47 protein-coding genes, 1 tRNA gene and 1 pseudogene (2 of these 49 cut by a window edge) are annotated in these 57,671 nt (G+C 69.4%); 26 read left to right on the top strand and 23 right to left on the bottom strand.

The genetic code is table 11. From position 1 onward, the window contains the following. Window positions 1-2,258 carry the 3' portion of a penicillin acylase family protein gene (locus G6048_RS03165; protein WP_165337857.1) on the top strand. The gene continues 514 nt to the left of window position 1, outside the view, so 2,258 of the gene's 2,772 nt are visible here — the last part of the coding sequence; its start codon lies off the left edge, out of view; its stop codon occupies window positions 2,256-2,258. Window positions 2,259-2,388: 130 nt separating this feature from the next. Here the strand turns inward: G6048_RS03165 and G6048_RS03170 are convergent, their stop codons facing one another. Further along, the gene (locus G6048_RS03170) at window positions 2,389-3,012 is read right to left on the bottom strand and encodes a 5-formyltetrahydrofolate cyclo-ligase (protein ID WP_165337858.1); all 624 of its coding nucleotides are present in this window, start codon (window positions 3,010-3,012) and stop codon (window positions 2,389-2,391) included. Between the two features lie 94 nt (window positions 3,013-3,106). Between G6048_RS03170 and galU the strand changes: the two genes are divergently transcribed. The 7 genes from galU (at window position 3,107) to G6048_RS03205 (ending at window position 8,777) form a co-directional block, all read left to right on the top strand. Further along, window positions 3,107-4,009, top strand: coding sequence for a UTP--glucose-1-phosphate uridylyltransferase GalU (galU, locus tag G6048_RS03175; RefSeq protein ID WP_165337859.1), 903 nt, complete (start codon window positions 3,107-3,109; stop codon window positions 4,007-4,009). Between the two features lie 5 nt (window positions 4,010-4,014). After that, complete coding sequence (gene glp / locus G6048_RS03180) at window positions 4,015-5,337, top strand: molybdotransferase-like divisome protein Glp (RefSeq protein WP_165337860.1); 1,323 nt, start codon at window positions 4,015-4,017, stop codon at window positions 5,335-5,337. A gap of 54 nt (window positions 5,338-5,391) precedes the next feature. Beyond that, window positions 5,392-5,871, top strand: a complete 480-nt coding sequence (gene moaC, locus G6048_RS03185) for a cyclic pyranopterin monophosphate synthase MoaC (protein ID WP_165337861.1) — start codon at window positions 5,392-5,394, stop codon at window positions 5,869-5,871. Then, entirely contained in the window at window positions 5,868-6,371 is a 504-nt protein-coding gene (locus G6048_RS03190; protein WP_165337862.1) for a MogA/MoaB family molybdenum cofactor biosynthesis protein, read from the top strand. The genes moaC and G6048_RS03190 overlap by 4 nt, the downstream gene beginning before the upstream one ends. 26 nt (window positions 6,372-6,397) lie before the next feature. Then, complete coding sequence (locus G6048_RS03195; RefSeq protein ID WP_165337863.1) at window positions 6,398-7,027, top strand: GNAT family N-acetyltransferase; 630 nt, start codon at window positions 6,398-6,400, stop codon at window positions 7,025-7,027. A 206-nt stretch (window positions 7,028-7,233) separates the two neighbouring features. Then, on the top strand, window positions 7,234-8,595 hold the full coding sequence (sepX, locus tag G6048_RS03200; protein ID WP_165337864.1) for a divisome protein SepX/GlpR: 1,362 nt from the start codon (window positions 7,234-7,236) through the stop codon (window positions 8,593-8,595). A 108-nt stretch (window positions 8,596-8,703) separates the two neighbouring features. Then, window positions 8,704-8,777 (top strand) — tRNA-Ala (locus tag G6048_RS03205). A gap of 132 nt (window positions 8,778-8,909) precedes the next feature. Here the strand turns inward: G6048_RS03205 and G6048_RS03210 are convergent. The 6 genes from G6048_RS03210 to G6048_RS03235 all read right to left on the bottom strand — a co-directional run bounded on the left by G6048_RS03210 (window position 8,910) and on the right by G6048_RS03235 (window position 18,291). Next, window positions 8,910-11,795 carry a glycosyl hydrolase family 95 catalytic domain-containing protein gene (locus G6048_RS03210; protein WP_165337865.1) on the bottom strand — a complete coding sequence of 962 codons (2,886 nt, stop codon included), beginning with the start codon at window positions 11,793-11,795 and terminating at the stop codon, window positions 8,910-8,912. 176 nt (window positions 11,796-11,971) lie between these two features. Beyond that, window positions 11,972-13,477: an RICIN domain-containing protein gene (locus G6048_RS03215; protein WP_165337866.1), complete on the bottom strand. Its 1,506-nt coding sequence runs from the start codon at window positions 13,475-13,477 to the stop codon at window positions 11,972-11,974. Between the two features lie 75 nt (window positions 13,478-13,552). Next, the gene (arfA, locus tag G6048_RS03220) at window positions 13,553-15,088 is read right to left on the bottom strand and encodes an arabinosylfuranosidase ArfA (protein WP_165337867.1); all 1,536 of its coding nucleotides are present in this window, start codon (window positions 15,086-15,088) and stop codon (window positions 13,553-13,555) included. Between the two features lie 75 nt (window positions 15,089-15,163). Further along, on the bottom strand, window positions 15,164-16,036 hold the full coding sequence (locus G6048_RS03225) for a carbohydrate ABC transporter permease (RefSeq protein ID WP_165337868.1): 873 nt from the start codon (window positions 16,034-16,036) through the stop codon (window positions 15,164-15,166). Then, window positions 16,036-17,004: a carbohydrate ABC transporter permease gene (locus tag G6048_RS03230; protein ID WP_165337869.1), complete on the bottom strand. Its 969-nt coding sequence runs from the start codon at window positions 17,002-17,004 to the stop codon at window positions 16,036-16,038. Before G6048_RS03230 ends, G6048_RS03225 begins: the two co-directional genes overlap by 1 nt. Window positions 17,005-17,019: 15 nt before the next feature. Further along, window positions 17,020-18,291, bottom strand: a complete 1,272-nt coding sequence (locus G6048_RS03235; RefSeq protein ID WP_165337870.1) for an ABC transporter substrate-binding protein — start codon at window positions 18,289-18,291, stop codon at window positions 17,020-17,022. A 272-nt stretch (window positions 18,292-18,563) separates the two neighbouring features. On the opposite strand from G6048_RS03235, the gene G6048_RS03240 reads away from it, so the two are divergent. From G6048_RS03240 to G6048_RS03260, 5 genes are all read left to right on the top strand, one after another. Further along, window positions 18,564-19,796, top strand: coding sequence for an ROK family transcriptional regulator (locus tag G6048_RS03240; protein WP_328825659.1), 1,233 nt, complete (start codon window positions 18,564-18,566; stop codon window positions 19,794-19,796). Between the two features lie 134 nt (window positions 19,797-19,930). After that, window positions 19,931-21,901, top strand: coding sequence for a glycoside hydrolase family 97 protein (locus tag G6048_RS03245; protein ID WP_165337871.1), 1,971 nt, complete (start codon window positions 19,931-19,933; stop codon window positions 21,899-21,901). A gap of 160 nt (window positions 21,902-22,061) precedes the next feature. Next, entirely contained in the window at window positions 22,062-24,362 is a 2,301-nt protein-coding gene (locus G6048_RS03250; RefSeq protein ID WP_165337872.1) for an alpha-L-fucosidase, read from the top strand. A gap of 143 nt (window positions 24,363-24,505) precedes the next feature. Beyond that, on the top strand, window positions 24,506-26,557 hold the full coding sequence (locus G6048_RS03255) for a family 43 glycosylhydrolase (protein ID WP_165337873.1): 2,052 nt from the start codon (window positions 24,506-24,508) through the stop codon (window positions 26,555-26,557). Window positions 26,558-26,623: 66 nt separating this feature from the next. Beyond that, entirely contained in the window at window positions 26,624-27,364 is a 741-nt protein-coding gene (locus G6048_RS03260; protein ID WP_165337874.1) for a class I SAM-dependent methyltransferase, read from the top strand. A gap of 27 nt (window positions 27,365-27,391) precedes the next feature. Here the strand turns inward: G6048_RS03260 and G6048_RS03265 are convergent, their stop codons facing one another. Then, entirely contained in the window at window positions 27,392-28,375 is a 984-nt protein-coding gene (locus tag G6048_RS03265; protein WP_165337875.1) for a LysR family transcriptional regulator, read from the bottom strand. Between the two features lie 116 nt (window positions 28,376-28,491). On the opposite strand from G6048_RS03265, the pseudogene G6048_RS03270 reads away from it, so the two are divergent. Further along, window positions 28,492-28,872, top strand: a pseudogene (locus G6048_RS03270) (nuclear transport factor 2 family protein); the annotation flags it as partial. Between the two features lie 47 nt (window positions 28,873-28,919). Here G6048_RS03270 and G6048_RS03275 read toward each other — a convergent pair. Further along, the gene (locus tag G6048_RS03275; RefSeq protein ID WP_165337876.1) at window positions 28,920-31,382 is read right to left on the bottom strand and encodes an FtsX-like permease family protein; all 2,463 of its coding nucleotides are present in this window, start codon (window positions 31,380-31,382) and stop codon (window positions 28,920-28,922) included. 214 nt (window positions 31,383-31,596) lie between these two features. On the opposite strand from G6048_RS03275, the gene G6048_RS03280 reads away from it, so the two are divergent. After that, window positions 31,597-32,859, top strand: coding sequence for a sensor histidine kinase (locus G6048_RS03280; protein ID WP_165337910.1), 1,263 nt, complete (start codon window positions 31,597-31,599; stop codon window positions 32,857-32,859). Then, window positions 32,832-33,491 carry a response regulator gene (locus G6048_RS03285; RefSeq protein ID WP_165337877.1) on the top strand — a complete coding sequence of 220 codons (660 nt, stop codon included), beginning with the start codon at window positions 32,832-32,834 and terminating at the stop codon, window positions 33,489-33,491. Before G6048_RS03280 ends, G6048_RS03285 begins: the two co-directional genes overlap by 28 nt. Before the next feature lie 16 nt (window positions 33,492-33,507). Here the strand turns inward: G6048_RS03285 and G6048_RS03290 are convergent, their stop codons facing one another. Both G6048_RS03290 and G6048_RS03295 read right to left on the bottom strand, forming a co-directional pair. Next, entirely contained in the window at window positions 33,508-33,984 is a 477-nt protein-coding gene (locus tag G6048_RS03290; protein ID WP_165337878.1) for a GNAT family N-acetyltransferase, read from the bottom strand. 130 nt (window positions 33,985-34,114) lie between these two features. Further along, window positions 34,115-35,260 (bottom strand): class I SAM-dependent methyltransferase, encoded by a 1,146-nt coding sequence (locus tag G6048_RS03295; RefSeq protein ID WP_165337879.1) that lies wholly within the window; start codon window positions 35,258-35,260, stop codon window positions 34,115-34,117. Window positions 35,261-35,465: 205 nt separating this feature from the next. Between G6048_RS03295 and G6048_RS03300 the strand changes: the two genes are divergently transcribed. Continuing rightward, a complete protein-coding gene (locus tag G6048_RS03300; RefSeq protein ID WP_328825660.1) occupies window positions 35,466-36,269 on the top strand; it encodes an exodeoxyribonuclease III in 804 nt (267 codons plus the stop codon). Here the strand turns inward: G6048_RS03300 and G6048_RS03305 are convergent. Then, the gene (locus tag G6048_RS03305; RefSeq protein ID WP_165337912.1) at window positions 36,266-36,907 is read right to left on the bottom strand and encodes a MerR family transcriptional regulator; all 642 of its coding nucleotides are present in this window, start codon (window positions 36,905-36,907) and stop codon (window positions 36,266-36,268) included. The genes G6048_RS03300 and G6048_RS03305 overlap by 4 nt on opposite strands. Window positions 36,908-37,155: 248 nt before the next feature. Between G6048_RS03305 and G6048_RS03310 the strand changes: the two genes are divergently transcribed. From G6048_RS03310 to G6048_RS03325, 4 genes are all read left to right on the top strand, one after another. Then, complete coding sequence (locus G6048_RS03310) at window positions 37,156-38,694, top strand: flavin-containing monooxygenase (RefSeq protein WP_165337880.1); 1,539 nt, start codon at window positions 37,156-37,158, stop codon at window positions 38,692-38,694. After that, the gene (locus G6048_RS03315) at window positions 38,691-39,614 is read left to right on the top strand and encodes an alpha/beta fold hydrolase (protein WP_165337881.1); all 924 of its coding nucleotides are present in this window, start codon (window positions 38,691-38,693) and stop codon (window positions 39,612-39,614) included. The genes G6048_RS03310 and G6048_RS03315 overlap by 4 nt, the downstream gene beginning before the upstream one ends. After that, window positions 39,611-40,504, top strand: coding sequence for an SDR family oxidoreductase (locus tag G6048_RS03320; protein ID WP_165337882.1), 894 nt, complete (start codon window positions 39,611-39,613; stop codon window positions 40,502-40,504). The genes G6048_RS03315 and G6048_RS03320 overlap by 4 nt, the downstream gene beginning before the upstream one ends. A gap of 79 nt (window positions 40,505-40,583) precedes the next feature. Then, window positions 40,584-40,874 carry a hypothetical protein gene (locus tag G6048_RS03325; protein ID WP_165337883.1) on the top strand — a complete coding sequence of 97 codons (291 nt, stop codon included), beginning with the start codon at window positions 40,584-40,586 and terminating at the stop codon, window positions 40,872-40,874. 191 nt (window positions 40,875-41,065) lie between these two features. Here G6048_RS03325 and G6048_RS03330 read toward each other — a convergent pair whose 3' ends face one another. Then, window positions 41,066-44,365, bottom strand: a complete 3,300-nt coding sequence (locus G6048_RS03330; protein ID WP_165337884.1) for a S41 family peptidase — start codon at window positions 44,363-44,365, stop codon at window positions 41,066-41,068. Window positions 44,366-44,604: 239 nt separating this feature from the next. On the opposite strand from G6048_RS03330, the gene G6048_RS03335 reads away from it, so the two are divergent. Together G6048_RS03335 and G6048_RS03340 are read left to right on the top strand one after the other, a co-directional pair. After that, window positions 44,605-45,195: a TetR/AcrR family transcriptional regulator gene (locus G6048_RS03335; RefSeq protein ID WP_165337885.1), complete on the top strand. Its 591-nt coding sequence runs from the start codon at window positions 44,605-44,607 to the stop codon at window positions 45,193-45,195. A 129-nt stretch (window positions 45,196-45,324) separates the two neighbouring features. Then, window positions 45,325-47,607, top strand: a complete 2,283-nt coding sequence (locus G6048_RS03340) for an MMPL family transporter (protein ID WP_165337886.1) — start codon at window positions 45,325-45,327, stop codon at window positions 47,605-47,607. A 115-nt stretch (window positions 47,608-47,722) separates the two neighbouring features. On the opposite strand, the gene G6048_RS03345 is transcribed toward G6048_RS03340, so the two are convergent. Together G6048_RS03345 and G6048_RS03350 are read right to left on the bottom strand one after the other, a co-directional pair. Further along, window positions 47,723-48,319, bottom strand: coding sequence for a Uma2 family endonuclease (locus tag G6048_RS03345; protein ID WP_235989442.1), 597 nt, complete (start codon window positions 48,317-48,319; stop codon window positions 47,723-47,725). Between the two features lie 51 nt (window positions 48,320-48,370). Then, entirely contained in the window at window positions 48,371-49,276 is a 906-nt protein-coding gene (locus tag G6048_RS03350) for a hypothetical protein (RefSeq protein WP_165337887.1), read from the bottom strand. 282 nt (window positions 49,277-49,558) lie between these two features. Here G6048_RS03350 and G6048_RS03355 point away from each other — a divergent pair, with 282 nt between their 5' ends. Continuing rightward, window positions 49,559-50,062 (top strand): YbaK/EbsC family protein, encoded by a 504-nt coding sequence (locus G6048_RS03355; RefSeq protein WP_165337888.1) that lies wholly within the window; start codon window positions 49,559-49,561, stop codon window positions 50,060-50,062. Further along, window positions 50,059-50,904, top strand: coding sequence for an EamA family transporter (locus G6048_RS03360; RefSeq protein WP_165337889.1), 846 nt, complete (start codon window positions 50,059-50,061; stop codon window positions 50,902-50,904). The genes G6048_RS03355 and G6048_RS03360 overlap by 4 nt, the downstream gene beginning before the upstream one ends. A gap of 88 nt (window positions 50,905-50,992) precedes the next feature. On the opposite strand, the gene G6048_RS03365 is transcribed toward G6048_RS03360, so the two are convergent. The 7 genes from G6048_RS03365 to G6048_RS03395 form a co-directional block, all read right to left on the bottom strand. Further along, window positions 50,993-51,364: a hypothetical protein gene (locus G6048_RS03365; RefSeq protein WP_165337890.1), complete on the bottom strand. Its 372-nt coding sequence runs from the start codon at window positions 51,362-51,364 to the stop codon at window positions 50,993-50,995. A gap of 177 nt (window positions 51,365-51,541) precedes the next feature. Beyond that, window positions 51,542-52,717 carry a serine hydrolase domain-containing protein gene (locus G6048_RS03370; RefSeq protein WP_165337914.1) on the bottom strand — a complete coding sequence of 392 codons (1,176 nt, stop codon included), beginning with the start codon at window positions 52,715-52,717 and terminating at the stop codon, window positions 51,542-51,544. A gap of 76 nt (window positions 52,718-52,793) precedes the next feature. After that, window positions 52,794-53,243: an organic hydroperoxide resistance protein gene (locus tag G6048_RS03375; RefSeq protein WP_165337891.1), complete on the bottom strand. Its 450-nt coding sequence runs from the start codon at window positions 53,241-53,243 to the stop codon at window positions 52,794-52,796. Window positions 53,244-53,377: 134 nt separating this feature from the next. Further along, the gene (locus G6048_RS03380; RefSeq protein WP_165337892.1) at window positions 53,378-53,827 is read right to left on the bottom strand and encodes a MarR family winged helix-turn-helix transcriptional regulator; all 450 of its coding nucleotides are present in this window, start codon (window positions 53,825-53,827) and stop codon (window positions 53,378-53,380) included. Further along, a complete protein-coding gene (locus tag G6048_RS03385; protein ID WP_206341101.1) occupies window positions 53,824-54,582 on the bottom strand; it encodes an energy-coupling factor ABC transporter ATP-binding protein in 759 nt (252 codons plus the stop codon). The genes G6048_RS03380 and G6048_RS03385 overlap by 4 nt, the downstream gene beginning before the upstream one ends. Further along, window positions 54,570-55,331, bottom strand: a complete 762-nt coding sequence (cbiQ, locus tag G6048_RS03390; RefSeq protein ID WP_165337894.1) for a cobalt ECF transporter T component CbiQ — start codon at window positions 55,329-55,331, stop codon at window positions 54,570-54,572. Before cbiQ ends, G6048_RS03385 begins: the two co-directional genes overlap by 13 nt. Before the next feature lies 1 nt (window position 55,332). Further along, window positions 55,333-56,382 (bottom strand): energy-coupling factor ABC transporter permease, encoded by a 1,050-nt coding sequence (locus G6048_RS03395; protein ID WP_165337895.1) that lies wholly within the window; start codon window positions 56,380-56,382, stop codon window positions 55,333-55,335. 204 nt (window positions 56,383-56,586) lie between these two features. Here G6048_RS03395 and G6048_RS03400 point away from each other — a divergent pair, with 204 nt between their 5' ends. After that, a complete protein-coding gene (locus G6048_RS03400) occupies window positions 56,587-56,931 on the top strand; it encodes an SsgA family sporulation/cell division regulator (protein ID WP_165337896.1) in 345 nt (114 codons plus the stop codon). 146 nt (window positions 56,932-57,077) lie between these two features. Here G6048_RS03400 and G6048_RS03405 read toward each other — a convergent pair whose 3' ends face one another. Further along, window positions 57,078-57,671: the 3' portion of a penicillin-binding transpeptidase domain-containing protein gene (locus tag G6048_RS03405; protein WP_165337897.1), read on the bottom strand. It continues 1,101 nt past the right edge of the window; 594 of the gene's 1,695 nt are visible here — the last part of the coding sequence; its start codon lies off the right edge, out of view — the gene reads right to left on this strand; it ends in the stop codon at window positions 57,078-57,080.

Raw genomic sequence — 57,671 nt, forward strand, 5'->3', positions numbered from 1 at the left:
ACGGCGAGGACATCTCCCTGGAGTACGCGGCGCTCGGTTTCTCCAACGACTACAGGCCCGCGGAGTGGACTCCGGTCGACTCGGTGTCCTGGCTCAAGGCGATGGCCTGGGACCTGCGCGCCAACATGCAGGACGAGATCGACCGCTCCCTGATGACCAGCCGCCTCGGCCCGCAGCAGATCGACGACCTGTACCCGCAGTACCCGTACGACCGGAACAAGACGATCGTCCAGGAGGGCGAGTACAACCGGAGCACCGACGAGTACGAGCAGAACGGCGGCACGGACGCCTCCGCGGGGGGCTCCGGGCTCGCCGGCGGCGCCACGGCCCCGGACGGTCTCCAGAGCCAGCTGTCGGGCCTCTACGACGAACTGGACGACGTCCCCACCGCCGTCGGCGTGAACGGCAACGGCATCGGCTCCAACTCCTGGGTCATCGGCGGCGCCCACACCATCAGCGGCAAGCCGCTCCTCGCCAACGATCCGCATCTGTCGCCGTCGCTGCCGTCCGTCTGGTACCAGATGGGCCTGCACTGCAGGAGCGTCTCCGACAAGTGCCAGTACGACGTCTCCGGGTACACGTTCGCGGGCCTGCCGGGCGTGATCATCGGCCACAACCAGAACATCGCCTGGGGGATGACCAACTCCGGTGTCGACGTCGCCGACCTGTACCTGGAGAAGCTCACCGGGGACGGTTACGAGTACGAGGGCAAGGTGCGGGCCTTCGAGACCGAGGAGGAGACCATCAAGGTCGCCGGCGGCGCGCCCAAGAAGATCGTCGTCCGCTCCGTCCGCGTCCCCAAGGAGGACGGGAGGCCGGGGGGCACGATGCCCCTGCTGTCCGACCGCGACGACGAGCTCGTGAAGGTCGGCAAGAAGGCCACCGTCGACCAGGACGCACCCGACCGCGGCGACGGCTACGGGATCGCCCTGCGCTGGACCGCTCTGGACGCCGGCAACTCGATGGACGCCGTCTTCGCGATGAACAAGGCCACCGACTGGAACGGCTTCCGCAAGGCGGCCGCCCTGTTCGACGTGCCCTCGCAGAACCTGATCTACGCCGACCAGCAGAACAACATCGGCTACCAGCTGCCCGGCAGGATCCCGAAGCGCGATGCGGGCGACGGCTCGCTCCCGTCGCCCGGCTGGGACTCCAAGTACGAGTGGACCGGCTTCATCCAGCAGTCCGAGCTGCCCTACGAGTACAACCCGGAACGCGGCTACATAGTGACCGCCAACCAGGCCGTCGTCGACGAGAAGTACCCCTACAAGCTCACCACGGACTGGGGCTACGGCACACGCAGCCAGCGGATAACCGACCTCATCGAGTCGAAGCTCAAGGGCGGCGGCAAGGTCTCGACCGACGACATGCGTCAGATGCAGCTCGACAACAGCAGCGAGATCGCCAAGCTCCTGGTGCCCCTGCTGCTCAAGATCGACGTCGTCGACAAGGACGTACGGGACGGCCAGAAGCTCCTGGAGGGCTGGAACTACACCCAGGACGCCGATTCGGCGGCCGCCGCCTACTTCAACGCGGTCTGGCGCAACATCCTGAAGCTCGCGTTCGGCAACAAGCTGCCCAAGGAGCTGCGGGTCGAGGGCCAGTGCCTGTACGTCGAGCCGGTCGACACCACGGGTCCGGCCGACGAGGACCGGCGGGTGCGGGAGTGCGGCGAACGTGACGCGGACAGTGCGCAGCCGGACGGCGGCGACCGCTGGTTCGAGGTGGTCAGGTCGCTTCTCGACGACGAGAAGAGCGACTGGTGGAAGGCGCCCGGCAACCGCACCGACGCCCCGGCCAAGAACCGCGACGAGCTCTTCGCGCGGGCCCTGGAGGACGCCCGCTGGGAGCTGACCGCCAAGCTCGGCAAGGACATGGACACCTGGAACTGGGGCCGCCTGCACCGGCTGTACCTGAAGAACCAGACCATGGGCACCGACGGCCCCGGCTTCCTCCAGTTCATGCTCAACCGCGGCCCGTACAACCTGGGCGGCGGCGAGGCCGCGGTCAGCGCCACCGGCTGGAACGCCGCGGGCGGCTACACCGTGGTCTGGGTGCCGTCGATGCGGATGGTCGTGAACCTGGACGACTTCGACAAGTCGAAGTGGATCAACCTCACCGGCGCCTCCGGGCATGCCTACAACGAGCACTACATCGACCAGACCGACAAGTGGGCCAAGGGCGAACTGCTGGACTGGGTCTCCACGGAGCGGGCGGTCGACGAGAACACCGAGGACACGCTGGTGCTGAAGCCCTGAGCCGGGCAGACGGCCTTCGCCAGGCCCTGCCAAGAAAGTGGCCCTCCGCGCGCGCGTGGAGGGCCACTTCGAAGATCAGCCTCTACAGGCGGATCAGTAGGCAGATCGGCATCTACAGGCAGATCGGTCTCTACGGGCGTCGATGGAAGCGACGTACTCCCGAAGGGGTGACCACCGCGTGCACCGGCCGGTCATGCGGTTCCTCAGGGACACGATCGACCACTTCGGAGTCGTACAGCAGCACCACCAGCGCCGGATCGGCCCCCGCCCGCTCCAGCCGCGCGAGCACCCGGTCGTAGGACCCGCCGCCGCGCCCCAGCCGCATCCCGCGCGCGTCCACGGCGAGCCCCGGCAGCAGGACGGCATCGGCCGAGAGCACGGCATCCGGTCCCAGGTGCTTACCCGCGGGCTCCAAGAGGGCTATTTTTCCCCGGTGTTGTACGCGGATCAGCGAGCCCTCACCGTCGTACGCACCCCAGTCCAGGTCGTTGTCCGCCATCAGTGCCGGCAGCAGTACGCGTACCCCGCGCGCGTGCAGCGCGTCGAGGAGCGCGCGCGTACCCGGCTCACTCCCCATGGAGACATACGCCGCCACGGTGCGCGCCTGCGCCAGTTCCGGCAGCTCCAGGGCGCGAGCGACGAGAGCGGCTTCCGTTTCCTCCGCGTCACCAGCCGTCAATCGGCTTCTCACCAGGAGGAACCCCTGCCGCAACGCTCGCTTGTCAGGCTCCGTATGTGGTCTCGGCCGATGCATGGTTCGCCCCCTTTCTCTTGCTCATGCGCTCATATGAGAGCGAATTAACCGGAGTCGAACATTCAACACATTGGCTCCGGATATGGTGACCGGCATGACTCAGGCACACCCCAGGATCAGCAAGGCTGTCATCCCCGCAGCAGGCCTCGGTACCCGGTTCCTGCCGGCCACCAAGGCCACTCCCAAGGAGATGCTGCCGGTCGTCGACAAGCCGGCGATCCAGTACGTGGTCGAGGAAGCCGCCTCTGCGGGCCTCGACGATGTCCTCATGATCACAGGCCGCAACAAGCGTCCCCTTGAGGACCACTTCGACCGCAACTACGAGCTGGAATCGGCCCTTCAGAAGAAGGGTGACGCCAGCCGGCTCGCCAAGGTGCAGGAGTCCAGCGACCTCGCGACGATGCACTACGTACGCCAGGGCGACCCCAAGGGCCTCGGCCACGCCGTCCTGTGCGCCGCCCCGCACGTCGGCCATGAGCCCTTCGCCGTCCTCCTCGGCGACGACCTGATCGACCCGCGCGACCCCCTGCTGGCGCGCATGGTCGAGGTCCAGGAGCAGTACGGCGGCAGCGTGATCGCCCTCATGGAGGTCGCGCCCGAGCAGATCCACCTCTACGGATGCGCGGCCGTCGACGCCACCCCGGACAGCGATGTGGTCAAGGTCCACGACCTGGTCGAGAAGCCGTCCGCGGCGGACGCCCCGTCGAACTACGCGATCATCGGCCGCTACGTCCTCGACCCGCACGTCTTCGACATCCTCCGCAAGACCGAGCCGGGCCGCGGCGGCGAGATCCAGCTCACCGACGCCCTCCAGCAGCTCGCCGCCGACGAGAAGATCGGCGGACCCGTGCACGGCGTCGTCTTCAAGGGCCGCCGCTATGACACCGGCGACCGAGGCGACTACCTGCGTGCCATTGTCCAACTCGCGTGCGAACGTGAAGACCTGGGCCCGGACTTCCGGACCTGGCTTCGCAGTTACGTCACCGAGGAGATGTAGCAACCTTGAGCAGCGCCGCGACCCGCGTCACCGGACAGGACCACCTCTGGTCGGTGAACGAGCACCTGGAGGACATCCTCACGACCGTCCGCCCCCTCGAACCCATCGAGCTGCAACTCCTCGACGCCCAGGGCTGTGTCCTGGTCGAGGACGTCACGGTGCCGGTCTCCCTGCCGCCGTTCGACAACAGCTCGATGGACGGGTACGCGGTCCGGGTCGCCGATGTCGCGGGCGCGAGCGAGGAGTTCCCGGCCGTCCTCACGGTCGTCGGAGACGTCGCGGCGGGCCCGGCCGAGCCGCCCCAGGTGGGCCCCGGACAGGCCGCCCGCATCATGACCGGCGCCCCGCTGCCGCCGGGCGCCGAGACCGTCGTACCCGTGGAATGGACAGACGGCGGCCTCGGCGAGGGCCCCGTCTCCCGGATGCGCGCCCACAGTGCGGCCCCCGAGGGCGCCTCCGGAGAGGTCCAGGTACACCGTCCGGCACCGGCACGCGCGCACGTGCGCGCGAAGGGCAGCGACGTCAAAGCCGGGGACCGCGCCCTGGAAGCGGGAGCGATCCTCGGCCCGCCGCAGATCGCGCTGCTCGCCGCGATCGGCCGCGGGACGGTGCGCGTGCGCCCGCGCCCGCGCGTGGTCGTCCTGTCCACCGGCAGTGAACTCGTCCAGCCCGGCGAGGAGTTGGGCAACGGCCAGATCTACGACTCCAACAGCTTCGCGCTGACCGCCGCCGCCCGCGACGCGGGAGCCATCGCCTACCGCGTGGGCGCGGTCACCGACGACGCCGAGACCCTCCGGGCCACCATCGAGGACCAGCTCATCCGCGCGGACCTCCTGGTCACGACGGGCGGGGTCAGCGTGGGGGCGTACGACGTCGTCAAGGAGGCGCTGGAGTCCGTCGGCGACGAGGACGAGCCCGGCAGCGGCATCGAGTTCCGCAAGCTCGCCATGCAGCCCGGCAAGCCCCAGGGCTTCGGCTCCATCGGCCCCGACCACACCCCGCTGCTCGCGCTCCCGGGCAACCCCGTGTCCTCGTACGTCTCCTTCGAGCTGTTCGTACGCCCCGCGATCCGCACCCTGATGGGCGTCGACGACATCCACCGGCCCACGACCAGGGCAGTTCTGAACACTGACAAGGCGCTGACCTCGCCCGCCGGGCGCCGTCAATACCTGCGCGGGCGGTATGCGAGCGGAGCGGTGACCCCCGTCGGCGGCGCCGGCTCGCACCTGATCGCGGCCCTCGCCCGGGCCGACGCGCTGATCGTGGTCCCCGAGACCGTGGAATCCGTGGAGCCCGGCGCCGAGGTCGAGGTGGTCCTCCTCGGCTGACGGGGCCGGGATGGCGGTACCGTGTCGCGCACAACAGGCCCGACCGGGAGCGCCATGAGTACCGACGACCGACTGACCCACATCGACGAGGCGGGTGCCGCCCGTATGGTCGACGTGTCCGGGAAGGACGTGACCGCGCGCACCGCCCGCGCCAGCGGCCGGGTCCTGGTCTCGCCCCGGGTGGTCGAGCTGCTGCGCGGCGAGGGCGTCCCCAAGGGTGACGCACTGGCCACCGCGCGCATCGCGGGCATCATGGGCGCCAAGCGCACACCGGACCTGATTCCGCTGTGCCACCCGTTGTCAGTGTCGGGTGTCAAGATTGATCTGTCGGTCGCGGACGACGCCGTCGAGATCCTGGCCACGGTGAAGACCACCGACCGTACGGGGGTGGAGATGGAGGCCCTCACCGCGGTCAGCGTGGCGGCTCTCACCGTGATCGACATGGTCAAGGCGGTCGACAAGGGGGCGGTCATCACGGACGTACGCGTCGAGGAGAAGACGGGCGGCAAGTCGGGCGACTGGAGCCGGGCATGACGTATCGCGCCGTAGTGGTCACGGCGTCCAACCGCGCCGCCGCCGGGGTCTACGAGGACAAGGGCGGCCCACTGATCGCCGAGGGGCTCGCCTCGTACGGCTTCGAGGTGGACGGACCGCGGGTCGTCCCCGACGGCGACCCCGTGGAGGCCGCCCTGCGCGAGGGCGTCGAGGCCGGGTACGACGTCATCGTGACCACCGGTGGCACGGGCATCTCGCCCACCGACCGCACTCCCGAAGCGACCCGGCGCGTTCTCGACCACGAGGTGCCGGGCATTGCGGAGGCCATCAGAGCGTTCGGAAGGGAGAAGGTGCCGACGTCGGCGCTGTCCCGAGGCCTGGCCGGAGTCGCCGGGCGGACGCTGATCGTGAACCTGCCGGGTTCCACCGGCGGGGTCAGGGACGGACTCGCCGTTCTGCGGCCCCTGTTGATCCACGCCGTGGACCAGCTCCGCGGTGGCGATCATCCCAGACCCAGCGGCAGTGGGGGTGCGAGCTGAACAGCCCATCCTGGCCGGTCGAGCTGGTGGACGGAGATGTCGTCCTCCGGCCGATAAAGATGCGCGACCACCGGGCCTGGCGCGACGTCAACCGGCGCAACCGGGACTGGCTGCGTCCGTGGGAAGCCACCATTCCGCCGCCCACGCCCACCGGGCCGATAGCGCACCGGCCGACGTATCGCCAGATGGTCCGGCATCTGCGCGCCGAGGCCAATGCGGGCCGGATGCTGCCGTTCGTCATCGAGTATCAGGGGCGGCTCGTCGGGCAGTTGACCGTCGCCGGAATCACCTGGGGCTCGATGTGCTCGGGCCATATCGGCTACTGGGTGGACGAGGCGGTAGCCGGACGCGGAGTGATGCCGACAGCCGTCGCTCTCGCGGTCGACCACTGCTTCCGCACCGTCGGGCTGCACCGCATCGAAGTCTGCATTCGCCCCGAGAACGGCCCCAGCCGCCGGGTCGTGGAGAAACTCGGATTCCGCGAGGAAGGACTTCGTCCACGTTATCTTCACATCGACGGCGCCTGGCGTGACCACCTCGTCTTCGCACTCACAGCAGAAGAGGTCCCAGAGGGCCTGCTCAGCCGCTGGCAGCGGACACGCTCCCGGAACACGTCCGAAAACTCACCGCGGGACACCCCGCGGAACCCGGCCTGACACCGCCAAACGCCGACTAACATCGTCTAAATGAAATGCGTGTTCGAAAATGACCGGTGATCGACCGTCCTCCGGCATTAATTTCCCGCTCTCGGCGGCCTGCTGATCGCATCGGCTGCAAAAAAGCTCGAAATATCAGCCAGATCGTGCGACACACCGGCGGAATTGGCAGATGGCCTCACGCAAACCCCTCTACCGTGTGAGGCGTGAGCAGCAGCGGCCTCATCTACGCAGTCATTGTCGGGGCCTGGGCCGCCTACTTGGTGCCCATGTGGCTCCGTAGGCAGGACGAGCTGAATGAGGCCCGTCCGACGGAACGCTTCAGCACCGCCATCCGGCTGCTGTCCGGACGCGGGGCGATGGAGCGCCGATACGCCAAGGACCTGCGGGCGCGCTCCACCGAAGAGGGGGAGCACGACGCCCAACCGGACGTCCACACCAACTCGGTGGACGCCCGGGCCTTCGCCATGCCTCAGACCAGGCGTGAAGCACGGGGCAAGGTCGCAGACGTACGGGACGATGCGCGGGGCGTACGCGGTGAGGGACGGCCCGAGGCGGATGACGGGGCTTCGGCTTCGGTAGCCGCTTCCGGGAAACGGGCGGCTGACTCGGCGTCCAGGCCCGGGTCGGCGGGTGCGTCGAAGCCCGGTGCCAAGTCGGCGTCGCAGGCGGGCCGTTCGGCCGGGTCCGGGCCCGTACCTCGGCAAGGGGCGAAGCCGGGAGCGAAGCAGAGCGCCAAGCCGTCAGCGTCCCCGACACAATCCTCGTCCTCGTCCTCTTCCTCGTCCCGTTCGCGCCGGGCAGCTGCGGCGGAGGCCGCCGCGCGCGCCCGACGCTCGAAGGTGCTCGCGCGCCGACGGCGTACGACGACGGTTCTCTTCTTCGCCTTCACGCTCGGCGCGATCGTGGCGGCTGTCGGAGGGCTCGCGTTCCTGTGGGCGCCCGGGGTGCCGGCGATACTGCTGAGCGTCTACATCGCGTATCTGCGCTCCCAGGAGCGGCGGCGATTCACATACACGATGGACCGCAGGCGCGCCGAGGCCGCGGCGCAGCGGCTGCGGGAACGGCAGCCGAGGCGGCGACCGCCCGCCGGGTCGTCCGCCGCGGACGACCCGGAGGACGGACCGGAGCCCACCAGTGACCCCGGACTGTCCGCACTGGCCGCCGACCGCCGCGCCCTCGTCGAGCAGACCGACCACGCGGAGTGGGTCGACCAGCAGCGCGAACGCCGACGCGGTCCGGCCGGCGGCGACAGCTGGGACCCCGTCCCCGTACCGCTGCCGACGTATGTGACGGCCCCCGTCGCCCCGCGCGCCACGGCCGGCGTCGACCTGGGCGCACCCGACGCATGGAGTTCGGCACGCTCCAGCGCGGCCGAGCGCCCCGCGGCCCAGGCAGCCGGGGCGGCTCCGACGCCGGAGGACGAGCCGTCCGAGCCCGACGCGGACCCGGACGGTGCCGCGGACGCACGCCGCGCCGCCTCGGCCCGTCGGGCCCGCGAACGGGGCCGCACTCCGCTCTTCGACCAGTACGAGGACGGCGACCGGCCACGCGCCGCCAACGAGTGATGGGCGCGTTGCAAGTGAGTGGCAACGCCCCAGAAGCCGCACGCTTGACCAGCCAGGAACGGATTTCCAAGCACCCGGACGCGGATGCTAGAGTTTCCTTCGTTGCAAGGGCCTGTGGCGCAGTCTGGTAGCGCACCTCGTTCGCATCGAGGGGGCCAGGGGTTCAAATCCCCTCAGGTCCACTGCACGGTTCATGAGATCCCGTCCGATCGTTTCGATCGGACGGGATCTCTGCGTTTGTGGGCTGTGCGGGAGGTCTGAGTGCGGGGGGCGGTGCGGCGGGTGTCCTGCGTGTTCCTGACCGCACCGTTCCGTCACAGGGCGTCGAGCCGCCACTGCTGGTTGGTGCCGGTACCGGCGGGCCACTGGATGACGCGGGCGTTGTCGGTCGTGGAGCCGTCTGCGACCTCCGCGCACCAGCGGTTGCGGACGTTGACGAGCCGGTAGTGGCCGCCGCCCGCGTCGACGAGCTTCCACCGCTGGTTGTCGCTGCCCGCGTCCTGCCACTGGACGAGCTGGGCGCCCTGGGTGGAACCGCCGGGGCTGTCGAGGACCTTGCCGCTGTGGCGGGCGGCGAGGCGGAAGGAGCCGTCGGCGTTGGGCAGGAACCGCCACTGCTGGTTGGTGGCACTCGACGAGGTCGACTGGACGATCTTCGCGCCGTTGGCCGTGTCGGCGCCGGAGACGTTCAGGGCCTTGTCGCTGCGCCGGTTGACCAGCCGGAACCAGCCGCTGAGCAGGGAGACGGTGATGTCCGTGCGCTGTCCGGCGGTCAGCTTGACCTTGCGCGCGTGGGTGCCCAGGGGAGAGGAGGCCACGGTCGCCGACGTGGTCACCGCTGTCATGCCGCGGCGGCTGATCAGGGTGACGTCCTGGTTGACGGCGGAGGTGACGGACAGGGTGGCGGTGCGGGCGGACAAGTCCCAGCGGAAGGTGTGGACACGGATGCGGCCGCGCGCCCGTACGCCGGTGATGGAGCCCTTGGCCAGTTGGTCGGGCAGGGCCGGCAGGATCTCCAGGACGCCGGGGCGGGAGTAGATCAGGGCCTCGGCGAGTACACCGGGGAAGGCGTTGGCGGCGTCGGCGTTGTAGATGTCGAGGTTCGGGTTGTGGGAGGTCATCAGCGACTTGAAGACCATGTTGTTTCCGATGATCTTCTTCAGGTTGTCGTAGACCTTGCCGCCGTCCTTCAGCCGGGCGCCGGCCAGGGCGCGGTGGAGGCTGCCGTGGGCGGAGATGTTCTGGTCGCCGCGCTTGTCGAGGGCCTTGAGCGCCGGGCGGACGAGGGAGGGCTCCTCCTCGGGGTTGATCTCGTGCAGCGGCCAGGCGCCGTACAGGTGCTGGATGTGGCGGTGGTTGTAGCGGTCCGTCAGGCTCGGCCAGGACCACTCGGCGAGCGCGCCGTCACCGTTGACGCGGTAGTCGGGGATCTTCTTCAGCAGTGCGGTCCAGCGGGCGACTCCCTGGCCGCTGCCCTGTTCGACGCCGAGGGTGTTGGCCGCGTCGATGGCGGCCTGCAGGGCGTGCTTGCCCGCCATGATGTCGCCGGTGGCGTTGATCGACAGACACACGCCGGTGTTGCCGGGGGAGTTCTCCATGGAGAAGGACGGCACGAAGACCGCCTTGCCGCCCGAGTCGGTGCGGGTGAGGAAGTCCTCGTAGAACAGGGCCAGTTCCATCAACGCGGGGCCGAGCTTGTCGCGCAGGAAGGCCTGGTCGCCGGTGACCTCGTAGTACTCGAGGAGCGGGTAGAGCAGCCAGTCGGCGCCGCCGGTCCAGGTGTGGCCCGGGAAGGAGCCGTTGTTGAAGTGGAGCATGTGGCCGTGCTCGCCGTCGGTGCGGGACGGGGCGAGGAGGCCTCGGGCGCCGTACAGGTTCTTGGCGTTGGTGCGCCAGTCGTCGAGCTGGCCCAGGATCAGGTCGAAGTAGCCCTCCATGGCCTCGGTCGTGTCGAGGATGTTGCCGCCCGCCACCTGGAGGTTCACATTGGCGTCGGTGGTGAAGTCGTCGGCCCAGGCGCCGCTCCAGGAGCCTGTCCAGATGCCCGTGAGCCGGGGCGGCAGGACGCCGCTGGAGCTGATGAAGAAGTAGCGACCCGAGTCGTAGAGGCGCTCCAGCAGGGCGAGGTCGATGACGCTCCGGTTCGCGTTCTGGCGGGTTATCAGCTCGCTGACCGAGAGCTTGCGGTCGGCGGCGGAGACGTTCAGGTCGAGGCGGGAGCGGTCGTAGAGCTCGGTGTGGAGGGCGGTGTGCGCGGAGCGCAGCCTCGTGTAGTCGGTGCCGAGCGTGGCCAACCGGGCGTGCAGCGGCTCCGAGTTCCAGGCCGTGGAGGAGTCGTAGCGGTCCAGCTTGGTCAGCAGGATCACCCTGGTCGCTTTCGCTACCACGATGGTGGAGCCGCTGACTCTGACGGAGGCACCCGATCCCGTGGCGACGACCCGGGTGACTCCCTCGTAGCCGAAGGCGCCCTGCCCGGACGGGTAGGTGCCGCGCAGGTTCAGGTAGCCGGATCCGCTTTTCGTGGTGGCGCGCGTGGTGAAACCGACGCTGCTCGGCACCCCGTCGAGCGCGGTGTTGACGCTCAGGGTGGTGTCGACCGTGCGGCCGGGCGCGGCGATCAGCTCCTGGACGATCACGTTGTCGGCGCGGGAGACGAAGGTCCTGCGGGTCCAGGTGCCGTACTGGTCGGTCCAGCTGGAGCTGACCTCGCCGGTGCGGAAGTCGTTGACCCGGCCGTAGTCGTTGACCGTGGTCATGCCCGGGGTGTCGATGCGCAGTTCGTACGCGGGGTGGTAGGTCTGCGTCCAGCGCAGCGAAAACCCGGACGCGAAGTCCCTGTTGGCGCTCGAGTAGTCCCCGGCAAGGGCCTTGTCGCGTACGCCCTCCAAGCGGCCGGAGATCACGGGTGGCTTCACGGTGCTGGTGCCGTTCGGCAGCACCAGTCGGTGGTAGTTGAAGACCACCTTCTCCAGAGTCGCCGCCCCGTGGAGGATGGCTCCGTACTCGCCGTTGCCGGTGAGGAAGCCGTCGGTCCAGGAGGAGGCGGGGGAGGTGTCGTAGATGCCGCGGTCGGGGACGGTGATCTGCGGAGGGACGGCGGCCGCGGCCTTCCCCGAGAGGAAACCGCCGGGGAGGGCGGCCGCTCCGGCGGTCAGTGCGGCAGCGGTCAGGAAGTGTCTGCGGTCGATGGAGCGGTCCATTGCGCAAACTCCTTTGTCTGCTGAGGGCTGTGCGGGGTGCGGGAGTTGGGATGGTGTGGGGAGCCACGGGCAGGCGGGCGGACGATGTCCTGGTCCGCCCGCCTGCCCGTGAGGTGATCCCCGCATGGGGCGTGCCCCGGCGGCCCGCTCGATGGCAGGGCGGCCGGGGCACGCGGTCAGGAGAGGGTCCAGGTCTCGCTGTTGGGGCTCGCGCTGCCGCCGAGCTCTTGGTCAACCGCCGCTCCTCGGGTGGTCGAGCCCGCGACGCCGATGTGCAGGCCGCTGCCGATGCCCACCAACATGTAGTTGCTGCCGGTGTAGCTGCCGGTCAGGTCGAGGGCCCACTGCTGGTTCGTCCCGCCGTTGCAGGGCCACTGGTGCAACTGGACGCCGGCGGTGGTCGACTTGTCCGGGACGTCCAGGCACAGACCGCTCTTGACGCTCTTGAGCGTGAAGATGTTGTCCGCCACCCGCTTGAGGGTCCACTGCTGATTCGTATTGCCGTTGGACGGCCACTGGATGATCTTGGCGCCGTTTGCCGTGGACCCGCTCGACACGTCCATCATCATGGAGCTGTTGACGTTCTTCAGCGTGTGGACCCCCTCCGACGGGATCCCGCTGTCGGCCTTCCACGTGCCCGCGTCCACGTCGAGGGACCAGGTCGGGTACTGACCGAGGTTCACCGTCGTGCCCCGGATGGTCAGCGGCAGCCAGATCAGCTTCGATTCGCCCAGGTTGGAGGTGTCCCAGCGGTCACCGGCGTAGATGTACGTGGTGCCCGCGGTGCCCTGGACCGTGATGACGTTCGCCGTCTGGCTGCCGTAGGTGCGGCTGCCGGGAGCGGCGAAGTTCCGGAACGCCGACCAGGGGCCGCTCAGTGAGGTGGCGGTGGCGTAGACGTTGTCGTTCAGGCTCCAGCCCGTCAGGCGGGAGCCGAAGACGTAGTACATCCCACCGATCTTCACCATGGCGGGCGACTCGACGCTGCCGCTGCTGCCGCCGCTGCCCAGCACCGCCACCGCGCTGTCGACGGAGAGGTAGTCGGCGGAGAGCTTGTAGATGCGCAGGCCGTTGTTGCGGTCCTCGCTCATCAGGTAGGCGGTGCCGTCGGTTTCCTGGAACAGGCCGATGTCCCGGCTGAGGTTGCCCTGCGGCCGGAAGCTGCCCCGGTAGGTGTACGGGCCGCACGGCGTGCTGCTCGTGGCCACACCGACCTTGGCCTCGGCGTAGTTGGTGCTGTCGATGTGCATGTACATCACGTACGTGCTGGTCGACTTGTTGTAGATGACCTTCGGCCGCTCCACGATGCGGCTGGGGCCCAGGTCACCGCTGGCCTGCCGGCTCAGGGCCTGACGCTCGAATTTCCAGTTCGCCAGGTCGGTCGAGGAGTAGCAGCTGACGTTCTGGAACGACGTGTCCGTCGAGTTCCTGCCGGTCTTGTCCTCGCCGAAGCCGAACCAGGTGTCGCCGACCTTGACGATGCCGAGCCCGTGCAACTGCAGGGTGTTGCCGTTCTGGTCGGTTCGTTTGGCGCCCGTCGTGAAGGTCACCGTGTCCGCTTGTGCCTGCGTGGCGGGGACAAGCAGGGCCGCGAGGCCGCCGAGCAGAGTTAGGAACGCGACGAGGGTGGTCCGCCATCTGGGGCGCGGTATCGGTGTGCGGTGCGATGTGGTGTCGGGCATGGTTCTCACCTCTCCGTTGAGGTCCGGGGATTGTGCGGGGGAAGTGCGGGTCGAGCGGTGGGATCTTGGTGCCGCTCAGGGGGCGAGCGGGATGGTGATGGTGTTCCAGGACATCGGCGGCAGGAGGGCGCTCAGCCGTCCGCCGTCCGTGACCGTGCCGGTCACCGGCCTCGGCGTCACACGGTCCTGGTGCTGGAGCGTGTTGGCCGCGTGGCGGTCGGGGTCGGCCAGGGCGGTGTGCGTCACCTGCCCGGCCACCGGGCTGAACGCCCGCAGGTCGACGGTGAGTTCGAGTGGCCTCGTGGTGTCCCGGTTGACGGCGAAGACGGTGAGCGTCCCGTCCTCCTGCCGGACGGCGGTCGCGTGCAGCAGGGGCACCTCGCCGTGGCGGGCGGTGTCGTGGACGGGGCTGTCCAGGGCGAGCCGCAGCACCTGGCCGCGGCCGTGGCGGGCCGCGTCGGCGAAGGGGTAGAAGATGGTCTGCCGCCAGGCCGGGCCGCCGGGCTCGGTCATGATGGGGGCGATGACGTTCACCAGCTGGGCGAGGCAGGCCGCGGTGACGCGGTCGCAGTGGCGCAGCAGGGTGATCAGCAGGCTGCCGACCACGACGGCGTCGGTGACGGTGTAGACGTCCTCCAGCTGGCGCGGGGCCACGCTCCAGTCCGGGGTGTCGGTGTTGTTGACCGGCCGGCTCTGGTACCAGACGTTCCACTCGTCGAAGGACAGGTTGATCCGCTTGCCGGAGCGGCGCTTGGCCCCGATGTGGTCGGCGGTGGCGACCACCCCGTCGATGAAGGCCTCCATGTCGGCGGCCGAGGCGAGGAAGCTGTCGACGTCGCCTTCGCTCTCCTCGTAGTAGGCGTGGCAGGAGATGAAGTCGACGAGGTCGTACGTGTGCTCCAGGACCGTCGCCTCCCAGGCGCCGAAGGTCGGCATGGAGCGGTTGGAGCTTCCGCAGGCGACCAGTTCCAGACCGGGGTCGACATCGCGCATGGCCTTGGCGGTGACGGCGGCGAGGCGGCCGTATTCGTCGGCGCTCTTGTGGCCGAGCTGCCAGGGGCCGTCCATCTCGTTGCCCAGGCACCACAGCCGGATGCCGTGCGGCTTGTCCACGCCGTGCGAGCGGCGCAGCTCGGAGAGGGCCGTGCCGCCGGGGTGGTTGGTGTACTCCAGGAGGTCGAGTGCTTCCTGGAGGCCGCGGGTGCCGAGGTTGACGGCCTGCATGGGCTCGACGTCGGCCTTGGCCGCGAAGCGCATGAACTCGTTCAGCCCGAACTGGTTCGTTTCCACGGTCCGCCAGGCGCCGTCGAGCCGGCGGGGCCGCTGCTCCACCGGGCCGACTCCGTCTTCCCAGCGGTAGCCGGAGACGAAGTTGCCGCCGGGGTAGCGGACCATGGTGACGCCCAGTTCGCGGATCAGGGCCAGGACGTCGGTGCGCAGTCCGTCCTCGTCGGCGCTCGGGTGGTCCGGTTCGTGAACGCCGGTGTAGACGCAGCGGCCGAGGTGCTCGACGAAGGATCCGAACAGCCGCGGATTCACCTCGCCGACGGTGAAGTTGGGGTCCAGATGTATGGCCCCTGCGAGCGGCGGGTGGCTGGCGGCGTTGGGCATGGGTCACTCCGGGATGGATCGTGATGGATCGGTGCGAAGAGTGGCGTTCTGTACGGTTGCCGGGGTGCTCTGCGGTCAGCCCTTGATGCCGGTGTGAGCGACGCCTTCGACCAGGTATCGCTGCAGGAAGAGGAAGACGAGCATCAGCGGCAGGATGGACACGGTGGCGGCGAGGAACAGCTCGTGGATGTTGATGGTCTGCGCGGTGGTGAAGGTCGACAGGGCCACCTGCACCGTCCAGCTGGACTGGTCCTGGCCGATGACCAGCGGCCACAGGAAGGCGTTCCAGTTGGTGATGAAGGTGATCACCGCGATCGCCGAGAAGAAGCCACGGGAGTTGGGGACGACGATCCGCCAATACGTGCCCCAGCTGCCGAGACCGTCGATCCGGGCGGCCTCCTCCAGTTCCTTGGGGAAGCCGAGGAAGTACTGCCGGAAGAGGAAGGCGGTGAAGCCGCTGAACAGGCCGGGCACGATCAGACCTTGCAGGCTGGAGACCCAGCCCAGTGACGACACCAGGACGAAGCTGGGCACGAAGGTGACCGCGCTGGGGATCATCAGGGTGGCCAGCACCGCGTAGAAGATCTTGTTGGCGTGCCGGTACGGGACGCGGGCGAGCGCGTAGCCGGCCAGGGAGCAGAGCAGCAGCTGCCCGGTGGTGCCGAGCACGCCGACGACGAGCGAGTTCCACATGCTGCGCGCCATGGGAACCGCGGGGTCGTTGAACAGCTCGGGGATGTTCTCCCAGTGCAGCGTGGTCGGGAAGAACTTCCAGTTCGCCCCGGTGATGTCGGCATCGGTGGCCAGGCTGTTGCGGATCAGCAGGTAGAAGGGGACCAGGAACAGCAGCGCCGCGGCGACGGCGACGGTGTAGACGGCGACGCTGCCGGCCCGTTCGCGCACTGTACGTGGACGGCCGCGGACAAGGGTGGTGGAGGAGGTGGCCATCAACGGTCCGCCTTTCCGAAGCCGAAGATCCTGCCCTGCAGCAGCGTCACCATCGTGATGAGTGCCGACAGCACCAGCGCCCCGGCGCTGCCGTGGCCGAAGTCCTGCCCCTGCCCGAGGGCCGTGTAGTAGAGGTAGACCAACGGCGGCCGTGCGTAAGGGGTGTTGGGCAGCAGGTTGTAGAACTCGTCGAACGCCTGGTACGCCGCGATCAGCATGAGGAGCACCACGGCGACCGAGGTCGTGCGCAGTTGCGGCAGGGTGATGTGCCGGAAGGTCTGCCAGCCGGGCCGGGCGCCGTCCGTCCAGGCCGCTTCGTACAGCTCCTTGGGGATCTGCTGGAGGGCGGCCAGGAAGAGGATCATGTAGAAGCCCAGCTGGAGCCAGAGCCGCAGGGTGACCAGCACCAGCCAGTACCAGGGCGGGGAGACGGTGCCGATCCAGGCGACGGGTTCGATCCCGAACCAGCCCAGGACGGTGTTGGCGAGACCGAAGCGCACCCCGTTGAAGATCGACAGCTTCCACACCATCGAGGCCACGACGTAGGAGCACGCGGTGGGTATGAAGAACACCGAGCGGAAGAAGGCACGGGCGACGCGGATGCGGTGGACGAGCAGCGCGAGCGCCAGAGCCAGGACATAGGTGAGAGGGACGACGATCAGCGCGAAGAGCGTGAAGGTCCACAGGCTGTCGGTGAACGGCCCTTCGGTGAGGATGTCCTTGTAGTTGTCCAGGCCGACGAACTTCGTCGGGGTGACCGTGTTCTGGGCCTGGAAGAAGCTCAGGTAGAAGCTCCAGCCGACCGGCACGTAGACGAACAGCAGGAGACCGGCCAGGAAGGGACCCGCGAAGAGCCAGAAGGTGCGGGTACTGCCTCGCACCCCGTGCCTGTCACGTCTCGCCTTCGCCGTGGGGCCGGGTGGCGCGGTGGCGCCCGGAGGGGCGCCACCGGTGGTGGTGGTCGTCATGCTTGTCAGGGCCCCTCAGGCGATCTTCTTGAGTTCGGCCTCGACCCGGGTGCGGGCCTTGGCCACCTCGGACTCGGGGTTCTTTCCGCTGACCACGGCGTTGTTCACCATGTCCTGGGAGATCGTCATCATGCCCTGGGTCCAGTACGGGTCGTCGTAGTGCCCCTTGGTCTCGAAGAGCTTCACCGCCTCGGCGGCGGTGCCGCTCTGCAGCTTGGTTGCCTTCGCCGCAAGGCTCTTGCGCGGGGGGATGTGGAAGCCGTAGGAGGTGCACCAGTCCTCCTGGAACTTCGTCTGCTCGATCCACAGCCACTTCACGAACGCCTTGGCCGCGTCGACGTCCTTGGCCTTGGCGCTCACGTAGGTGGACCAGCCGCCGTTGTAGACCACCTGGCGGCCGGCGCTGCCGATGCCGGGCAGGGGGACGATGCCGAAGTCGTCGCCCAGTGCCTTCTGGATGCCGGGCATCGCCCACAGGCCGCACCACTGCATCGCCGTCAGGCCCTGGGTGAACGCCGACGGGTCGAACCAGTCGGTGGGCGCGCCGAGCAGCAGCGTCTTGCTCTTGTACAGCTCGCGCATCTTCTTCAGGCCCTCGACCGTCTCCGGGTTGTCGAAGGCGACCTTGTGGTCGGCGGTCAGCAGTTCACTGCCGGTGGCCCACACCAGCGGGCTGGCCAGGATGTCGCTGCCGCCCTTCAGGCCCAGGTACAGGCCCTTGACCCCGCCCTTGTCGAGCTTGCGGGAGGCCTCTATCAGCTCGTCGAAGGTGGTCGGGGGCTCGACGCCCGCCTTCTCCAGGAGGCTCTTGCGGTAGTACAGGAACTGCGGGTCGTCGATCATGCGGATGCCGTAGACCTTGCCGTCAACCGAGTTGGCGGCCAGATCCTTCTCCGTGAAGTCGGACTTCACGTCCGCGATGATGTCGTCCAGCGGCACGATCTGCCCGGACTTGGCCATCTGGACGTCGGGGTGGAACTCGAAGACGTCGGGGCCGTTGCTGGAGACCAGGCCGCTGGAGAGCTTGGAGGCGTAGTCACCGGGGATCCACTGCACCGACACGTTCGCCTTGCTGTACGCCTTCGCGTACCGCAGCGCCGCCTGCTGGGTGCCCGCCTCGCCGTACTGGTGGTACCACTGGCTGATCGCCTTACCGCTGCTGGCGCCGCCGCCGCGACCGGTGTTCCCGGCGCACGCGGCGAGGAATCCCGCCGCCGCCACGGTGCCGGAAGCGCGCAGGAAGGATCTGCGGCCGAACGGTCTGCTGGGGTTCTGCTCAGGGGACATGGCCACCTCTGCTGTGTGAAGTACGGGCGTGGGACCGGGCCTTGGGGACAGGTCGCGACGGCGGGTGATGACGCTGGGCATGGCTGCGGAAGCGCTGCCGGTGAGAGCGGGACGCGAAGCCCGCAGGGTGGGGGGCGCGCAATCGGAGGGGGGAATTCCTGCCGCTGACGGTGGTGCAGCGAGCGGATCGAGACGCAGGTTATGCGCGCTACACCCCTTCGTCAACAAGCCAGAAAAAGTCTGTGCACGGCAGTTCCAACGGTGCGCACCCCGTGGTTACGATCAGTCGCCCCAGCCCCATCGAGCACAGGACGACGTCGTTGAAGCGGACGTACCAGGACATACGCCGGACCAACCGATTCGCGGTGATGCGGTATCTCATCGCCTCGGCGCCCGTCGTCAGGCGTGACATCGCCGCAACCACGGGCCTGTCGGTGGCCACCGCCTCCGACATCGTCAACGAGTTGCATGAGCTGGGGCTTCTGGCCGAGATCGGACAGCAGGCTTCCGGGGGCGGACGCCCGAGGAACCTTCTCGCGCCCGCCCTCGAGGGTCCCCGGCTCATCGGCGTCGACATCGCCGAGACCTACGTCCACGTCGAGGTCTTCGATCCCGCTCTACGGGTCCTGGCCAGAGCCGAGTACGAACTGCACCCGCACGCCAACTCGCCGGACTACGTCGTGGACCGCATCGTCCGCGGCATCGACGACGCGATCGCGCAGGCCAAGGTGGAGCGCGCCAGGATCCTCGGGGTCGGCGTCAGCATTCCCGGCCAGGTACGGCCGGACGGCACGGCCTCCGTCTTCGCCCCGAACTGGCAGTGGAACGACGTGCCGCTGCTGGCCCTGCTCACCGACCGGGTCCCCGACTTGCCGGTCATCCTCGACAACCCGCTGCGTGCGAGCACCGTCGCCGAACTGTGGTTCGGTGCCGCCCGCGGCCACGACAACGTCGCCGTCCTCACCCTGGGAACCGGCGTCGGCGCGGGCCTGGCCGTCCAGGGAGCGCTCTACCGCGGGGCCACGAACACGGCCGGCGAATGGGGCCACACCAACCTCGTCATCGACGGCCGCAAGTGCCGCCGCGGATGCGTCGGATGCGTGGAGACCTACGTGGGCGCACCCGGCATCATGCAGCACCTCGCGGAGGCCGACCCGGACAGCCCGCTCCTGCACCCCGACGACCAGATGGCGACCATCGACGCCCTGGCCACCGCCCACGCGGCCGGCGACCCCGCCGCACAGCAGGCGATTGCCACGACCGGCCGTTACCTCGGCATCGCCATCGCCAACCTGATCAACCTGTTCAACCCGCAGACCATCGTGCTCACCGGCTGGGTCGCCGACAGTCTGGGAAGCGCCGTCCTGCCGTACGTGCGCGCCACCGCCGCCCGTTACGCACTCGCCGAACCCTGGGAAGGTACCGAGATCAGTCTCTGCCCCATCGACCGCAACCCGGTCAGTCTTGGCGCGGCGACCCTCGTCCTGGAGGGATTCCTGTCCTGACCCTCCTGCTGTGAGCGGCTCCAGCTAGAGGACGGAACTCCCTGGCGCGCCCAACTGCGCCTGCGATCAGAAGTGTTGAAGCTTGTTTGTTTGGGCCCAAATCAAAATGCACGCAACAGAGAGGTGTACGAGTCATGCCGGATTCAGCGAGCCACGCAATACCTGAACAGCTGTCGAGCGGCGCCCTGGGAGGGCTCTCGCGGCGTGGACTCCTCAAGGGCACCGCCGTCACCGTGGGAGCCGCGGCGCTGGGGGCCGGTGCCGCAGGGACGGCCGCGGCGGCAGACGCCTCGGTCACCGCGACGGCCCCCGACGGCAGCAACACCATCACGATGTCGCTGACTTCGGGCAAGCTCACCTGGTCGGCGAAGCGAAAAGGCGCGACGGTGGCCGGCACTTCGGCTCTCGGCCTCAAGCTCAGCGACGGAACGGTGCTCGGCGCCGCCGGCACGGTGATCACCAAGTACCAGCACTGGACCATCAACGAGACCTGGACTCCGGTGTACGGCCGCAATGCGACCGTCCGCGACCGGTACCAGGAGATGCGCTGGAACCTCCAGGACACCGCCTCGCGGATCAATTTCAGCGTCCAGATCCGCGCCTACCCGACCGGCGTCGCCTTCCGGTACGTGCTGCTCGGCAAGGGCACCGCCACCATCGCCGACGAGCTGAGCACGTTCGCCTTCCCCTTCGGCACTCTGGTCTACAGCGCGCGTGACGAGGACCCCTACAACCCGGTCGCGCCCGGCTCGATCCCCTCCACGGGCAGTTCGACCACGGACACCGGCCCGTTGACCGACCTGCCGCTGACCGCCACCTACGCCGGCGGCAGTCTGATCGCCAGCATCTGTGAATCCTCCCGTCTCAACTTCCCGCGGCTGATGCTCAGTTCCGTGTCCGGGCAGCCGGGCACCCTCGCCGCCCACCTGATGGAGTACACCGCCCGCGGTTCGGACAAGGTCCAGAGGACCTCGACGGTCACCACGCCGTTCGCCACGCCCTGGCGGGCGGTGGTGACCGGCTCCACCCACGCCGAACTGGTCGACAACGCCGAGCTGGTGCCCAACCTGGCCCCCGCGAGCGCGTTGGCCGACACCTCGTGGATCAAGCCCGGCAAGGTCTTCCGAGTACAGCTGACCACCGCCGCCGGGATGGCGGGCGTCGACTTCGCCGTGGCTCGCGGCCTGCAATTCATCGAGTACGACGGTGGCTGGTACGGCGACGTCAGAGGCACCGACGCGACAAAGCCGATACCGGAGATCGACCTGCCCTCGGTGATCTCCTACGCCAAGAGCAAGGGCATCGGCGTCATCCTCTACGTCGACCGCGTAGCGGCCCACACCCCCGACAGCCTGTTCAGCCTCTACAAGAACTGGGGCGTCAAAGGAGTCAAGCTCGGTTTCGTCAACGACGGCACCCAGGCGATGACGAACCAGATCACGAACTGGGTCAGGACGGCAGCCAAGTACAACCTGCTGATGGACATGCACGACAACGTGCGGCCGTTCGGCTACGAACGGACGTACCCGAACTGGGTCACCAATGAGGGCGTGCGCGGCAACGAGCGCTTCCCGACCGCGAGCCACAACGTGACCCTGCCGTTCGCCCGCAACATCGGCGGGCCTATCGACTACACCATCTGCTACGGCCAGTCGCGGAACCGGACCACCAACGTCCACCAGATGGCCATGGCGGCGGTCTTCTACCAGCCGCTGAGCTTCCTGTACTGGTACGACATGCCGGCCAAGTACGCCAACACGGCCAACTGGCCGGGGCTGCCATGGTTCGACGCCATCCCCACCTCCTGGGACCAGAGCCGCACCCTCGCCGGATCGATCGGCCAGTACGCCGCCGTCGCCCGCCGCCACGGCGACACCTGGTACGTCGGGGCGATGACCAACGAGACGTCCCGGACCCTGTCGCTCCCGCTGACGTTCCTGGGCAGCGGCACCTACACGGCGACCGTCTACGCCGACGGCACCCCGGGCGCCAGCCCCTACCAGACGCCGGTCGTGGTCAGCACCCGGACGGTCACCTCGGCCACCAAGCTGGACGTGGCGATGGCTCCCGCGGGCGGCCAGGCGATCATCCTCAAGCCGCGCTGACGCGACGGACGCGGGTTCAGCCGGTGATGACGCCTGTGCCGAGCCGTCCTCGTCCGTACCTCGCTCCACACCTGAGCCGCATGACCGTCCGTGCTGTTCTGTGAACAGTCAGGAGAGAACCTTGTCCGAACCGATCAGTCGCCGAAGAATGCTGTCCGGCATGGCTGCCATGACGGTTGTCGCCGCCGTCTCACCGACGCTGGCGACACCCGCACACGCCGCCACCTCCCCCCAGCCGCTGCCCCTTCTCCCGCTGCGGATCCCCAAGTCGGAGCTGGGCATCGAGCAGCAGTCCGACGAGAAGCTCCAATGGCTGCAGGACGCCAAGCTGGGCATGTTCATCCACTGGGGTGTGTACTCGGGCCCGGCCAAGGGCGAGTGGTACATGGAGAACTCCGCCGTCACGCCGGAGAACTACAAGAAGTACTTCACCGACGCGACCGGCGAGCAGTTCACGGCGAGCGCCTACAAGCCGGCCGACTGGGCCCAGTTGGCCAAGGACATGGGCGCGAAGTACACCGTCCTGACGACCCGTCACCACGACGGCTTCGCCCTGTGGCCGTCCACCCACCCGAACGCCTTCCATGCCGGACAGGCCCCGATGCGGCGGGACCTGATCGAGGAGTACGTCACCGCCGTACGCGACGCCGGGCTCAAGGTGGGCCTGTACTTCTCCCCGATGAGCTGGCGTTACCCCGGCTACTACGACGTCACCGGCACCAACTGCCTGCCGAACAAGTGGGGTTACACCACCGATCCCGCGCACAAGGAGAACGCGCGGATCATGAAGAACGAGGTGTACCAGCAGGTCAAGGAGCTGATGACCAAGTACGGCAAGATCGACGACATCTACTTCGACGGCGGCTGGCTGGGCCAGCAAGGCCGGGACGCGGACGCTGCCTTCTTCTGGGAGCCCGGAAAGGTCCGCGACAGCGCCAATCGGTGGCCGGTGGACGCCGCCTACAGCGATACCGACTCCGCCACCGGCAGCCCTCTCGGTGTGATGGGCCTGGTGCGCAAGCACCAACCCGACATCGTGGTCAACCCGCGCTCCGGCTGGATGGGCGACTACCTCAGCGAGGAAGGCAGTTCGATCCCCTCCGGCGCCATGCGCACCGGGCATCTGGCGGAGAAGAACTTCACCATCTGCGGTGCCTGGGGCTACAAGGCCGGCGCACCCGTGATGAGCTTCGGCACCATCATGGCCATCCTGGTCAACTCCTGGGTGCGCAACATGGTCTGCCTGCTCAACGTCGGTCCCGACCGGACCGGGGCGATCCCCGCCGACCAGGCCGCAGTGGTGCGCCGGGTCGGTTCCTTCCTGACCTCCTGCGGCCAGGCCGTCTACGGCACCCGCGGCGGACCCTGGCAGCCGGTGGACGGCAAGTACGGCTTCACGTCCAAGGACAGCACCTTCTACATCCACCTGCTGCCCGGCTACAGCGGAACCTCCTTCACCACCCCGTCGATCGGGGACGCCCAGGTCACCCGCGTCTTCGACGTCGCCGCGGGCACCGGCCTCCCGTACACCGTCGGCACGGACGGCGGGGTGACGATCACCGGCATCAACCGCACGCGCATCCCCGAGGACAGCGTCGTCGGGGTCACACTGGACCGCTCCGTGCAGCCGGCCGACATCGCCGCCGGCAAGACCGCGACCGCCGACAGCGAACAGACGTCCAAGGGCAACACCGCGGCAAAGGCGGTCGACGGAGCCACCGCCACCCGCTGGTGCGCGAACGACGGCAACACCGGCCACTGGCTCAAGGTCGACCTCGGCTCGACCCGCTCGCTGACCGGCACCCGGATCGCCTGGGAGCTGGACAAGACCAACTACCGGTACAAGATCGAGGGCTCCACCGACAACAGCACGTGGACCACGCTCGTCGACAGCACCGCCACCACCGGCACGCGCCACATCCAGACGGCCGTGTTCCAGGCCCGGGCACGGTACGTCCGCGTCACGGTCACCGGGCTGCCCGCCGGGGTGTACGCGTCGATCCGCAACCTGGAGGTCTACGACCGTCCCTTCACCGCGGACCTGGGCACCTACAAGGTGATCAACCGCAAGAGCGGCAAGGCGCTGGACGTCTCCAACGCCTCGACCGCCGACGGCGCCACGCTCATCCAGTGGCCCTACGGCGGCGGGACCAACCAGCAGTGGAGCCTCCTGCCGAACGTTGACGGATCATTCCGGCTGGTCAACGTCAAGAGCAGCAAGCTCCTGCAGAGCCCCAACAGCACCCAGGGCGCCACCCTGACCCAGTTGACCGACAACGGCGGCGACAACCAGAGGTGGAAGCTGGTCCCCTCGGCCACCAGCGGCTACTACCGGCTCGTCAACGTCCGCACCGGCTGGTGCGCCGACGTCGCCAACGCCTCCACCGCCGACGGCGCCAACGTCATCCAGTGGCCCTCCACCGGCGGGTCCAACCAGGACTGGCAGGTCCTCGCGCTGTGACGGCGCATGGCAGGGGCGCGCCACGGGACGGCGCGCCCGTGCCATGCCCTCTGCCCGTCACGAACCCCAACTACCCCAGTACCTCTCGTTCGGCAGCTCTCCGCCGGACCAGGGGCGCCTCCCCCCTCACCAAGGACAGAGTCGTGGACATCACCAGACGACAGCTCGGCCGGCTCGCGGCGGTCGGGACCGGGGCCCTCATGCTGCCGGGCCTGCTGCCACCAGGCACGGCGGCGGCAGCCGTCCCTCCGGCCGGCACGTGGGGCGACCAGGGCGACGGCACCTACGTCAACCCGATCATCCCGGCCGACCTCAGCGACTGGGACTGCATCCGGGTCGGCTCCGACTACTACGGCATCACCAGCACCTTCGGGTACTCGCCCGGCATGGCCGTCCTGCACTCGAAGGACCTGGTCAACTGGCGGACGCTCGGGAGCGCGGTCGACGATGTCACCCGCATCGGACCGGAGCTGAACTGGGACCGGATGAACCGCTACGGCCGTGGCGTGTGGGCCGGGTCCATCCGCCACCACGCGGGCCGGTACTGGGTGTACTTCAACACGCCCGACGAAGGCTTCTTCATGACGTCGGCCCCGTCGCCGACCGGGCCGTGGGAGCCGTTGCACGCACTGTGGCGGACCACCGGCTGGAACGACGTGTGCCCGTTCTGGGACGACGACGGCCAGGGCTACCTGGTCACCACGCACTACGCGGACGCCTACAAGGTGAACCTGTTCAAGCTGTCCGAGGACGGCAAGTCGCTGGTCGGTTCGCCCACGGTCATCCACCAGTCACGGGGCAGCGAGGCCAACAAGCTCTACAAGATCGACGGTACCTACTACCACATGTTCAGCGAGGTGAAGTCCGAGGGCCGGGTGCTCATGATGAACCGCGGCTCCAGCCTCACCGGCCCGTTCGAGACCCGGCAGTTGCAGCACGTCAACCCCTCGGTGGACCGTGAGCCCAACCAGGGCGGGCTGGTGCAGGCTCCGAACGGCGCATGGCACTTCGTGACCCACCACGGCAGCGGCCGCTGGGAGGGGCGCGTGCTGTCCCTGCTGCCGGTGACCTGGGTGGACGGCTGGCCGATCCTGGGCTCGGTGGGCTCGGACGGCATAGGCAACATGGTGTGGACGGGCGAGGTGCCCGCCGGCGGCACGCCCGGTCTGCCGGTCGACGCGCTGCCCCCGGTGGTGACCAGCGACTTGTTCACCGACACCCGCCTCAAGCCGCAGTGGGAATGGCACTACAAGCCGCGCGCGGACCGCTGGTCGCTGACCGAACGCCCCGGCTACCTGCGGTTGAAGGCGTTCGCACCGCTGGCGCCCAACAACCTGATGAAGGTCGGCAACACCCTCACCCAACGGGTGATGCGCACGGCGGGCAGCGCGACGGTGACCGTCCGCCTCGAACTGGCCGGCCTCGCCGACGGCCAGCACGCCGGGCTGTGCCACTACGCGGAAACCTACGCCGGGCTGGGCATCCGGCGCTCCGGCACCACCACCACGATCGCGCACAACGTCGGCGGCACCCTGACCAACGGTCCGGTGATCACGCAGAACGCCGTGTGGCTGCGCACCTCATGGGACGTCAACGGGGTCAGCCGGTTCTCCTACAGCCTCGACGGGAACACGTTCACCACGTTCGGCGGCACCTACCAGCTCACCTGGGGCGGTTACCGCGGTGACCGGGTCGGCCTCTACACCTACAACCCGAACGGCACCGGCCACGTCGACGTGGACTCGGTGCAGTACACCCTTGCACCCACCAGGCCCTACAAATGCGTCAACGTGCGCAGCGGCAAGGTCGCCGACGTCTCCGGCACCTCGAACGCGGACGGCGCCGCCGTGATCCAGTGGCCCTACTCCGGCAAACCGAACCAGCAGTGGGCCTTCCAGTCCACAGCGGACGGCTACCACACCATCATGTGCGTGCGCAGCGGCAAGGTTCTCGACGTGGCAGGCTCCTCGAAGGCCGACGGCGCGCGGGTCGTGCAGTCGATCCCCGACGGCCGCGCGAGCCAGCAGTGGCAGTTGCGCCCGCAGACCGATGGCGTCTTCCGCGTGGTCAACCGCAACAGCGGCAAGGTGCTCGAGGTCAGCGGAGGCAGCACGGCCGACGGTGCCGCGCTGATCCAGTACCGCGACGTCGGCAGCTCCAACCAGCGCTGGACCTTCCACCGCGTCACCGGCTGAGGGGACCGAAGCAGCGGCCAAAGTGGAGGTAGTACCGGTCCCAGCGGGAAGCGCATACTGCGTGGCGTGGCGACATACAACAGCATCGGTGCGACCTACGCCCACACCCGGCGACCCGATCCCCGAATCGCCGCCAGGATCCACCAAGCCCTCGGCGGTGCCGCCACCGTGATCAACGTGGGAGCCGGTACCGGCTCCTACGAACCGCCGCAAACGGTGCTGGCTGTTGAACCCAGCTCAGTGATGATCGCCCAGCGCCCGGCCGGATCCGCGCCGGCCCTGGAAGCATCCGCGGAGTCGATCCCTCTCGCCGACGGCTCGGCCGACGCGGTGATGGCCCTCCTGACCGTGCACCACTGGAGCGACCTGGAAGCCGGCATCGGCGAACTCCTCCGCATCGCCCGGCAGCGGATCGTCATCCTCACTTTCGACCCGGACATCAACCACAGGTTCTGGCTGCTGGAGGAGTACCTGCCCGATGCGGCCGCGCTCGACGGCACACGAGCCGTCGCGGTCGAACGCCTGGTCACGCTGCTGGGAGGCGCCCGCATCGAAACCGTCCCCATCCCGCACGACTGCACCGACGGATTCCTCGCCGCCTTCTGGCGCCGACCCGAGGCATACCTCGACCCGCAAGTGCGGGCCGGTATCTCGCTGTTCGCCCAGACCGGCGACGAGGCCCTCCGGCCAGGCCTGGCCCGGCTGTCCGACGACCTGTCTTCCGGCCGGTGGCACCAGCGCCATGCCGACTTGCTCGACCGCGAAGCACTCGATGTCGGCTACCGGCTTCTCATGACCGACCTGTAGAACCAGGCCAACCGTCTGACTGCACACTCAAGCCTGGAGGGACGTCTCCATGGGCGTGACAGGCGGGAAACGATCAACTGCCTCTGCGTTTCTGGACTCGGCGCGAGGTCCGGGTGCGGTCGGGCGGACCGAGGTGAGGGCTGTGGTGAGGTGGGCGAGCAGGGGTGCTGCTGAGGGGTGGGGGTCGCGGCGGGGTGTGATCGTGTAGATGCCCCGGGTCGGGGGATCGACGAGGGTCATGGTCGTGACGTCGGTTCGCAGTGCGCGCGTCAGTACTCCGGGGATCAGTGCGATGGCGTGGCCGGTGGCGACCAGAGCCAGCTTGCCGAGCAGGTCGGCTGCGGTGAGGTCGATGCGGGCGGTGACTCCGGCTCGGGCGGCCTGCCGGCTCAGTAGTGCCGCTGAGCCGTCGTTGTCCTCGACCCAGGTCTGGTCGGCCAGCGTCTGGATGTGCACCGGGTCGGGCCCGGCCTGCGGATGGCCGGCAGGCAGGACGACGACCATGTCGTCTAGGCCGAGGAACCGTCGTTCGACCCGCGGGTCATCGGGGAGCCCTGGCGGTGCGTCGGTGACGACGGCGATGTCCAGATCGCCGTTGATCACGCGGTCGTGCAGTTGCGCGCTCAGGGCCGGCAGCAAGCTCCACCGGAGGGATCCGGTTCCCTGCAGCAGGGCCCGGATGGCCTCGGGGACAACTCCTGCGGCCAGGGAGGGTGTTGCACCGACGGTCAGCGGCCGGTTGAACGCGCCGTCACGAAGGTCTCGTACGGCACGAATCGCGCGGTCGGCTTCGTTGAGCGTGGCCAGGGCGTGATGCCGGAACACCTCACCGGCAGGCGTCGGACGCACACCGCGCGCATGGCGCTCCATCAGCGGCACGCCGAGCTGCCGTTCCAGCCCGGCGATCTGCCGGGAGACGGCCGACTGCGTGTGGTTGAGCTCGGCCGCCGCCGCCGACAGCGAGCCGAGTCGGCACACCGTCACGAAGGTTCGCCACACGGTCAGTTCCATGGCGCCAGTATGCCCAGCCGGTATGCGTACCCCGCAGGGCCGGCCTTCGAAATCTGCGCTTGTCGCAGCCGGCGCTGCGCACCACTCTGACCCGTATGACCGCATCACACACGACCGACATCGCCGTCGCCGCCACGGTCCACGCCGTGGAGGACGCCGTGCTCGAACCGCTCCGCGCCTACGCCCGCGGACACGCCACCGGCGACCCAGCCCACTTCCGCGACGCGTTCCTGCCCACCGCCCACATCGAGGGAATCCGGGACGACGCATTCGTCTCCTGGCGACTGGACGACTACTGCGCCCGCTTCCCCGGCCAACCGGCCCCGGATGAACCGACCCGCTCCCGCCGCATCGAAGCCATCGACGTCCACGGCAGTGTCGCGACCGCGACGATGACGCTGTGGCACGGCGCTGAAACGTTCACCGACATCTTCCTGCTGGTCCGTGTCGACGACGGCTGGCGCATCGCCAACAAGGCTTATCACCGGCACGCCTGAGTGGGCGGCAATCGGGGGTTTGCCCTGGCGCAGGATCTGGACTGACCTCATTCCTGTACGGCCGCCAATCCCACCGCCCCCCGCCGCAAAGCGACCCCCGCCGCGGCGACTGCCGAGGGCACGGCGAGGAGTGCGCACGCCGTGAGCGTTGTGGCTAGGGGCGGCCAGGGGATCTCGAGCGGGGTGGGGGCCGACAGGAGGGTCAGGGCGGTCCATATCGGGAGCAGGTTCAGGGCGGTGGTCAAGAGGCCGAGTACGGTTCCCACCGCCACCACGAGCAGTGCCTCTGCCGCGACCATGCGCAGGGCTTGGCCCTTGGTGGCGCCGGCCAGGCGTAGGGAGGCCAGGTCGCGGGTGCGGGGGCGGTCGAAGGTTGCCATGATCATGGTGTTGGTGAGGGAGATGGCCGTGTACAGCAAGGCGATGCCGAGGACCAGGAGGATGCCGAGTCGGGTCGTGCGGTTGGCCTCGGGATAACTCGACTGGACCCATTGGGACTTGGTGAGGATCTCGCCGCCCGCGCCGCGCACTGCCGCGTGCAGGCCCCTTGCCACCGCCGACCTGTCGGCGCCCTTCGTCTGGGTCACGTCCACTCGGTCGACCGTGGCGCCCGGGGCGTTCCGCGCCGTGACGTACACGCCGTTGTCGCCCGTGCCGATGGACAGTACGGCGGCGATCCGCAGGGACTTCTTCGTGCCGTCGCCGAGCCAGACGTCCACGCGCTGTCCGACTGTGTGCCTCTCCCACTCCTCGTTGACGATGATCGAGTCGTCGTCGAGGTCGCGGACGCTGCCGGCCGTGACCGGGAGGTGCGTGGTCGCGGCGAGCGTACGCGGATCGGCCGCGCGGGCCTCGGACTTGATGAGGGCCACGCCCTCCTCCAGCGTGTGCACGGCGCTTGATGAGGTCGCGGAGACCACGGTTCCGGGCACTTCGCGCAGCCGCGTCAGCGTCGTCGGAGTGAAGCCCGAGCCGCCGTTCGTGGCTGTGATCACGAAATCGGCGGCCGTCTGCTCGCGGATCTCGGCGGCCTTCGCCGCGTTCAGGGTGTTGGGGGCGCCCAGCAGGGAGCCGGCCAGCGCGACCGTGACCAGGACGGGAGCCGCGACGGCGGCGGTGCGGCGTACGTCCGTGGCAGCGTTCTCGCGTACCAACCTGCCGATCGCGCACGGCAGTTGGGCCGGAAGCCAGGCAAGCACGCGGGTCAGCGGACGCACCAGGACCGGGGAGAGCAGTGCGACCGCGGTGATCAGCAGCATGGTGCGGCTGATGTACGTCTTGCGGTGCAGCAGGTCGCCCGGATCGCTGAACAGGGCCATCACCAGCGTCACGGCGGCGGTCAGCAGCAGCGCCGCGCCGCACAGCCCGCGGCCCCACGTCATCGTCCGCGTATCGACGGACGCCTCGCGCAGCGCCTCGGTCGGCGCCGTCCTCCCGGCCCGCCAGGAAGCGGCCACCACTCCGCACAGCGCGACGAGCAGGCCCGTCCAGAAGGCCAGGTGGTACGGCCAGGTGTGATCGCCGATCGTGAACCAGCCCGGCGCGAGACCACCGTCGACCACCCGCTCGGCGAGCCACGGCGCACCGTACGCCCCGAGTACGCAGCCGGCGGTCGAAGCGAGCACACCGATCACGAGGGCCTCGGCGAAGACCATGCGCCGGATCTGGCCGGAGGTCGCCCCGACGGTGCGCAACAGCCCGAACTCCCGGCGCCGTTGGGCCACCGCGAACGCGAAGGTGGACGCCACCACGAACACCGACACGAAGCCGGTGACCCCGCCCGCCGTGCCGAACAGGGCGTTCATCGCGGTCAGCGCCTCGCTGTCCCGGTCGGGATCGGTATCGGCGTAACGGCGCGCGTTCCCGGTGAGCACCTGTACGCCGCTGCCGCGCACCACGCCGCGTACGGCCGCCACGTCCGCGTCCACGACGAGCTGGACGCTGCGCGGGGACAGCTCGGCGGCGCGTGCGTCGGTGTAGAACACGGCGTTCTCGAAGCGGCGCCCGGCGACGGTGCCGACGATGCGTACGATGCCGCGGTCGGTCCGTACACGCTCACCCGGTCTCACCCAGTCGCCGCTGACGGCGACCTCGTCGGGCGCCCGGGGCGTGCGTCCCGACCTCATCTCGTACGGGGCGAAGGCCGCGGTCGACCAGGGGTGGCCCACCAGTTCGCGGGGGCCGCTCCGGGCCCGTACGGCGAACGACCGGTCCTCGACGACCGTCCCGAGGTCCTTCAGCCGCGCGACGACCTCAGCCGGTACGGCACGCGGATGCGCGAGTTCCCGCGTCTCGGCGCCGTTCGCGGTGGGTACGCGCAGGGTGTTCGCGCCCTGCACGACGACCGGTGCCGCCGCGAACCGCTCGGGCCGGCGTTCGGGGGCGTCCAGCGAGGAAGCCAGGGCCAGACCCATCACGGCGATCAGCGCGACGCCCAGCGAGAGGGCGACGAAGCTGCCGACGAAGGCGGTCCAGCGGGTGCGCAGCGTGCGCAGGGCGATTCTCAGCACAGCATGGCCTCGATCTGGTGATCCGGTTTCGGGATGGCTTCACGAAACCCTGTGGGGGCACACCGGCGCAGTGCGGCAGAGCCGAGACCTGAGGTAGGGCCAGGCCTACCCCCGATCCGGACCCTGGACCGATGGCACCGGCACGTACGCCGCTCATACGGTGATCCCCATGCATCCGGCGATCCCCGCACAGCCCCGCACCGTGTGGCAGGCCATGACCAGGCCCGGCTACCTGCTGTCGGCGTGGCCGTGGCGCTCGATCGGCTACCTGGTCACCGGTGCCGTGACCGGCGCTGCCGCCCTGGTGGCGATCGTGACCCTGGCGGCGGCTGGCGGGATCCTTGCCGTCGTCCTGGTGGGGCTGCCGCTGCTGGTCGGTACGGTGCTGGCCGGTCTGCCGGTGGCCCGTGTCGAGCGGTTCAGGCTGCGGCTGGTCGATCTGGAGCCGGTGCCGGAGCAGCACCGGGTGCCTGCCGAACCCGGTCTGTGGGCTTGGCTGGTGACGCGGCTGCGGGAGCGGACGACCTGGCGGGAGCTCGGGTACGCGCTCCTGTTCGCGGGCCTGCTGTGGCCGGTGGACGTCCTCGTGCTCACGGTCGCCCTGCTGCTCCCGGTGTCCGTGACGGCAACTCCATTGCTGATGGCGACAGTTGGCGACGGCCACGAGGCGAAGGTGCTCAAGCAGTGGACGGTCACCAGTTGGCCGGCCGCCTTCGGCGTCGCCGTCCTCGGGCTCGTGCTGTTGGGCCTGTGCGCCTACGTTCTCGGGGTCGCGGCGGGCGCGCGGGCCGCGCTGACGCGTCTGCTGGTCGCCTCCCGCGAGGGTGACCTGGGCGCACGGGTCGTCGAACTGGCGCGTTCCCGCGTCCGGTTGGTGGACGCCTTCGAGGCGGAGCGGCGGCGTATCGAACGCGATCTGCACGACGGGGCGCAGCAGCGCCTCGTCGCCCTGACGATGAGCCTCGGCCTTGCCCGCCTCGACGCCCCGCCGGGCCCCCTCGCCGACCAGCTCGCCAAGGCGCACGACGAGGCGGGCAAAGCCCTCGCCGAGCTGCGCGAACTCATCCACGGCATCCATCCGCAGGTCCTCGCCGACTACGGACTCCAAGCGGCTGTCGCCGACGCCGCCGACCGCTGCGTAATCCCGGTGGACGTGGACCTGGAACTGCCCGGGCGCCTGCCCCAAGCGGTCGAGGCAGCCGCGTACTTCGTGGTGTGCGAGGCCCTCGCCAACGTCGACAAGCACAGTGCGGCCGGCCGTGCCGAGGTCGGCGGCGGTCACCGCGACGGGCGGCTGTTCCTGGAGATACGCGACGACGGGCGGGGCGGCGCGGACGCCGGGAGCGGCAGCGGGCTGACCGGACTCGCGGACCGGGTGTCAGTACTGGATGGCAGACTTTCCCTGTCCAGCCCGCCCGGCGGACCGACCTTGTTGCGCGTGGAGATCCCTTGTCAGCTGACCGAGCCCTGCGTGTAGTCCTGGCCGAGGACAGCGTGCTGCTCAGGGACGGGCTCATCGGTCTGCTCACCCGCTACGGGCACGAGGTGGTCGCGGCCGTCGGCGACGCCGAGGCGCTGGTCGCCGCGGTCGACGAGCACGGGCCGGACATCGTGGTGACGGACGTCCGGATGCCCCCGGGTTTCCAGGACGAGGGCCTGCACGCGGCCGTACGGCTGCGGGAGACGCGACCCACGCTGCCCGTTCTGGTCCTCAGCCAGTACGTCCAGCGGAGATACGCCGCCGACCTGCTCGACTCCGGCGACGGAACGGGGGTCGGCTATCTGCTCAAGGACCGGGTCGGGCAGGTGGAGCAGTTCGTGGACGCGCTGATCGAGGTCGCCGACGGCGGCACGGTCGTCGATCCCGAGGTCGTACGCCAACTGCTGCGCCGCCGCCGCGATCCGCTGGAGCGGCTCACTCCGCGCGAACGCGAGGTCCTGGCGCTGATCGCCGAAGGCCGGTCGAACGGCGCGATCGCCCGCGAACTGGTGGTGTCCGAGGCCGCCGTCGGTAAACACATCAGCGGCATCCTCACCAAGCTGGACCTGCCCCCGGCCGACGAAACCCACCGCAGGGTCCTGGCCGTACTGGCCTTCCTGCGCGCCTGACGCACCATCAACCGCCTCACAGCGGCTTCGCGAAGCACCTGCTCAAGTCGTGGAAGCGGTAATGGCCGAACTTGACGCAGGGCTCGTAGCCGCTGGACGTGTAGAGGGCGATCGCCTCCGGCTGCTTCGTGCCCGTTTCCAGGACCATGCGGATACGGCCGGCCGCGCGGGCGTCGTCCTCCAGCGCCGCGAGGATGCGACGGGCGAGACCGTTGCCGCGCGCCTCCTCGACCACGTACATGCGCTTGATCTCCGCGTCGCCGTCCGAGTAGCCCTCGCCGTTCGCGTCCTGGGCCCGCCAGCCGCCCGTGGCCACCGGCCGGTCCTGCGCGTCGTACGCGATGAGGTACAGGCCGAGCGGCGGCTCGAACATCGACGGGTCGAGGGGAGTCACGTCACCCTCGTCCTCGTAGCGCGCGGCGTACTCGGCCTGGACCTGGTCGTTCAGCTTGACGGCGTCAGGGTGGTCGAAGGGGACGCGGCGTATATTCATGCCGAAGATCGTACTTCTATGCGCCGCGTGGTGGTGACCCATTTTCCCACGGCCGCTTTCCATGGCCGCTTTCCCATGGGCCCCTTCCCGATCGAGGGCCGCGCGGCCGACTCGGGGCCGAGGGCTCGGCTTACGGCCTGATGTCGTAGAGGACGTTGAAAGGGTCGTCCGCCGAGGACCGGGCCACGCTGCCGAAGCCCGCCTCGGTGCACAGGCTGCGTACGACTGCCTCGGGCATACCGTTCGTGCCGAGGGCGGCTCCGCCGCCGGCGAGGGACGTGGTCATGCAGTAGAAGACGCTGAAGCCGTAGAACATCGATGCCACGGGGCCGACGTTGTCCTGGGGGCGGTCCTGGCAGTTGATTTCGAGCATCAGGTAGTCGCCGTCGTCCTTGACCGCCGCCCTGATGGCGGCCAGAAGCCGCTTCGGGTCCGCCGCGTCGTGGATCACGTCGAAGGTGGTGACGAGGTCGTAGCGTCCGGGAAGCCCCTGGGCGGCATCGACCGTCTCGAAGGTCACACGGTCGGCGACCCCGGCGTTCTCGGCGTTCGCCCGGGCGCGTTCCACCTGGCCCGGGAAGTTGTCGAACCCCACGAAACGCGAGCGGGGAAACGCCTTGGCGAGCACGATCAGCGCACGGCCCGCGCCGCATCCCACGTCCGCGACGTCGACGCCCCGCTCCAGCCGCTCGATGACGTGCGGAAAGGTGCTCAGCCAGTCGTCGATCATGACGCTCTCGAACCAGCTCCCCGTGAAACGGCTCATGCCGTCCCACAGGACGTCCGGGTAGTCGCTCTGCCGTACGCCTCCGCCGCTCCGGAACGCGGCAATCAACCGTTCGTACGGCGCCAGGGCGGCGGGCAGCATCTGGTAGACGCCACCGAGAAACATGGGCCCCGATTCGTCCGCCAGGGCGGGCGCGTACTCGGCGGGGAGGGTGAAGCGGCCGGGCGCCGGCTCCTCCAGGTAGCCCGCGGCGGTCATGCCGCGCAGCCACTCCCGTACGTAACGCTCATTCAGGTCCAGTCGGTCCGCGAGCTCCTCGCTGCCGGCCGGGCTGTTGGCGGCGAGGTCCTTGAACAGGCCCAGCCGGTCGCCCAGATGGCACAGACCGATGGCCATGGTCCCGCTGATGTCCCCGAGCGCCTTCTCCATGAAGGCTTCGATCTTCGCTTCGTCCAATTCGTTCGATTCGCGCTGCACGGCCATGGTGTCGTGTCCTTCCTGGCTGTCGTCGAGCACGATCGCGGGGTGCGACCGGCCCGCAGAAGCCAAGCACCGGGCTGCTTCCCTGTGCCGCCGCCACGACCGGCGGGGGTGCACGGCCGGGTTTGCCTCACCCGAACCGAGTACGCGTAGGAGTACGAGTACGAGCGCCGGAAAGCCTCCCGCCGCGTGTTCATGCCTTCTTGCACAGGCCTTCAAGTCGCGCACGACGCGCGCCCAGTAACCTACGTTCCCTGTTGCGTAGGAGAGTGCTGTGCTGACTGTGACCTCTGTGAATGTGAACGGGCTTCGGGCCGCCGCGAAGAAGGGCTTCGTGGAGTGGCTCGCGGGCACCTCCGCCGATGTGCTGTGTCTGCAGGAAGTGCGGGCCGAGCCGCCGCAGTTGCCCGAGGGCATTCGGCAGCCGGACGGGTGGCATGTCGTGCACGCGCCCGCCGCCGCCAAGGGGCGTGCGGGGGTGTCCGTCTATACGCGGCGTGAGCCCGACCGCATCCAAGTCGGCTTCGGATCCGCCGAGTTCGACGGCAGTGGGCGGTACGTCGAGGTCGATCTGCCCGGCGTCACGGTCGCCTCCCTCTATCTGCCCTCCGGCGAGGTCGGGACCGTGCGGCAGGACGAGAAGATCCGCTTCATGGGGGAGTTCCTGGCCTACCTCAAGGCGCTCAAGGAACGTGCCGCCGCCGGCGGTCGCGAGGTCGTCGTCTGCGGCGACTGGAACATCGCCCACCAGGAGGCCGACCTCAAGAACTGGCGCGGCAACAGGAAGAGCTCGGGGTTCCTGCCGGAGGAGCGCGAGTGGCTCACGACGGTCTTCGACGAGACGGAGGGCGGGTACGTCGACGTCGTACGGGCCCTGCATCCGGACGTCGAAGGGCCGTACACGTGGTGGTCCTACCGTGGGCAGGCTTTTGACCGGGACACCGGCTGGCGCATCGACCTCCACGTCACGACCCCGGGGCTCGCGGCCAAAGCCGTCAAGGGGTACGTGGAGCGGGCGGCCACGCATGCGGAGCGGTGGTCGGACCACGCGCCCGTGACCGTCGTCTACGACCTCTAGGACCCCGGGGGCCGTTGCTCGGCCTCCCGCACCCGCCGGTCCAGCGCCATCGACAGCTCCGCCTCCACCACGCTCTTCGCGAGCGGGCGCAAGCGCTCCAGGTCGGCCGGGGAAGCGCCCCGCGTGAGGGCGAGGCCGGTGAACAACTCGGCCAGGGCGTCCGCGTGTTCGCGTACGCGGCGGCCGGCCCGTAGGACCTCCGCGAGGGGGATGCCCTCGCGGACCAGGGCCGCCGAGACGTCCAGCAGGCGGCGGCTTATGTGGACGAGGTCGGTGCCGTCCGTGGCGAGGTAGCCGAGGTCGAGGGCGGCGGCGAGGTTCTCGGAGGTGGCCTGGTCGCCGAAGGCGTCGGCGAGTTCCTCGGGGGAGAGGCGGACCGGGATCTCCTCGGTGGGGGCGCCCAGGCCGAGCAGTTCGCCGACGTCGCGGCCGTGGTCGAAGGCCTCGGCCAGCTCGGCGATGCCGCTGAGGGTGTGGCCGCGTTCCAGGAGCGCCGAGATCGTGCGCAGGCGGGCCAGGTGGTCGTCGTCGTACCAGGCGATACGGCCCTCGCGGCGGGGTGGCGGAAGCAGCTTGCGCTCGCGGTAGAAGCGCAGGGTGCGCACCGTGATGCCGGCCTCTTTGGCCAGCTCCTCCATGCGGTACTCCTGCTTGCCGGGCTCCCGCTGTACCGGTCCGGACTTCTCCTGTCCCCGCTTTCCCGATCTCTCAGACCTCTCAGATCCCTCAGCCACGTCATCAGCCTATGCCTATGTTGTACCGCCAGTAACTTCTTTGGTTCCGGGCCTACCCAGGAGTATGAGGTTCCCCTTACTCTCCCCATTGCGCCAGTGTTCACTGGCATGGTCGCACGGGGCAGGGCAGAGATGGACCAGGGAGGCGTCGGATGACCGAGCGCGAAGACGCGGACGTGCGGCATGTGCGCGTGGCGGTGGTCGGGTCCGGGTTCGGTGGGCTCGGGGCCGCCGTGCGGCTGCGGCGGGAAGGGATCACCGACTTCGTCGTACTCGAACGGGCGGGCAGCGTCGGCGGCACCTGGCGGGACAACAGCTATCCCGGCTGCGCCTGCGACGTACCGTCCCACCTGTACTCGTTCTCCTTCGCCCCCAACCCCGACTGGCCGCGCGCCTTTTCGGGGCAGGAGCACATCCGCGCCTACCTGGAGCATGTGACGGATGTCTTCCGGCTCCGTCCCCACCTCCGCTTCAACTCCGAAGTGAAGAGGATGACTTGGGACGGTGAGCGGCTGCGCTGGGAGATCGAGACCAGCAGTGGCAACCTCACCGCCGATGTCGTGGTCTCCGCCACCGGGCCGCTCTCCGAGCCCCGGATCCCGGACATCCCCGGGCTCGACACCTTCCCCGGCAAGGTCTTCCACTCGGCCCGCTGGGACCACGACTACGATCTGCGCGGCAAGCGGGTCGCATTCGTCGGTACGGGCGCCTCCGCAGCCCAGATCGTGCCCGCGATCCAGCCGCGGGTTTCCCATCTCACCCTGTTCCAGCGCACCCCGCCGTGGGTGCTGCCGCGCGTCGACCGGGCGATCAGCGGTGTCGAGCGCATGCTGCACCGGCAGTTGCCCTTCACCGCGAAGGCGCGGCGCGGACTCCTGTGGGGTATCCGGGAGTTGCAGGTCCAGGCGTTCACCAAGCACCCGGGCGAGCTCGGCCTGGTCGAGCAGTTCGCGAAGCTGCACATGGCCCGCGCCATCAAGGACCCTGCGCTGCGGGCCAAGTTGACGCCCGACTACCGCATCGGCTGCAAACGCATCCTGCTGTCCAGCGACTACTACCCGGCGCTCGCCCGGCCCAATGTGGACGTCGTCGCCTCCGGGCTCGCGGAGATCCAGGGCGGCACCGTCATCGCCGCCGACGGCAGCCGCACCGAGGCCGACGCGATCGTCTTCGGTACGGGCTTCCATGTCACCGACCTGCCGATCGCCGAGCGCGTCGTGGGCGCGGACGGCCGCACCCTCGCCGAGGCCTGGGCGACCGGCATGCAGTCGCTGCGCGGTGCGAGCGCCGCCGGGTTCCCCAACTGGATGTCGATCATCGGCCCGAACACGGGCCTCGGGAACAACTCCATGATCCTCATGATCGAGTCCCAGCTGAACTACATGGCCGACTATCTGCGGCAGTTGGACGTCCTCGGCGGACCGGTCGCCCTGGACGCCCGCCCGGGCGCCGTCAGCGCCTGGAACGACAGGGTCCAGCAGCGCATGAAGCGCACGGTGTGGAGCACGGGCGGCTGCACCAGCTGGTATCTCGACGCGAACGGCCGCAACACGACCATCTGGCCCGGTACGACGACGGAGTTCCGCAGCGCGACACGACGCGTCAACCTGGGGGAGTACGAAGTACTCCGGGAGCCCCGGACCCGTACCGACGACATCCGAGGCGAGCAGAAGGTGGAGGCCGGCGCGTGAGCCGACTGACGCATGTGAAGAGTGGTCCCTACTCCCCGCCCGCCCCCGTACGGGAGTTGGCCGCGGTCTCCGCCGACGGCGCCCGGCTGCACGTCGAGGTGCACGGACCCGAAGACGGGCCCGCCGTGGTGCTCGTACACGGCTGGACCTGCTCGACCGCCTACTGGGCCGCGCAGATACGGGATCTCGCCGCCGACCACCGGGTCATCGCGTACGACCAGCGCGGGCACGGCCGGAGTCCCGCGCACACCACGTGCACCACGGACGCGCTCGCCGACGACCTGGAGGCCGTGCTCGCGGCCACCCTCGAGCCGGACGAGAAGGCCGTGATCGTGGGGCACTCCATGGGCGGGATGACGTTGATCGCCGCCTCCGGGCGGGAGCGGCTGAGGGACCATGCGGCGGCCGTGCTGCTGTGCAGCACGGGCAGTTCGCGGCTGGTCACCGAGTCGCTGGTGGTGCCGCTGCGGGCCGGGCGGCTGCGTACCTGGCTCACCCGGCGCATCCTGGGCGCGCGGGCACCGCTGGGGCCGGTCACGCCGATCGCCCGGCGGATCCTCAAGTACGCGACGATGGGCCCCGGTTCGGCCCCCGAGATGGTCGAGGCGTGTGCGCGCATCGTGCACGCGTGTCCGCGCCGGGTGCGGCACGCCTGGTCGCACGTACTCGACGCACTCGAACTCGACCATGCCGTACGGGAGTTGACCATGCCGACGGCCGTGATCGTGGGTACGGCCGACCGGATGACGCCCGCGGTCCACGCACGCGCGATGGCCGCCGCGCTGCCCGACTGCGCCGGACTCACCGAGTTGCCCGGGATCGGGCACATGAGCCCCATCGAGGCGCCCGAGCTGGTCAGCGGGCAGATCCGGGAACTCGCGGCCACCTATGTGCGGGCCGAGTTGAAGGAGGAGGCATGAGGAGCGGGACAAGCCTGGAAGGGCAGGTCGCCGTCGTCACCGGAGCGGCACGGGGCGTCGGCGAACTCCTCGCCCGCAAGCTCTCCGCGCGCGGCGCGAAGGTCGCGTTGGTCGGCCTTGAGCCGGACGGGCTGAAGCGGGTCGCCGGGCGGCTGCACACCGAGGGCGGCCACTGGTACGCCGATGTCACCGACCACGAGGCGATGGTCCGCGTCGCGGCCGAGGTCGAGGAGCGGTTCGGGAAGGTCGACATCGTCGTCGCCAACGCGGGCGTCGCGACCGGCGGAACCTTCGCCGACTCCGACCCCGAGGCATGGCGCCGCGTGATCGAGGTCAACCTCATCGGCTCGGCCGTAACGGCCCGCGCCTTCCTGCCCGCCCTGCTCGCGAGCCGCGGCTATCTGCTGCAGATCGCCTCGCTCGCCGCGCTCACGCCCGCGCCGATGATGACGGCGTACTGCGCGTCCAAAGCGGGCGTGGAGGCGTACGCGCACAGCCTGCGCACCGAGGTCGGTCACAAGGGCGTACGCGTCGGGGTCGGTTATCTGTCGTGGACCGACACCGACATGGTGCGCGGCGCCGATCAGGACGACGTGATGCGGGAGTTGAGGCAGCGGATGCCGTGGCCGGCCGGCAAGACATATCCGCTGGGGCCCGCCGTCGACCGGCTCGTGGCCGGGATCGAGCGGCGGTCGAGTCATGTGTACGGGCAGTGGTGGCTGCGTGGGGTTCAAGGTGTACGGGGCTATCTGCCGGGGCTCGTTGCGACGGTGGGGCGGCGGGAGATGCAGCGGTTCGAGCCGCGGCTCGGGAAGATTCGTACGGGGCTTGTCGGTGCGGGTGGGGCGGCTGACGAAGCGGCGCGCGATGCGATGCGTAACCGAACGTAACTGACCGAAATGCGCGCTTTGTCGGTCCGTGTGAATCTGAGTGAGGCCCCATCCCCTCACCCACACGGGAGTGAATCTCATGGGCATGAAGGACGAGTTCCAGGACAAGGCCGAGAAACTTCAGCAGAACGCGAAGAGCAAGACGAGCGGCCGGGACGTGAAGAGCGGTCGGGACGAGAAGAGCGAGCGCGGCCGGATGACTCCGGAGGAGCGGGAGCGGCGGATGACGCCGGAGGAGCGGGAGCGGGCGCAGCATGAGGAGGCTCGGCGCCGGCGCCAGCAGCCGCAGCGGGGGCGTCAGGAGCAGGAGCCGACGCGTCGGGCTCAGCAGGAGGAGCAGGACCGGCTCGATCAGGACTACGACATCTGAGCCGGTGTGAATCGGTATGGGGTGCCCTCTGTTGGGGAGGGCACCCCTTCCTTGTGTGTGCTTGCGATTGCTGTCGCTGGGCCGTGTTTGAGCCGTTGCCCGGTGCTGTGGGCTGTGCCCACCCTCCCCCACTCTCGGCTTCGCTCGAGCGGGGGGACCCCCATCGCCCTGCGGAACGATTGCCCACAGTGCTATGCGGGAGGCAGTTTCGGGCGGGTTCGGTCCGGAATGTGGTGGTGGTCCGGGGGAGTTGCTGCCGGGTGGTCGGTCAGGAGGTTCAGGGCCAGGTGGACGGCGTCGGTGAGTTGGGCGTGGCGGCCCTCTGCCCAGTCCAGGGGGGTGCGGAGTGCGGGGAGGTCGGGGTTTACGCCGTGGTTTTCGATGGACCAGCCGTATGCGTCGAACCAGGCGGCGTTCATGGGGACCGTGATGGTCGTGCCGTCGCCCAGGCGGTGGCGGCCGGTCATGCCGACGACGCCGCCCCAGGTGCGTTGGCCCACCACCGGGCCGAGCTTGAGGAGTTTGAAGGCGGCCGTGATCATGTCGCCGTCCGAGGACGTCGATTCGTCGGCGAGGGCGACGACCGGACCGCGCGGGGCGTTGGAGGTGTACGACACCGGCTGGGCGTTGCGCGTCACGTCCCAGCCCAGGATGGCGCGGGTGAGTTTCTCGACGACCAGCTCGCTGATGTGGCCGCCGGCGTTGCCGCGCACATCGACGATCAGGGCGGGTCGGGACATCTCCATGCGCAGATCGCGGTTGAACTGGGCCCAGCCCGAGCCGCCCATGTCCGGGATGTGCAGGTACCCGCACTTGCCGTGGCTCAACTCCCGTACGACCTCGCGGCGTTTGGCCACCCAGTCCTGGTAGCGCAGCGGCCGCTCGTCGATCAACGGAACGACGGCGACCCGGCGCGCATGGCCCTCGCCGTCCGCCGACGCGAAGGTCAACTCCACCGTCGTACCGCCCGCCCCCGCGAGCAGCGGATACGGACCGGCGACCGGATCGACCGGCCGGCCGTCGACATGGGTGAGCACGGCGCCCTCGCGGATGCCCGTACCGGCCAGCGGTGAACGGGCCCTGGAGTCGGACGACTCGCCGGGCAGGATGCGCCGGATCGCCCAACTTACATCCTTGTGAGTGAAGTTGGCGCCCAGCAGGCCCTGCGCGCGCTGGTAGTGCGGCGGCCCTTCGTTGCGGCGCGCGGGAGTGACGTACGCATGGGAGGTGCCCAGCTCGCCCAGGACCTCGCGCAGCAGATCCGCGAACTCGTCGGGGGAGGCGACCCGTTCGACCAGCGGCCGGTACTGGTCGAGGACCGCGTCCCAGTCGATGCCGCACATCTTCGGATCCCAGAAGTACGCGCGGATCAGGCGGCCCGCCTCCTCGTACGACTGCCGCCACTCGGCGGCCGGGTCGACGTGGTGCACGATGCGCCGCGAGTCGATCCACACGGTCGTGTCGAGGTCGCCCGACTCGGTGGAGGGCACGGCCCGCAGATCGCCCTCGTCGACGACGACGAGCCGCGAGCCGTCGCCGCTGACCGCGAACCAGTCGAGGTGATCGACGAGTTCGGACTTCTTCGCCTTGCTGATGTTGAAGTACTCCAGCGTCGGCCGCCCGGAGGTGTCGGCCGGGTTGACGAAGGTCTCGCCGAGTGCGCCGGAGATCGGCCAGCGCAGCCAGACAAGGCCGCCGCCCTCAACCGGGTACAGCGCCGAGTACTTGGAGGCGGGCACCGGGAACGGCGTGACCCGCATCGCCAGGCCCTCGGTCTCGACGGTCACCGCGGCGCCGTCGCCGGTGTCCTCGGTGTCGCCGATGTCGTCCGCGAGCACGTCCAGGCCGCCCGCGGCCGGGCGTCCCTCGGGGGTCAGCGCGAAGGGGGAGGGCGTCGCGGATGACAGGGGGACCAGGTACGGGCGGCAGCCCAGCGGGAAGGACAGGTCGCCGGTGTGCACGTCGTACACCGGGTCGAAGCCGCGCCAGGAAAGGAACGCGAGGAAGCGGCCGTCCCGCGTGAACACCGGTCCTTCGTCCTCGAAGCGGCCGTTGGTGACGTCGACGATCGTGTGTTTCAGGGGACCTTCGGCTCTCGGGCCCTCGATCCGCGCGATCTTGATCTGTCGCAGGGACCGGCCGATGCCCGGGTGCGACCAGGTCAGCCAGGCGCCGTCGGGGGAGAAGGCGAGATCGCGCACGGGCCCGTTGATGGACTGGATCAGCTCGGTGACCTCGCCGCTTTCCGGTTCCTCGGTCGCGTCGACGAGGAGCAGCCGCCCGTCGTTGGATGCGATCGCGAGCCGTTCCCCCTGCGGATCCGAGACGAGTTCCAGTACGCGGCCAAGGCGGCCGGAGGCGATCCGGCGCGGTGCGCGGGCGCCGGTCGCGCGCGGCAGGTACGCGATCTCGACGGCGTCCTCGCCCTCCGCGTCCGTCACATACGCGAGCCGCCCGCTCGAGCCGAGCATCTCCGGCAGCCGTACGCGTACGCCCGGAGTGTCCGCGAGGGTGCGCGCCGGGCCGTCGCGATGCGTGAGCCAGTACAGGCTGCCGCGTACGACGACGGCACTGGCCCGGCCCGTCTCGTCCACAGAGATCCCGTCGACGTGCAGACCGGCCGGTACTTGGTAGGGGCGGCGCCCGGCCCGCGGCCCGCCCAGGCGTACCTCGAGGCGACGGGGTGCCGAGCCGGCGGACAGGTCGTCGACGATCCACAGCTCGCCCGCGCACTGGTAGACGACGCGGGTGCCGTCGCTGGCGGCGTGGCGGGCGTAGAAGGCGTCGTGGTCGGTGTGGCGGCGCAGGTCGGAGCCGTCGTGCAGGCAGGAGTAGAGGTTGCCGACGCCCTCGTGGTCGGAGAGGAAGGCGATGCGGTCGCCGACGAACATGGGCGCGTCCAGGTGCCCGTCGAGGTCGTCGAGGATGCGCTGCCCGTGCACCCAGAGGCGTCCGGTGGCGCCGCCGCGGTAGCGCTTCCAGGAGGCGGGCTCGTGCGGGGGCGTGCCGGTGAGCAGCAGCGTCTTGTGCTCGCCGGCGACGTCGGCGACCGCGATGTGCGAGACGGGTCCCCAGGGGAGCTTGCCGCCGGGGTCACCGGTGACCGGGAGCTTGTACGCCCAGGTGAAGTGGGCGAAGGGCTCGCCGTGGGAGGCGACGGCGAGAATGTCGCCGTCGGGGTTCCAGCCGCAGACGCGGGTGTCGGGGCTGCCCCAGTAGGTGAGGCGCCGGGCGGGGCCGCCGTCGACCGGGGCCAGGTGGATCTCCGGATCGAGACTGCGCCAGGTCGTGTACGCGATGTGCCGGCCGTCGGGCGAGAAGCGCGGGTGGCCGGCCTTCGTACGGTCGACGGTGAGCCGCCAGGCCCGGGCGGGGCGGTCGAGGGGGGCCACCCACAGGTCGTCCTCGGCCACGAAGCAGAGGCGCTCGCCGCTCAGGTGGGGGAAGCGGAGGTAGCCGGGGGCGGTCTGGTTCTCGTGCTTGTCGCTCACCTACTCATGCTTTGTCGGGGGAGGGGGCGCGGCAACTTGTGGGCGGGGGGTGCGAGCGGTTCTTTTCCTTGCGGAGCTGCTGTGACCCGGGACACGTACGAAACGGTTTCGTTTCGTACGCGCCCCGGTGTATCTTCTTAAGCGTACGAAACCGTTTCGTTCGGAACGCGGTCTGTAGGCGTGCATGCGTGGGTCTGTAGCCTGGCGCTCCGGACGTGGGAGCAGGAGAGGTGAGTGGGATGGCTGAAGCCGCGACGGTGCGCCGCAGTCGGATCACGCCCGAGCGGGAGGCCGAGCTGTACGGGGCCGTGCTCGACCTGCTCCGGGAAGTCGGCTACGACGCCCTGACCATGGACGCCGTGGCCACCCGCACCCGGTCCAGCAAGGCGACGCTCTACCGCCAGTGGGGCGGCAAGGCCGAGCTGGTGGCCAAGGCGCTCCGGCATCACAAGCGGATCGACCCGGCCGAGATCGACACCGGGTCCCTGCGGGGCGACTTCCACGCCATGGCGGTGCGTGAGGACGACTGCAGCATGGAGCAGGACACCGCGCTGATGCGGAGCCTGGTCATGGCGGTCCACAACAGCCCTGAACTCCTCCAGGAGTTCAGGGAATGGCTCATCGAGCCCGAGATGGCCGAGATCAACAAGGTGCTGCAGCGTGCCGTCGAACGGGGTGAGATCCGTGCGGACAACCCCGCGATCGAATACGTGCTGCACATGATGCTCGGCGCCTTCGTCGCCCGGAACCTGATCGACGGACTGCCGCCGACCCAGGAGTTCCTCCTTTCGTACGTCAACGCCGTGGTCCTCCCCGCTCTCGGCGCCTGACGCTCAACCCACTTCCAAAGTTACCCACTTGACCCCTTGCACCACCTGCACCTGACGCGACCGCTCACGTCGTCGGGCTGATCACCCCTGCCCTGCTCCACCCCACGACCTGACCGGGAGTACTCCCTCGTGGCTACGTTCCTCTACAAACTCGGCCGACTCGCCTTCCGGCGACGGCATTTCGTCGCCCTGATATGGGTGGCGCTGCTGACGCTCGCCGGTGTCGGCGCCGCCAGCGCACCGGCGGCGGGATCGACTTCCTTCTCGATCCCCGGCACCGAGGCGCAGAAGGCCTTCGACCTGCTGGATCAGCGTTTCCCCGGCGGTAGCGCCAACGGAGCGACCGGGCGCATCGTCTTCAAGGCGCCCGAGGGCGAGAAGATGACGGACGCCGACAACAAGGCGACCGTCGAGAAGACCGTCAAGGAACTGGGCGGCGGCCCCGAAGTCGTCTCCGTCACCGACCCGTTCACGACGAACGCCGTGAGCAAGGACGGCACGGTCGCCTACACGTCGGTGACGTACGACGCCCCCGGCATGGAGCTGAAGGACTCGACCAGGGACGCCCTCGAGGCGGCCGCTGACGAGGCGCAGGCCACCGGGCTGACCGTCGACGTCGGAGGTGACGCCCTGCAGGCCGCGGCCGAGCCAGGGGCGATCGGTGAGGTCATCGGTCTCGCCATCGCCGCCGTCGTCCTCGTCCTCACCCTGGGCTCGCTGGTCGCGGCCGGACTGCCGCTGCTGACCGCGATCATCGGCGTCGGCATCGGCGTCTCCACCATCACCGCCCTCGCCAACGCCCTCGACCTCGGCGACACCACCTCCACGCTCGCGTTGATGATCGGCCTCGCGGTCGGTATCGACTACGCGCTGTTCATCGTCTCGCGCTACCGGGGCGAGCTGGCCGACGGCCGTGACCGCGAGGAGGCGGCAGGCCGGGCCACCGGAACCGCCGGCTCGGCGGTGGTCTTCGCGGGCCTCACCGTCGTGATCGCCCTGGCGGGCCTCTCCGTCGTCGGCGTCCCGATGCTGACCAAGATGGGCCTCGCGGCGGCGGGCACGGTCGTGGTGGCCGTCCTCATCGCGCTGACCATGATCCCGGCACTGCTCGGGTACGCGGGCAAGAAGGTCCGCCCGGCGAACGAGAAGCGCAAGCGGCGTGGCGGCGAGAAGGCCGTGGCGCCCGAGAAGGCCGGGGCCTCCGCGAACTCCGCAGCGCCCGAGAAGTCCGAGGCGCAGGCCAAGCCCGGCATGGGCACCCGTTGGGCGAGCTTCGTCATCCGCCGTCCGGTCGCCGTGCTGCTGCTCGGCGTGGTCGGTCTGGGTGCGATCGCCGTCCCGGCCACCCAACTGGAGCTGGGCCTGCCCGACGACGGCTCGCAGCCGACGTCCACGACGCAGCGCCGGGCGTACGACACGCTGTCCGAGGGCTTCGGCCCCGGCTTCAACGGCCCTCTGATGATCGTGGTCGACGCCAAGAACAGCGACGACCCCAGGGCCGCGGCCACCACGGTGACCGACGGGATCAAGGGCCTCAAGGACGTCGTGACGGTCACCCCGGCGCAGTTCAACAAGGCCGGCGACACCGCGATGATCACCGTGATCCCGGACTCCAAGCCGTCCTCGACGCAGACCGAGGACGTGGTGCACGCCATCCGCGACAAGGGCGCCGACGTCAAGGCCGACACCGGCGCGGAGGTACTGGTCACCGGCACCACCGCGATGAACATCGACTTCTCGCAGAAGCTCACCGATGCGCTGGTCCCGTACCTGGCCCTGGTGGTCGGCCTCGCCTTCCTGCTCCTGATCCTGGTCTTCCGCTCCATCCTGGTCCCGCTGAAGGCGGCCCTCGGCTTCCTGCTCAGCGTGCTCGCCGCGCTCGGTGCCGTGGTCGCGGTCTTCCAGTGGGGCTGGCTCTCCGGCCTGATCGGTGTGGAGGAGACCGGCCCGATCATGTCGATGATGCCGATCTTCATGGTGGGCGTGGTCTTCGGTCTTGCGATGGACTACGAGGTGTTCCTCGTGACCCGCATGCGAGAGGCGTACGTCCACGGCGAGTCGCCGAGCCAGGCCATCGTGACCGGCTTCCGGCACAGCGCCCGGGTCGTGGCCGCCGCCGCGGTCATCATGATGGCCGTCTTCGGCGGCTTCATCAGCTCCAGCGAGTCGATGATCAAGATGATCGGCTTCGGCCTCGCGATCGCCGTCTTCTTCGACGCCTTCGTGGTCCGCATGGCCATCGTCCCCGCGGTCCTGGCCCTGCTCGGCAAGAAGGCCTGGTGGCTCCCGAAGTGGCTGGACCGCGCCCTCCCGAACGTCGACATCGAGGGCGAGGCACTCCGCACCCACGACACCGGCGATACCAACGGCCCGAAGGACCCGGACGAGGACCGGGAGTTGGCACGGGTCTGAGGCTACGAGTCTGAAGTCTCACCTCATACGGGCCTGAGGCCTCACCTCAACGGACAGGGCGCCCCACGCGTTGGTGGGGCGCCCTGTCGCTTGCGCCTGAACCGACCTGCCCGCGTTACTGCTTCGAGTAGCGCGGCAGGTTCTCCGTGGAGATCGTCCACTCGGCGATGGTGACGTCTTCGCCGTACACGAACTCCTTGCGGGTGGCGTAGCGCGGGCCGCTCGGGGTCGAGTGGATGTTGGAAAGGACTGCGCCCTCTCCCGTACGCGGGTCGAAGATCACGTAGATGGGGATGCCGAGCAGGGGGTAGTCGCGCACCTTGCCGACCCAGTCGTTGTCCGGGTTGGAGCGCGAGACGACTTCGATGGCGGCGATGAGCGTGCGCGGATCGAAGGAACCCGGCACATCCATGTCCTCCATGGAGATCACCATGACGTCTGGATGGCGCATGATGCCCTCGGATTCGGCTTCCACGTCAGGCGTTCCCGTATGAGCGACCAGCTCTTCCGGCATGACCTTCTCGAGGCGTTTCCGGAGGTGCAGCGCGGTCATCTCGTGAGGGCCGACGGGCGCCCTCAGATCGTGGACGATCCCTTCCTTGGTGATCTCGAACTTGCCGGGGAGCGTGTCGTCCATCGACTCCAAGAACTTACGCATCGCCTGGTAGCGGTGGTGGTTGTCGGGCTGACCAACGCCAGCCTGGATGGTCATGGCGCTCGCTCCTTGCAGCCCGTGCCACGGGCAAGCTCCCGCCGTGCGCTGCTACTGCTTGGGGCTCGAGCCCGGGTTGGCGGGGTCTTCGGCGAACACCTCGGCGATCGAGGTCGCGGTGATGGCGCGCTCGAACCAGAGGGTGAGGGTGTCGAGGTCGTCGCAGGCCGTGATGTGGGCGCGGTCGGTGTCGGAGACTGGAATGCCGCGTCGGTCGAGGAGGAGCAGGATGTTGGCGGTTGCCCTATGGACCTCTCCCTCGGCCCGGATCTCTTGGGACAGCGACGACTTGAAGAACGAGGTGTCGGCGGCCACGAGATTCCTCCAGATTGCGATGGCTTTGGTGTTGTCGTCCAGGCCCTGGCCTGTGAGGTCGATCAACTTCTCCGCGGTTTCCCGGTCAAGGACTTTCAGGGCCGCTACCAGTGCCTCCAGTATCACATCGACATCCCGGTCGGTGCGGTGCAGAACGGCGGACAGAACAGCCAGCGGGACATCGCTGGCAGCCTCCTCCGGGGTCCTGGCGACCGGTACATTGCCCGGTCCGAGGACCAGCGGAGTCAGCCGGAGCGATGACCACTGCGGTGGGCCGATCTTCACCTCCTGGGCCGCCCAGTCGGCAGTCCGCTGGTCCGGGCAGACGACCAGCAGTACCGGTGGCAGGTGGTACTTGGCCTGCAGATGAGCCAAGTAGTACGCCCAACTGTTGGGCTTCCTCGGGTCCGGCTGGTTCTGTGCCTCGACGGCAAGGATGTAGTCGCCACTCGGCGCCTCGATCCGTAAGAGGGTGTCCACGCGCCGCTCCACCGGCTGGTTCTCTGTGAGGTCTGTCGGCAGCGGAGTCGCGGAGATCGGAGTCTCGAACGGCGGGATGTCGAGCGTGCGGGTGACCCGGGCGAACAGCCCCGGATCCTCTCCGAAGATCGAGTGCATCGCCTCATGCAGGGAACTGACCATCGCGGTGTCAACGGTCCTTTCGTGGTGAACGGGGCGAGCATATGGCGATCACATATGCCGAGATCCAATGGATTGGACGATGATCACCCTTGTGGGTGACTTGTCAGCCTGTGGCCCGCTCCGCCGACGCTGTTGGTCAATCCCCTCTGGCTGGGCGTCAGTTGGGCAAAGCGTGAACACTTTCCGGGAAAGTGTTCACGCTTTGCGAGTAGCCGGGCCAGGCGGGTACTGCAGCGAGAACTCGGTCGCATGCCCCGTACACGCGCCGCTAGCGTGCCGTGCATGACCGCCGCTGAAGAGCAGAACGCTGCCCATCCCCGTTTCGCCGAGGCCCTGCGTGAGCTGGGGCTCGACGACCTGCCCTCGCAGATCCGCCGGTTTCCGGACGCGACCCGTACCGCCGTCGAGGCCGCCGCGGCGATTGGATGCGAGTTGAGTCAGATCTGCAAGTCGCTGATCTTCGCGGCGGACGGGGTTCCGGTCCTCGTGCTCATGGACGGGGCGTCCCGCGTGGACCTGGAGCTCGTCCGGACGGAAATCGGTGCCGAGAAGGTCACGCGGGCCAGGGCGGACCTCGTGCGGGATACGACGGGGTATGCGATCGGCGGCGTACCGCCCTTCGGGCATCGCACCAAGACCCGTGTTCTGGCGGACCGTTCGCTACTCGATCACGAGATCGTGTGGGCCGCCGCGGGCACCCCGTACGCCGTCTTCCCGATGGACCCGAAGACCCTCATCACGCACGCGGGCGCCACACTGGTGGACGTACGCGACCGAACCGAGTGACCCCACTCGTCGCGGCGGCCGTCCTCCTCGCCGCCGTCACCCACGCGAGCTGGAACGCCATCGCGCACCAGATCACCGACAAGCTCGTCGGGTTCACGCTGATCGCCGGCGGCGGGACGCTGATCGGGCTGGCCATGGTGCCGTTCGTGCCGTTCCCGGCGGCCGGAGCGTGGCCGTATCTGATCGCCTCGGCCCTTATCCACGTCGGGTACTACGTCCTGCTGATGAGGTCCTTCCGGCTGGGCGACTTCGGCCAGGCGTACCCCATCGCACGCGGCACCGCCCCGCTGGTCGTGACCGTGCTGGCGGCGGTCTTCGCCCATGAGGTCCCCGACGGCTGGGCGGCGGCCGGCATCGCGGTGTCGTGCGCGGGCCTGACGGGGGTCGCCCTGTGGGGGCTGCGCGGCCACCGTCCCAACTGGGCGGCGATCGGCGCCGCGCTCGCGACCGGGCTGACCATCGCCGCGTACACGGTCGTCGACGGGCTCGGCGTGCGGGCCTCCGGCTCCGCCCTCGGGTACATCGCGTGGCTGATGGCGGTGGAGGGCGTGGCGGTCCCGGCGTACGCGCTGTACCGCTGGCGTGGTCAACTGCTGGGCGTACTACGGCCGTTCGCGGGCGTGGGGCTGCTGGGAGCCGCCCTGTCCGTCTCGGCGTACGGCCTTGTCCTGTGGGCGCAGACGAAGGCGGAGCTCGCTCCCGTCGCGGCGTTGCGCGAATCGTCGATCATCGTCGGTGCGGCCATCGGCGCGGTGTTCTTCAAGGAGCGGTTCGGGACGCCGCGTATCGCCGCGGCGGCGCTGCTGGTGGTGGGGATCGGGCTGATGCTGCACGCGGGGTGAGCTTCTCGCCGTACTCGCCCTGGTCGTCTACTCGGCGTGACCCGGCATCACGGGGCCAAGTGTCCATTTCGGGTCAGCCCGACCTGGGTCATTCGGTGCCGGTTTCGGTTTTGTGCGGCATCTGGGCCAACAACAGGGCGCTTCCGGCCGCTGCCCCTACCGCTCCCGCGGCCAGGAAACCGCGAGAGGAACGCCAGGACAGCACCGACCACCGCGACTGCGCGGAGAACAACGATCCTGTACTCAGCCACGACCCGGTTGAGATCAGCGACAGAGCGGAACCGATCGAGCCGACCGACAGGGCACTTCCGATCGAGCCGACCGACAAGGCCGAACCGACGGACCCCACGGACAGCACCGAACCCACTGAGCCGATCGACAACACGGAGTCCTGTGACCACAACGACAGCACCGAACCGGAGGGAGTGCGACGGACCGACCGTACCGACAGCTTTGTCATGAGGTCATCTTGCCCGCTGATCGTTCTGTCTGGGGAGGTTGTGGACGGATAGTGCGGGTCTCCGGTGAGGACCTTCCGGCATCTGGCTCGCTGCGTGGTCGAGGACGGCTGACCGCTGCGCACCGCATGGTCCGCACCACAAGCGCACCGGATTGAGCGAGGAACAGCGGGGCTCGGCTACGACGACTGCGCCGCCCATACCGCCCGTACCAGCGCCTGTGCCCGCGGATCCGCCGTCACCGTCTTGCGGAAGCCGTTCGTCACGTAGCCGAAAGCGATGCCCGACTCGGGGTCGGCGAAGCCGAGGGGGCCGCCGCGGCCCGGGTGGCCGAAGGAGCCGGGGGACAGGAAGGGAGAGGCCGAGCCGTGGAGCATGTGGCCGAGGCCGAAGCGGGTGTTGATCACCAGGATGCGGTCGGGGCCCGCCGACTCCTCCGTGCGGGCCGCTGTCAGTGTCTCCGGTGTGAACACGCTTGGTGTGCCGTCCACTTCACCGATCAGTGAGGCGTAGAAGCGGGCCAGGCCGTCCGCCGTCGCGATGCCGTTCGTCGCGGGGAGCGTCGCCGCGCGGTACGCCGGGTCGTTCTGGTCGGGGAACGGGGTGATCGCGGCGAAGGCCCGCCGGGTGAGGGAGGACGGGTCGTCGTAGGCCTCGGTGACCGAGCGCTTCGGGCGGAGGCGCGGGCCCACCCCGGCCGGCTCCGGTGCCTCGATCCGGCCGACGCGGCCGGTCCGGCCCGCTGCTTCCTCCTCCGCAGGCAGCCCCAGCCACAGGTCCAGGCCCAGCGGCCCGGCGATCTCCGACGCGATCCACTCACCGGTGCCGTGTCCTGTCACACGCCGCACCAACTCGTCGAGAATCCAGCCGTACGTCAGCGCGTGATAGCCGTGATCCGTGCCGGGCGCCCAGACGGGGGCTTGGGCGGCCACGGCTTCGGGGCCCTTCGAAGGCTCCAGGGCCTCCTCCGGCGTGAGCGGGCGGTCGAGCACCGGGAGTCCGGCCCGATGGTTCAGCACGTGCCGGACCAGCACGCGGTCCTTGCCGCGCGCCTTGAACTCTGGCCAGTGCTCGCCGACCGGTGCGTCCAGGTCCAACTGCCCGCGCTGATGCAGGAGAAGGGGTACGGCCGCGGCGACACCTTTCGTCGCCGAGCGCACGATCTGCGCGGTCCCGCGCTCCCAGAGGGCCGAGGAACCGTCGACGTCCCGCAGCCCGCCCCACAGGTCGACCACCTTGCGCCCGTCCCGGTACACGGCCACCGCCGCGCCCCGCTCCCCGAGCGCCGTGAAGTTGCGTACGAACGCGTCCCTGACCGGCTCGAAGCCCTCCGCCACCGTGCCGCTCACGTTCACGTCCACGCCCGTACTCCCGTTCCCCGTCCAGAAACAGCCGACAGTGGGAGCAACAGCCGCCCAACGCCCGCGATTCCTAGCCCAGCAGGATCGTGACCTCGATATTGCCGCGCGTCGCGTTGGAGTACGGGCAGACCTCGTGCGCCGCGTCCACGAGCTTCGAGGCGACGCCCGGGTCGAGGACGGGGAGCGAGACGCTGAGGGCGACCGCGAGTCCGTAGCCGCGCTGCTTGTTCGGGCCGATGCCGACCTTGGCCGCGACCGTGGAGCCGGTGAGGTCGAAGCCGGACCGGCGGCCGACGAGGACCAGGGCGTTGTGGAAGCAGGCGCTGAAACCGGCCGCGAACAACTGCTCCGGATTCGTGCCGTTGCCGTCCCCGCCGAGCGCGGGCGGCATCGCGACCCTCAGCCCGATCTGGCCGTCCTGGCTGGTGACGTAGCCGTCCCGGCCGCCGTGCGCGGTGGCCTCGGCGACGTACATGATCTTCGTTGGACGGGTGTCGACAACAGCGGTGCCGTCAGTCATGGTTGGCCTCCCCCGGATTCCATGCGCACAAGTACATCGTGCACAAGGTACTTGGCGGTGGTCGAGCCTCTGTTACCGGGGGGTAGCAACCGTGGGTAACGCGAGATCAGCGGGTTACGGTCCGTCGCCGCGGCCTACGCCTTCTCCGCCAGCCGCCACAAATCCTCGCGCAACCGCGCGACGTCCGGCCCGCCGAGCCCCGTCGCCATGAGCAGCGCGCCCGGTACGCACTCCGCGCGCTCCCGCAGTTCCTCCCCGCGTGCCGTCACCGCGACGAGCACCGACCGCTCGTCCCGCGCCGACCGCTCACGCCGGACCAGGCCCGCCGCCTCCAGCCGCTTCAGGAGCGGGGACACGGTGCCGTAGTCGAGCCGCAGGGCGGCCGCCAGCTCCTTGACCGGCGTCTCGCCGCGCTCCCACAGGACCAGCAGGACGAGGTACTGGGGATAGGTCAGGCCGAGCTCGTCGAGCAGCGGGCGGTACGCGGCCGTCACCGCGCGATGGGCGGCATACAGCGCGAAGCACAGCTGGTCGTCCAGGAGCAGCGATCCCTCGCGCGTGCCTGTGGTCTCCTCGTTCGTCACGCGCCCATTGTCACGGAGGCCGGGTCGAAGCCGAACGGCAGCTCCAGGCGATGCTCACGCATCAACTCCTCGTCGGAGAGCAGTTCGCCCGTCTTTCCGTCCGCGGCGATCACTCCCTCGCTGAGGATCAGGGAGCGCGGGCACAGTTCGAGGGCGTACGGCAGGTCGTGGGTGACCATGAGGACCGTGACGTCCAACGACCGCAGGATGTCGGCGAGTTCGCGCCGTGAGGCGGGGTCGAGGTTGGACGACGGCTCGTCCAGGACCAGAATCTCCGGCTCCATCGCCAGCACGGTCGCGACCGCCACCCGGCGCCGCTGCCCGAAGGAGAGGTGGTGCGGGGGACGGTCGGCGAAGGCCTCCATGCCGACCCGCTCCAGCGCTGTGCGGACCCGCGCTTCCAGCTCGGGCCCCTTCAGACCGGCCGCCGCGGGCCCGAAGGCCACGTCCTCGCGCACGGTCGGCATGAACAGCTGGTCGTCCGGATCCTGGAAGACGATGCCGACCTTCCGCCGGATCTCCGCCATGTGCTTCTTGCCGACGGGCAGCCCGGCGACCGTCACGGTGCCGGTGCCGCCGGTCAGGATGCCGTTGAGGTGCAGTACGAGCGTGGTCTTCCCGGCGCCGTTCGGCCCGAGCAGCGCCACGCGTTCACCGCGCGCGACGGTGAAGTCGACGCCGAACAGGGCCTGGTGGCCGTCGGGATACGCGAAGGCCAGTCCGGCCACTTCCAAGGAGGGGGTCACAAGGTCCATCCCAACACGCAGACGACGAGGGCGGCGACGGGCAGGGCAAGGGCGTACGACCACTGTGCCCGGGACGCGGTCACCTCGTCGATGACCGGCATGGAACCGGCGTAACCCCGGCTCACCATGGCGAGATGCACCCGCTCCCCGCGCTCGTACGACCGGATGAACAGCGCGCCCGCCGACTTGGCGAGGACGCCCCAGGACCGTACGCCACGCGCCTCGAAGCCGCGCGACTCCCGCGCGATCTTCATCCGCCGCATCTCGTCCGCGATGACGTCGCCGTACCGGATCATGAACGAGGCGATCTGCACGAGGAGCGGCGGAAGCTTCAACCGCTGTAGTCCCAGGAGGAGTTCGCGCAGTTCCGTGGTCGAGGCGAGCAGTACGGAGGCGGCGACGCCGAGCGTGCCCTTGGCCAGTACGTTCCAGGCGCCCCACAGGCCGTTCACGCTCAGGGACATGCCGAGTACGTCCACGCGCTCGCCCTGCGCCACGAACGGCATCAGTACCGCGAAGGCCACGAACGGCACCTCGATCAGCAGCCGTTTCAGCAGGAATCCGGGCGGTACGCGCGCCGCGTACGCCACGCTCGCCAGCAGCAGTGCGTACAGCGCGAAGGCCCACATCGCCTCGCGCGGGGTCGACACGACGACGATGACGAAGGCGAAGACGGCCGCGAGTTTGGTGTGCGGCGGCAGGGCGTGCACGGGCGAGTGCCCGTGCCGGTAGAGCTTGTGCGCGTGGCCCGCACCCATGTCAGACGTTCTCGGGGACTGACGAGGGCGAGGTCTCGGTCGTACGGCGCTTGCGGACGGCCCAGAAGACGCCCGTGCCCGCGACCAGCGTGACGCCCACGCCGATCACGCCCGCGAGGCCGCCGGAGAGACGGGAGCTCATGATGCCCTCGATGCCGTAGTCGGCCAGCGGGGAGTCGGCGGCGGCGTGGTCCTCCACCTTGGAGTCGAAGCCCTTGTCGGCGGCGACCTTCTCCAGGCCGTCGGGGCTGGCGGAGGCGTAGAAGCTGACGAAACCGGCGAGGACGAGGGAGGCGGCGAGGCCCGCGAGCAGGACCTTGCGCGGGGAGCGGGCGGCGACGGGGGCGGGTTCGGCGGCCGGGGCGTCGACCAGCTCGCCGTTGACGCGGAGCTTGAGCGGGGCGGTCAGGCCGCGGGCGCCGTACACGAGGTCCGGTCGTACGGCGATGACGGCGCCGACCGTGAGCGCCGTGATCGCGGCCTCGCCGATGCCGATGAGGACGTGGACGCCGACCATCGCGGTGAGGACCTGACCGATGGGTACGTCCGTGGTGCCGCCGATCGCGTAGACGAACGTGAAGGCCGCGGCGGCGGCCGGCACGGAGAACACGGCGGCGATGAACGCGGAGACGGTAATGGAGCGGCGCTTCTTGGGCAGGAGTTTTACAAGGCCGCGGAATACGGCGTACGCCACGACCGTGGTGACCACCGCCATGATCGTGATGTTCACGCCGAGCGCGGTGAGGCCGCCGTCCGCGAAGAGGATGCCCTGCATGAGGAGGACGACCGAGACGCAGAGGACCCCTGTGTAGGGGCCCACGAGTATCGCGGCCAGCGCGCCGCCGAGGAGGTGGCCGCTGGTGCCTGCGGCGACGGGGAAGTTGAGCATCTGCACGGCGAAGATGAACGCGGCGACCAGGCCCGCGAGCGGGGCGGTCCGCTCGTCGAGTTCGCGCCGCGCGCCGCGCAGGCTCACGGCGACGGCTCCGGCGGCGACGACTCCGGTGGCCAGGGAGACGGGGGCGTTGATGAATCCGTCGGGCACGTGCATGGATGGGCTCCGCTTCCGGGGTCCGGCCGGCTGGCTAACCGTTTGATGATAGTGCCTTGTTGCGAACGGCTTGCAAGAGCGAGGTTTCCATCAATAGCTTCAGCGACAGTTTGGGGGCGCAATCCAGGAAATATGCGACATTGGATAGAAATCACTACAAAGGGTTCTCACAGGGTCCCTGGACCCCCGGCGAAGGAGCGGCCGATGTCCGCCGTCGAGCAGTACGCGCGCGCCCACATCGTCACGGACTCGGCGCAGGAGGCGCCCGCCGTCCCGGTAGCCCTCCGCTATGACCCCGAGGCCGAGCCGGCCGAGGTGCACGTCACCCTTCCCGGGCGGCACGAGTGGGTTGTCGCGCGCGACCTTCTCGAGCGGGGGTTGCGCACGCCGGCCGAGGCCGGTGACGTACGCATATGGCCGTGCGGCCGGGTCCAGACGGTGATGGAGTTCCACTCGCCGGAGGGGGTGGCGGTGGTGCAGTTCGACGAGAAGGCGCTGATCCGCTTCTTGCGGCGGACGTATATGGCGGGCGCGCCGGTGGCACACTGAGCGCTCCCGCCGGGAGGTGCAGTTCGACTCTGCGGGTCCGTTGCGGCTGGTCGCTCCCCCATCGCGGCGGAGCCGCACATTGAAACAGCCCCGCGCCTCTTAAAGGGACGCGGGGCCGCACCGGACTTTGGTAAGTCCGCGTAGCTTCAGCTACCCGCCTTCAACATCGCCGCCACTAGCGGACCTGCGGCCTCGCCGCCGTGCCCGCCCTGCTGCACCACGCCGGCGGCAGCCAAGTCGCCCTTCCACGCCGTGAACCAGCCGTTGGGCTTCTTCTGGCCGTCGACCTCCGCGGAGCCGGTCTTCGCGCCGGAGTCGGAGCCGAGGCCGGCCATCGCCTCGGCGGCCGTTCCCGCCGCGGCCGTGTACTGCAGCATCGACTGCAACTGGGCCCGCGTGGACGAGGAAAGCGAACGGGGCGCCTTCGCCAACGTACGGTCGTCGACGTCCGGAGACACCAGGTACGGCTGGTGGAAGGTGCCCGTCTTCGCCGTCGCGACGACCGACGCCATGTTCAGCGGGTTCATCCGGACCGCGCCCTGGCCGATCAGCGAAGCCGCCATCTGGGCGTCCGACTGCACCGGCACCGCGCCGTCGAAGGTGGACACCCCGATCTGCCAGTCGTTCTTGCCGAGCCCGAAGACCTCCTGGGCCTGCTTCGTCAGATCGTCGTCGCTCAGCTCCGGGGCCTGGCTGATGAAGGCCGTGTTGCAGGACCGCGCGAAGCTCGCCTTGAACGT

This window comes from Streptomyces ureilyticus (genome assembly GCF_011045025.1).
Lineage (GTDB): Bacteria > Actinomycetota > Actinomycetes > Streptomycetales > Streptomycetaceae > Streptomyces > Streptomyces ureilyticus.

Excerpts from the sequence above, each read along its gene's own strand:
- G6048_RS03170 (WP_165337858.1), bottom strand. The coding sequence starts at position 3,012 with ATGCATCGGCCGAGACCACATACGGAGCCTGACAAGCGAGCGTTGCGG.
- galU (WP_165337859.1), top strand. The coding sequence starts at position 3,107 with ATGACTCAGGCACACCCCAGGATCAGCAAGGCTGTCATCCCCGCAGCA.
- moaC (WP_165337861.1), top strand. The coding sequence starts at position 5,392 with ATGAGTACCGACGACCGACTGACCCACATCGACGAGGCGGGTGCCGCC.
- G6048_RS03190 (WP_165337862.1), top strand. The coding sequence starts at position 5,868 with ATGACGTATCGCGCCGTAGTGGTCACGGCGTCCAACCGCGCCGCCGCC.
- G6048_RS03210 (WP_165337865.1), bottom strand. The coding sequence starts at position 11,795 with ATGGACCGCTCCATCGACCGCAGACACTTCCTGACCGCTGCCGCACTG.
- G6048_RS03215 (WP_165337866.1), bottom strand. The coding sequence starts at position 13,477 with ATGCCCGACACCACATCGCACCGCACACCGATACCGCGCCCCAGATGG.
- arfA (WP_165337867.1), bottom strand. The coding sequence starts at position 15,088 with ATGCCCAACGCCGCCAGCCACCCGCCGCTCGCAGGGGCCATACATCTG.
- G6048_RS03225 (WP_165337868.1), bottom strand. The coding sequence starts at position 16,036 with ATGGCCACCTCCTCCACCACCCTTGTCCGCGGCCGTCCACGTACAGTG.
- G6048_RS03230 (WP_165337869.1), bottom strand. The coding sequence starts at position 17,004 with ATGACGACCACCACCACCGGTGGCGCCCCTCCGGGCGCCACCGCGCCA.
- G6048_RS03235 (WP_165337870.1), bottom strand. The coding sequence starts at position 18,291 with ATGTCCCCTGAGCAGAACCCCAGCAGACCGTTCGGCCGCAGATCCTTC.
- G6048_RS03245 (WP_165337871.1), top strand. The coding sequence starts at position 19,931 with ATGCCGGATTCAGCGAGCCACGCAATACCTGAACAGCTGTCGAGCGGC.
- G6048_RS03250 (WP_165337872.1), top strand. The coding sequence starts at position 22,062 with ATGGCTGCCATGACGGTTGTCGCCGCCGTCTCACCGACGCTGGCGACA.
- G6048_RS03265 (WP_165337875.1), bottom strand. The coding sequence starts at position 28,375 with ATGGAACTGACCGTGTGGCGAACCTTCGTGACGGTGTGCCGACTCGGC.
- G6048_RS03280 (WP_165337910.1), top strand. The coding sequence starts at position 31,597 with ATGACCAGGCCCGGCTACCTGCTGTCGGCGTGGCCGTGGCGCTCGATC.
- G6048_RS03290 (WP_165337878.1), bottom strand. The coding sequence starts at position 33,984 with ATGAATATACGCCGCGTCCCCTTCGACCACCCTGACGCCGTCAAGCTG.
- G6048_RS03305 (WP_165337912.1), bottom strand. The coding sequence starts at position 36,907 with ATGGAGGAGCTGGCCAAAGAGGCCGGCATCACGGTGCGCACCCTGCGC.
- G6048_RS03310 (WP_165337880.1), top strand. The coding sequence starts at position 37,156 with ATGACCGAGCGCGAAGACGCGGACGTGCGGCATGTGCGCGTGGCGGTG.
- G6048_RS03320 (WP_165337882.1), top strand. The coding sequence starts at position 39,611 with ATGAGGAGCGGGACAAGCCTGGAAGGGCAGGTCGCCGTCGTCACCGGA.
- G6048_RS03325 (WP_165337883.1), top strand. The coding sequence starts at position 40,584 with ATGGGCATGAAGGACGAGTTCCAGGACAAGGCCGAGAAACTTCAGCAG.
- G6048_RS03335 (WP_165337885.1), top strand. The coding sequence starts at position 44,605 with ATGGCTGAAGCCGCGACGGTGCGCCGCAGTCGGATCACGCCCGAGCGG.
- G6048_RS03345 (WP_235989442.1), bottom strand. The coding sequence starts at position 48,319 with ATGACCATCCAGGCTGGCGTTGGTCAGCCCGACAACCACCACCGCTAC.
- G6048_RS03350 (WP_165337887.1), bottom strand. The coding sequence starts at position 49,276 with ATGGTCAGTTCCCTGCATGAGGCGATGCACTCGATCTTCGGAGAGGAT.
- G6048_RS03355 (WP_165337888.1), top strand. The coding sequence starts at position 49,559 with ATGACCGCCGCTGAAGAGCAGAACGCTGCCCATCCCCGTTTCGCCGAG.
- G6048_RS03365 (WP_165337890.1), bottom strand. The coding sequence starts at position 51,364 with ATGACAAAGCTGTCGGTACGGTCGGTCCGTCGCACTCCCTCCGGTTCG.
- G6048_RS03375 (WP_165337891.1), bottom strand. The coding sequence starts at position 53,243 with ATGACTGACGGCACCGCTGTTGTCGACACCCGTCCAACGAAGATCATG.
- G6048_RS03385 (WP_206341101.1), bottom strand. The coding sequence starts at position 54,582 with ATGGACCTTGTGACCCCCTCCTTGGAAGTGGCCGGACTGGCCTTCGCG.
- cbiQ (WP_165337894.1), bottom strand. The coding sequence starts at position 55,331 with ATGGGTGCGGGCCACGCGCACAAGCTCTACCGGCACGGGCACTCGCCC.
- G6048_RS03395 (WP_165337895.1), bottom strand. The coding sequence starts at position 56,382 with ATGCACGTGCCCGACGGATTCATCAACGCCCCCGTCTCCCTGGCCACC.
- G6048_RS03400 (WP_165337896.1), top strand. The coding sequence starts at position 56,587 with ATGTCCGCCGTCGAGCAGTACGCGCGCGCCCACATCGTCACGGACTCG.